The sequence below is a fragment of the Falsiphaeobacter marinintestinus genome (assembly GCF_007923355.1).
GTDB lineage: Bacteria > Pseudomonadota > Alphaproteobacteria > Rhodobacterales > Rhodobacteraceae > Phaeobacter_A > Phaeobacter_A marinintestinus.
Map to the genome: position 1 here is coordinate 1 of NZ_VOGO01000020.1, position 57291 is coordinate 57291.

Sequence of the window (57291 nt, forward strand, 5' to 3'; positions counted from 1 at the left end):
AGAGGCCATCATCCCGATGGATCAACGGCCAATCATGCACTAACTTTTAAAATGGACCACTCAAGTGGGGCTGCTCACTTTGATGAACATGTGGTCGCAGTTCGTCACTTCCCGGAACAGATAGAAGGATCCAGCATGCGGACAATTCACATCAACGAGCCCGAACTTTTTTGCCTTGAGCTATTCCGGGTGGCATTGAGTGAAGCCACTCCAGAGGCAGGGGCTCGGGCGATGGATGTCGCGCGGCATGAAGTTGTGAGTCTCAGCCTCCGTAATTTCTCTTTTGGGAAGGAGAAGTCCGAGGGAAATATTCGATATGCCGAGTTTGTGGAATGGGTCGCAAAAACTTCGGGGGAGCGATACGAAGCGGCTCATGAGTTTTCCGAGATCTACCGGCGGTATGAAGCCAAGAACGAACGCAAACTCAATGTCGCGGAACACATTGGAAAACGGGTTTGGTTATCCATTCAGGATCAAAGGTTCCAAGGGCTTTACGCCAAATGCAACATATTTGAGCAGGTTGGAGTGGATGCGAGAAAACATCGCATTCATGGTGCAAGAGACAAGGACATGCTGCGTAAGATCTGGACCTCCTAGGCCCCGGCGAAACTTATGAGTGGTGGGTGTGTCTGTCCTCCTTGACCTCGACAACGTCTCCGGGCCGTCAACCACCGTCCCACTGGGCAAAACCGGGCTTCACGAATGCAGCATCGGTTTCGCGCAGCAGGCGGGTTCCTATGGTTTGGGCGTGTACCAGATCGGGCTGGTATAGGCCCGGTCCTGGGTCACCATCGGCACGCCCTCCGGCATGTCGAGGTTGAAGTGCTTGACGTCATAAGCCGTCCAGCGTGGCGTTGGGATCTCGATCACGCGGCCATAGTAGAATGCGCGCTGTGCGGGATCGAATTCCGGATCTTCCCAGACTGCGATCAACTCGGTCGCACCGATCGTGTTGGTGTAGGTTGCATTGGCAACATCCACCGTGGAGCCGACCGCAGGAAGCTTGCCGGTGCTGTCGGGCGTGCGCTCACCACTCCAGGCGACGTCATAGACTTTCTCGTGCAGCTCGCCCTGACTGTCGAGCCAGCCTTTGACGATCTGGTAGCGGTCCAGGTTGGCCCCGATGGAATCCTTCAGGGCCGCCACAAGGAATGTTGGCACCTGGCCATCCGGTGCCTTTCCAAGTTCGCCACCCATCGGGATACCGCGCCGATATCCTTCAAGAGCGGGTCGCCGGGTATGGGAATCCTCTTCGGTAAAATCCCACCCGGCAAAAAAGCGCACGGTCATGCGCGGACCGGTTGTGGCATAGGTTTCCCGCCGCCGCATCGCGTCAAAGATGGCCTCGCGCGTGTTTTCATGGGCCCACACCGCAGCATAGCCCGACGCCGCAATTTCGTCGGCAACGATGGCGTGTTCATTGAATTTGACCATGGTCGCGCCAAGCCTGTGGTCCGAGGGTTCAACATGCGGGAGTTTGCCGAAGAAATTGTCCTCGGCAACGGCGGCCAAACCGGTATGCGCATCGGTGGAACCGATCATGCCGAACTGGTACGGATTTACGCCGATATCCTGCTCAAGTTCGAGGCCGAGCTTCAGGGCAGAGCGCCCATATTCGTGTCGCAGCATCCCTTCTTCTTTCAGAACGCTGAGGTTCAGGTTGCCCTTGTCCCAGGTCTCGTAGTCGGCGAATTCGTCGTTGGGCGACAGGAACGGATGGGCCTCGCCATCGCCCTTGATCTGGGTGACCTCGTAGATCGGCTCGAAACTGGCGCGGGTCTGTGCCCAATCGCGGGTGATCGGGGTGCCGTCGAACTGGGTGTCCTGGAACATTTTGCCGTTGCTCAGGTTCCCGTTATGCGGAATGGCGAGCAGCTGGCCGTTTGTCTTGGCTTCATATGTCTTCATCCAGGCCCAGAGATCCTCGGGGTTCTCGCTGATGAAACTGGAGAAGGGGATCATCTGCTCGGCCCGGTCTTCGCCATCACGGTACACGACCACACGGTGCAGGTTGTTGCCCCCGGTATTCGACGACCATTCATACCCGATAAAGGCCGTGAAGCGGCCCGGTTCGTTGAACTTCTCGGCTGCGGCGATCTGTTCTTCCCAGATAGATCGGGTCAGGCGATCATTGGTCAAAACCTCTGGCAGAGGCTCTTTGCCCAGCGAATTGACGATGTCGTAATAGGGCTTCATCGCCTCTTCGCCACCGGCCTAGAGCTGCTCGTGCCACTTTCGGACCTTTGGGTCTGTCATCAGCTCCGGCAGGCCGTCCTTCATTGCGCTCATCGTGCCCATATTCTCGGCATGATCGGCAACCACGAGGAAGTCGAGAGGACGGCTGAGCCTGCCTCTTTCACCGGTCGATGAGGTGATCTCCTCACCGCGGGCAAAACGATAGGCGTCTTCTGCAGTTAGCGCGGTGCCGAACGAGATGGCATCGAAAGACGCAGCTGTGTGCAGGTGGGTATCGCCAAACAGAGGGCGTTGCGGGAAATTCTGATCCACCCAGGGCGAATAGGGGCGTTCGACCGGATGCGCGGCTCGGTCTATATCCGCGTCGCGGTGATATCGGATCTGGTCCTGATCTTCGCCCCAGGCGACATTCGTTGCCGCCAGCAAGAATATCGCTGGCAAGGTTTTTCTGAAATGTTTCATCGAATTCTCCATGATCGTACGGTTGCGACAGACATCACGTGCACAGGGCTTGCGCCCTGCGATTGAAACCTGAGCGATCCCGGCGCATCCGTTTGGTCCGATCACGCCACGCAAAAAAAACGCCGGGAGCGCGGCCCCGGCGTTCTCGATGAGTGGTGGGGGTGTTTGTCTTACTTGACCTCGACAACCTCGCCCGGCCGCCATTCTCCATCGTACCAGGCCTGTTCAGGGCCATAGATGCGCCACAGCATGTTCCAGCCCTTGCCGGGAATGGTCTGGATCCAGTTATCCGCACCTTCGGGGCGTTCCGGGCCGAAAAAGACATCCCACGACCCGTCATCGTTCTGCACGACGGCCTTATCGATGCTAGTGACGGCCGGGTAGGGGTTGTCGACCTGAAGCATGGAGCGGGTCTGGTTGTCGTAAACGGTGATGTCCCAGAACCGGCGCGCCGGAACGTTGGCCGGCACATGCACGCGGTATGTCTTGGCCCCGTTCAGCGCGTTGCCTTCGGAGTCGCGCAGGCCGATCACGTATTGCGATCCGGCGCCGATCGGAGGTTTCACCATCGCCGGCGTAATGCCGGTCGCATAGAAGTGAAAGCGCACGCGCGAATTGATCAGACTGATGTCGTCATTCAGGAACTCGTGGCTGCCCCCGGCAAACCCTTTTTCCCAGCTTTTGCTTTCAGGCCAGATGATGCGGTTTTCGTCGCGGTTTGCCCAGATGATCGAGCGCTGCGCCGCAGTACCCACCGCAGCTGCCTCGTCTAGGATTTTCTGCATCCGGGCATCAGGTGCGAAAGGTTTGCCCTTTTCGATGCCGATGGCACGCAGCAGGCCCAGCATTTCCGCGCTTTGTGCAGTATTGGGTTCTTCCTGCACGATCTCGTTCACTTCTTCGAAAAACGTGATGTCCTGTGCGTGCAGGGTGTTGAGCTCTTTCAGGGCCACATCGACCCAGTTCACCTCTTTGGGTTCTTCACCCATCGGGTACAGGCGGAAATGGGATTTCATGTTGTCGACGACGGGGTCGGCTTCGAAATTCTCCATGAACCCGCGGATCGCCAGCCAGTGGCCGTAGGTCTCGGAATGCCGCACGATATAGCCTTCAGGCAGCTCGCCCTCGAATCCCGGCGGGACCAGCAGATACTTGCCACCCTTGCCCTTGTCGGGGCCTGCGTTGCCGAAGTCGGTCACATAGTGGAACCAGGCATTGTCGATGATGCCCAGAACGTTGGGCGGCGTTTCCATGATCATCGGGCCGTCTTTCAGGTCGATCCACATGAAGCCATAGACAACGGTGGTGTTGCCGGTCAGCAGAAGCCCTTTGGAATCCAGGCGACCATGCCAGTACATCATCGTTTCATTGTCGGGACCCAGTTCACGAATACCCTTGCGGAACCCGGCCAGCGACGCGGCGGGGGTGGCCATGATCATCGCTTCGACCGCGCGGCTGAAATCCAGGTGATCCCACAGCGCCTGCGACGTTTCCGGCGTGGGTACGCCATCGACGAATTCCAGCGTCCCGATCCGTGTTTCCGTACGGTCCGGTGTAACAACATTTGCCGGGATGTCGGTGGTGTTCTTGTAGGTCGGGCTTTCGGCCAGCGCCGGAGCCATCGAGACGGCCAGCGCGCTGGCGCCGACGATCAGGGTCTTGATCTTGAGGGAGTGTCTTTTCATCATGATGTCCTCGGATATGGTCGCCCGGGTTTGCGATTCCCGGGCCGCGTTTGAACTTGTCGTCAGTTTGGGCGTTTCGCGGCGCAGATTTTGGTCTTGTCGCGCCAACACGGGGGCGGGGCTGCGGATCAGAGCGGCAAGCTGAACGTGAACATCACGCCGCCCCCCTCGACCCGGCTCTTGGTGTTGAATTCCTTGTAGCCGCGCAGATTGGCAAAGACCGGGGTGCCGCCCGCTTCGAAGATCCAGCCGATCTGCGGGCCGATCCCGTAGGTCTGGCTTTTGAAATCGCCAAGGATAGCGGGCTGTCCGCTGTCCGCCGTCAGCTGCTGGTAGGCAAACCCGACAAGCCCGACATACATCTGTTCGGTGACAAATTTAGACACGCCCAGATCGAGGTGAAAGTCGATCCCATTCTGATAATTCGTGTCGGAGTTCTTGAAGTTGTAGGTCAGACCGGCGGTGGCCGAGAATTCCCAACCGGTCTCCGGATTCAGGTAGGTATAGGCCCCGCCAATATCGATGGCCGCGTGACCCAGTCCAAGGTTCGCGAGGCGGGTCGGGTCATAGCTACCGATGGGAATGTTGCCGGTGACATAGGCCATCCAGTTGTGCACGCCACGGTTCCAGAATAGCTGGGCGGTGGGATAAAGATCGCTTATCCCTGTGACTTCGTCAGACCCGGCCGTGGTGACGCCACCGACCGAAACATCGGCGGAGACCCTGTTTCGGGCCGGTATCAATGCTATCGAAAAGCTGGGACGCCCGCCTAAGAATGTCGTGTCCGGTGTATAGCCCGGAACGATGAACTGGCCGAAATAGCTGGCATCGACCCCCAGTTTCAGGTCGTTGCCAAAGCCCAGCGGAGTTTGTGCATCCGCGCGCGCGGAATACCAGTATGAAACCATGGCCAAGGAGGCCCCGGGCTCGGGTGCGACGGCGGCAAAACTGCCATATTGCCCCGGCAACCAAAAACTGGTGCCGCCTTCATCCGCTTGTGCGGCGGGCGCGCTGATCGTCGCCATTAGAAGTGCCGTGGTTGCGATCTTTCGCACTGGTCCGGAAACGGTGCCATGACGCACAGAAGACAAGATTCGCAGTATTTTTCGTTTCATGGGGGTGTTCCGTGATCAGGGGGCAGGGCGTGCAGCGTCATGAACAACGCCGGTCCGTTTCATTCGTTGCGTCAACGATGTGACGTATCGGGGACCGGTGCGATGACCGGTCCCCGTGTCAGAGGTCACTCGACCCGTTCGATTTCAACAGGTTTCCAGGTTTGGTTATTGAAAGCCTCAAGCGGACCATAGAAACGGTAGAAGGGAAAAAACCCTTTTCCGGCAACGGTCTGGATCCAGCTTTCTTCCGCAACGCCGTCGGGTTTCTCGGCCGAAAAGTAGATGTCCACCGAACCGTCGGCATTGGCCGGAGGGCTCTGCTGGCTGCTGATACTCGGCAACGGCTGTCCGGTTTGCAGCTGCGAACGCGTCACCGGATCGTAGACCGTGATCGACCAGAACTCGCGCACCGGGACATTGGGCGGCACATGCAGCCTGTAGGTCATGCTGCCGTCGAGAAACGCGCCATTCCCGTCGACGTAGGTCGAGGAGTATTTGGAGCCTTTGCCCGCCGGCATCTCTGCCGCCATGGCCGGAGTAACGACGATGGCGTTGTAGTGATACAGCGTGCGTGCATCGAGATTGCGGTATCCGTCTTTCTCGAATTCCGCGTTGCCACCGATGAAGGGGGTGCCCCAGGACATGCCCTCATACAGTTTCTCTTCCGGATCACGGCTGGCGAAGGTAATCACCCGGGACATCGCGACGCCCTGCTTGGCAGCCTGCTCTAGAATGGCTTGCATACGAGCGTCCGGATTGAACGGCTTGCCCTTTTCGATCCCCAGCGACGCCAGTCGACCAAGTTGTTCCTTGTCGAACAGGTCGGCGGGCTCGTAGCTCACGATCTCGTGCAACCAGCGAAACGCGGACGCGTCCTCAGGCACCAGGCTATTGCCAGGCATGTGGCCGCAGTCGATATGGCGCCCCTCGCGCGGTCCGGTCTCCAGCGGGTAGATCCGGAGGTTGTCGCGGTAGTACTGCATGGCCTTGTCACCGGTTCCGATAACGTCGGTGTTGGCCCGGACCAGACCCCAGTTTCGATACGAATTCGAGCGCGCGACGAAGTAACCCTCGGGCACGTCGCCCTCATAGTCCGGCGGCAGGATCAGGTATTTGCCACCCTTGCCCTTGTCCGGTCCGGTGGCGCCGAAATCGACCACGAACTGAAAATAGGCATTGTCCAGCGGTCCCATGACATTTGGCGGGATCTCCATCACCGTGGGCCCCTCGGCTTTGAGGTCAAGCGTCATCCAGGCATAGATGCTGTCGGTATTCCCGGTCAGGAACAGCGGGTTTGCGTTCATCTTCTGCGGCGTGACGCAGATATCGGACGAATTGCGATGGCCAAAGTCACGCACCTGAGCCTTCAGGATGCCATGAACCGAAAGCGCCGGAAACAGATCCAGGTAAAGCTGCGTCGCGCGTTGCAAGTCGAGTTCGTCAAAGACCTTCTGCGCGGTCTCCGGGGTGGGATAGGCGCCGTTGACGAATTCAAGCGTCCCGAAGTTGGTTGTGATCGTTGCCGGGGCAGGTTTGAAGTCCTCAGAGGACTGTTTCGGTTCGGCAGCTCCCAGTTCGAAGATGCTTTGCTCCTGGGCGTGGACCGGGGATGTCAGGCCAGCGGCCAGCAGCGCGGCCATCGCGATCTGCGGATTGAGTTTACGTTTCATATCAACCTCTCGGTGTTTTTCAGCACAGTGTCCGAACCAGCAGTCGCTGATCGAATGCATTCAGTCTTGAACCTGTTTTTATGTGCGAATCGGGATCGTTTTTGGTCAGGTCGCGCCAAAGGGCTGCCTCAGGCCAATTCACATGAGCCGCGTAAATTCGCACGCCAACCGGCACAGACGTAGCATCCTTTGACGGGGTCGAGAGGGACGATTTTTTCGCGCGTCGCTTGCGCGGTTACCAGAGGAAGCGAACGCCAGCGGCGACGATGCTGGCGTCCTGAATGTCACCGCCGATGGCGTCCAAGTCATAGCGGCGGTACGTGGCATAAAGCTGGGTCTGGCTTGCCCTGATGCCTTGAACGATGGATGCGCCCCAGGATCGTGAACTGTTCGCGCCGGGGCGGGGCGCGTTGCTGTGGTAGAAATCGATCGAAATAGCTGTGTCGCCAAAGTCGAATAATGGCCGAACGAGGCCAAGCTTGCCATAGACATAGCGACCATGGCGCGAATCCGCCCCGCCTGCGATGGCAAAGTTCAGCCCCGTCGTCTCGTCGATCCCGGCAACCGAGCCGGAAAAGAAATCGGGCGATGAATCGTTATGGGCCGCCGCCACGCCGGTCTTGATCCGAAAGCTGCGCCATTCTGTTTCATAGCGCAGAGCAACGTCGGCATAGGTATTGTTGTCCCCTTCGATCAGGATCTCCTGACCGACCGATGTGGACCAGGACAGGCCGCGTTTGGCGACACTGTCATAGCGCACCCGAAACCGGCGTGATGCATCGAAGATGGGGAAAAAACTTTGTAACTGCGAGGCAGACTGCACACCGGTTGCGAAATAGGCGGGGACGCCGGAAATCGTGTCGCCGACGCTGTTTGTTGCGATCACGCCGGTTCTGGAGAAATCAAAGCCGGTGATGCCGTCGCCCGCCATGCTGCCCTGGCCGAACGACAAAAACCCGACCGACGGGATAGACAGGCGCAGTTCGGCTTTGCGCAACAGCGTCTTTCCCCAATCCTCGAAATTGTCTTGAACACCGCCGCCTCTGAAGATCCCGTCATATGTGCTGCGTCGCAAGCCGGTTTCGAGATTCACCAGAAGCCCGGTGCCGTTTTCGAAATTGGTCTCCAGCCTCAGTCCCAGCCGACCGGGCGAGTTCCCGTTGTCTCGAATGGAGGTAAACGGTGCAACGCCGTCATCATAGTCGAGATAGAGAAAATTCAGCTGTCCGTAGAAGCTGAGCAAGGTGGTGTCTGACAGTTCCCAGTTCAAAAACCGGGTGAGCCGGTCCTGTCGTAGCTGCAGGCGTTCCTGCCAAGTCCGGGACCAGTTGTTCGCCCAGTTCTGCGAGGAATCTTGTTCGGCATTCAGGTCGCCTTCCTGTGCCTTACTGCCTTGCACGGTGCACACCCAGAAAGCGCTGGCGAATAGCCAGATCAGAAATGGGGAAGTGCGGCGCATTCAGTGCTCCTCGGACAAAGCCGGGATGACCCTAGCATCTGACCGGGTTTCGTCAAAAACCATTGCCGTGACGCGCCCCCAAGCGGCGTGATCCGGCAAGATCGACGGGCCGGGAAACACCCCGGCCCGCCAACAATCTTACAATTGGAACTCATTACTCAATCAATGCCACATCATTGGGCACCCAAGTTTTGTCGTTGAAGGCCTTGAGCGGCCCGTAGTAGCGGATGTAGGCAAAGAACCCGCGATCTGGCAAGGTTGGGACCCAGTTCTGCTCCGGGATGTCCGCCGGTTTCTCGGCGGCAAAATACAGGTCCACCGACCCGTCCGCGTTGGCCTTGGGGGTAGGTGTCTGTTGGCTGCTGATGCTCGGATAGGGACGGCTCTGCAACTCGGAGCGGGTCCATGGGTCATAGAGAGTGACCGCCCAGAACAGCGCCACCGGCACGTTCGGCGGCATCGTCAACTTGTAGGTTTTGGAGCCGTCCAAATAGTTCCCCGACCCGTCCTTGTAAGTCGTCTGGTAGCGCGAGCCTGTGCCTTCGGGCATCTCCATCGCCATGGCTGGTGTGATCCCGTCGGCGGTAAAGTGGAAGGTCGTGCGCGCTTCGAGGTTGAAATAGCCATTGGGATCGAAGGTCGAGCTGTCGCCGATGAATGGGCTTTCCCATTTCAGGCCGGGATAGACAACGGCGTCCGGCTGACGGCTTTCGAACGAGATCACGCGCGACATGGCCACGCCCTCCTGCGCAGCTTGCTCAAAGATCTTCTGCATGCGTGCATCCGGGGCAAAGGGGGCGTCTTGCGTGATACCAAGCGAAGCAAGCCTGCCCAGCAGTTCCTTGCCAAAGGCTTCGGCGGGTTCATAGCTGATCATCTCGTGCATCCATGCGAAGGCCGATGCATCCTCGGGGACCAGCGAATTCCATGCGACGTTGGTAACGTTCTTTACGACCGGCGGGCGCGGGCCGTCTTTCAACGGATAGATCTTGGCCCCTTCGCGGAAAAACGCGACAGCCTTCTCGCCAAAGCCCACCGTGGCCGCGTTTGCCCGGATGAACGAAAAGTTCATGTAGGTCGGCGAGCGCACGATGAAATAGCCGTCTGGCACCTCCCCCTTATAGCCCGGCGGCAAAAGCAGGTATTTGCCACCCATGCCCTTGTCCATGCCGGTCGGGCCGATGTCGGCCCCAAACAGGAAGTTGTGATCATCCAGCGGTCCCATGACCCCGGCGGGCACTTCGAACACGGTCGGGCCGTCCCGTTTCAGGTCGAACACGGCAAAGGCATACAGGCTTTCCGTGTTGCCGGTCAGAACCAGCGCGCTGGAATCGAGCCGGTCGGCGGTCACCCGGATATGCGAGCTGTCCTCCATCCCGAGGTCGCGCACCCAGCCTTTCATCAGGCCATGCGCGGACAGGGCCGGGTACATGTCGAGATAGAGCTGCGTGGCGCGCTGCAGGTCGAGTTCGTCAAAGACCTTCTGCGCGGTCTCTTCGGTTGGGTAGCCACCGGGGAAATCCAGGACCCCAAAGCGTGTCGTGATCGTTTCGGGCGCGGGCTTGAAGTCACCCGATGAATAGGTCGGTTCCGACGTGGCCATGTCGAAAAAGCCCTGCGATTGCTGAGCCTGCACCGGGATTGCCAGCGCCGTGGCAAGCAATCCTGCGGTCGTTGTGCGAATGAGCGGAAACGTTTTCATGTGGTTCTCTCCTAGCAATTGATCAGGCGCGCGCGGCCCACGTGTGTCTGACATGGAGGTAGCATCGTGCAGGGCGCCAATTTGGTCATTTCGCGCCAAGCAGCGTGGGGCCGAAACATGTGCCGCGGCCCCGGTCTTTATGGTTACTCGACCAGTTCGATTTCGCCCGGGACCCATGTCTTGTTCAGCCATGGTTCCAGCGGGCCATACATCCGCAGGATGATGAACCAGCTCTTGCCGGGAATGGTCTGGATCCAGTTGCCTTCTTTGCCCTCGGGGGCTTCAGGGGCAAAGTAGATGTCCCAGGATCCGTCGGCGTTCTGCTTGACGTTCTCGCCGTAGCTGTCGACGGCCGGATACCTCTGGTCGGTCTGCATCATCGAGCGAGTCTGGGTGTCGTAGACGGTGACGGACCAGAAATCGGCGACCGGCACATTGGGCGGCAGGGTCAGCTTGTAGGTCTTTGCGCCGTTCAGGATCTCAGCCCCCTTGGCGAGGCCGGCAATGCCATAATCCGATCCCTTGCCGGGTACTGTCACCGCCATTGCCGGCGTCACGACCACAGCGTTGTAGTGCATCCACAAACGCGAGTCGAAGCGCCGGGCGCCGTCATCCAGGAAGGTCGTGTCCTTGCCGGCAAAGGCCATGATCCATTCGCTGTCGGGCCCGTAGATGCGGTGATCGGAGTCCTGGGGGAACACCGTGTTGGCACGGGCGAACGCGTTGCCGATAGCCACGGCATCGGTCAGGATCGCCTTCATGCGCGCGTCCGGCTCGAAAGGCTGTCCCTTAACCATCCCAAGCGATCTGAGCAAGCCACGCGTTTCGGGATCCTTTGCCCCGACCGGCTCTTCCTGAACAAGCTGGTTTAGCATCTCCCAATAGCTGTAGTCATTGGGCGGAACCGCGTTATAACCCGCGCGCCCCGACATGCTGAAAAACTCGGGCTCGGGTGGCTTGTCGACCATCGACAGCGGATAGATCCGCAGATTGTCCTTCACGCCTTGCGCGGCTTTCTCGACGCCCTCGCTGATATAGGCGCGCATGAAGATCCAGTTGCCAGATGTCGCGGGCTGAACCACGAAGTAGCCGTCGGGCACCTCGCCTTCGTAGCCCGGTGGCAGGATCAGATACTTGCCGCCTTTGCCTTGATCCGGGCCTGCAATGCCGAGGTCGGTGACATAGCGAAACCACATGTCGTCAACGGCGCCCAGCATGCCGGGCGGTAACTCGATGACGGTCGGCCCGTCCGTGGCAAGGTCGGTATAGGTCCAGGTGTAGATGGTCGAACTGTTGCCGGTCAGAAAAAGCGACTTTGAATCCGCCAGTTCATCCCAGATCAGGATCTGGTTGACCTTGGTTGCGCCGATTTCGCGCTGGCCCTGCCGCATCGCGTATTGCGACACGCCGGGCACGGTCGCAATGTAAGCCTGCACCGCGCGGGCGCGATCGACATAGTCGTAAACCGTCGAAACCGTGGCGTTGTCCGGGACGCCGTCAAAGAAGTTCAGCGTTCCGATCGATGTCTCCACGCTATCCGGCGTGGTGATCTGTGTCGGGATGTCGGTGGTCATGCTGTAGGTCGGCGACTCGGCTGACCCGACCGTGCATGTCAGCGCCAGCATCCCGGCGCCCAATATCGTGTTCCTGACGTCGGTAGGTATCATGAGTGTTCTCCAGGACAATTTGAATGGATGCGATTGGCCATTTGGGCCTTTGCGAGTCGCAGGCTAGCGATCGGAGAGGCGGGTTTTGGTCATTATGCGCCAAAACGGAAACGGGCCGGGGCATGTGCACCGGCCCGAGAATTATGGGTCATGGGATTGGCGGCGATGTCAGCCGTCTAGCTTTTCAAAATCGTTCAGTACCCAGGTTTTCTCGATATAGCCCTCGGTCGGGCCATAGAAGCGGAAGACTACAAAGAACCCTTTGCCGGGGTCCGTGGTGATCAGGTTCCGCTCGAACCCTTCCGGTGCCGATTGGCCAAAATAGAGATCGACGGAACCGTCTGCATTCACAACCGGGTCGGTATCGCTGCCCACCGTGATCTCGCCTTCGGAGCCCAGAAGGCCGCGAGTTGCCGGATCATATGCGGTCACGGCCCAGAACCGTTTGACGGGCGGGGCTGCAGGCACGGTCAGCTTGTAGGGGGAATCGCCCATCAGCACGTTGTTTTCGGCGTCGCGGAACGCGGTCAGATAGGCCGTCCCGACGCCGGGCGTGGTGCTGAGAAGGTTTGGCGACACAACAATGGCCTGGTAGTGCCAGAGCGTGCGGGCATCGATATCCGACGCGCCGTTGGGCCAGACAAACTCGGTATTGCGAACGAACATCTTCTCCCATTTGCGCTCCGGCCAGTAATGGATTTCCGGATCGCGCGAGGCATAGAGGATGGCGCGCGACATCGCCGTGCCCTGCTGCGCGGCCCTGTCCAAGATGTCCTGCATCCGTGCGTCGGGCGCGAACGGTTTGCCTTTTTCGATCCCAAGCGTGGCCAGCCGGCCCAGCTGCTCGGCGCTGAAAAGCGATGTCGGTTCATGCTGGATGATCTGGTCGAGCATCGCGAAGAATGACCCGTCTTCCGGCGGCAGCGGGTTCATTCCAATCGCGCTGGCGTTGATGTACCGGCCGGTCCGGTCGGGGTCGTCAAGCGGATAGACCTTCAGGCGCGGGCTGAACCAGTCGAGCGCCTGATCACCCGTGCCGACATCGACGAAGGCGCGCATCATCGCCCAGATGCGGTAGCCGTCCGAGCGCAGCGCGAAATACCCGTCAGGAACATCGCCGTCATAGCCCGGCGGCAGGAAAAGATATTTGCCGCCGTCGCCATTGTCGGGACCAGTCGTGCCGAAATCCGTCAGATACTTGAAGGCCGCGTCGTTGGCCGTGCCGTACATCCCGGGCGGAATCTCGACCACCGTTGGTCCGTCCTCTTTCAGGTCGATCGAGGCGAAGGCGTATATGGTCGAATTGTTGCCCGTCAGGTATGGCTGGGTGGTGTTCATGAAATCCGCCATCACACCGATATCCGAGGCGGTCTCGAACCCCAGATCGCGCGCCTGCGAGCGGACGATGGCGTAAAGCGACATGTGCGGAAAGAAATCCATGAAGGCCTGCGTCGCCCGCTGCAGGTCCATCTCGTCATAGAGGCGTTGCGCGGTTTCGGGCGTCGGGAACCCGCCGCCATCGAATTGCAGCGCACCAAAGCGCGTTTCCATCGTGGCGGGTGCCGAGATGAAATCGCTTTTGGTCTGCGGACCTGACGGGGTGTCAAAGAGCGAGGTGGAGAGTCCTGCGTCTTGTGCGAAAGCGGGGGCTGCGAAGGCTATGGCAGCGGCAAGAGTAAGAAAGCCAGTGCGTGTCATATCATGTCCATTTCATCAATTCAGGTTGTTTGGTTGGTCGCGCCGGGGGGGGCGACCGGTCGGGTCACTCGACCAATGTGATTTCGCTGGGGCGCCATGTGCGGTCGAACCAGCTTTGTTCCGGACCATATAGCCGGAACAGCATGTGCCACCCCATGTCGGGCACCGTCTGGATCCAGTTTGACTCTTTGCCCTCGGGTGCAGATGGGCCGAAATAGATGTCGAACGATCCATCGGCGTTGGGCTGGACCTTGCCATCCGCGCTTGAGATTTCGGGATAGAGAGTGTCGGTCTGAAGCATGGACCGGGTCTGAACGTTGTAAAGCGTGAACGCCCAGAAATCCTTGGCTGGCACATTCGGCGGCAGCGTCACCTTGTAGGTCTTGCTGCCGTCCAGACTGTTGCCATCCGCATCGCGCATACCGGCAATGTACTGCGACCCCTTGCCAACAACCGGATTGACCATCGCAGGGGTGATGCCGGTTGCGTACATGTGAAAGCGGGTCCGGGCATCCAGCAGGCGAACGCCATCACGTTCAAAGGTCGAACTGTTGCCGACCCAAGGCGCCTCCCAACCGCTGTTTTCATAGATCGGCGCCTCGGGATCCCGGCTGCGATACAGCATCACCCGCGCTGCGGCGCTACCCACGTTGGCGGCTTCGGTCAGAATAGCCGTCATCCGCTCGTCAGGGTTGAAAGGTTTGCCTTTCTCGATCCCGATCGAAGCCAGCAGCCCCAGTATTTCGGGGCTCTGGGCCGCGTTCGGTTCTTCCTGAACGATCTCGTTCAGCTCGTGGAAATACTGGATGTCCGACGGGTGGATGGTGTTGAACACCTTGCCCGAGACGTCCACCATGTTCAGTTGATCGGTATCGTCCGATCCCAGCGGGTAGACACGGAACTGATCCTTGATCCGCTGGACGGCGGGGTCCGGGCTGCCGTTTTCCAGATATCCGCGCATCACAAGCCAATTGCCATAGGTGGTGGACGGTGCAGCGAAATGACCTTCGGGCACCTCCCCCTCGTATCCGGGTGGAAGAAGGACATACTTGCCGCCCTGGCCCTTGTCGGGACCGGCATTGCCGAAATCGGTGACATAGCGGAACCAGTGATCGTCGATGATGCCAAGCACATTGGGCGGCACTTCCATCACCAAGGGGCCATCAGACGTGTCCATCCACATGAAGACGTAAACAACGGTCGTGTTCGGGGTCAGCAACTGAACCTTGCTGTCCATGCGCTGGGTCCAGATGACCGCGGTCTCGTTGTCCGGCCCGAATTCCTGCATCCCTTTGCGGAAGCCCTGCAACGAGGCCCCGGGGGTCGTCATCAGGACACTTTCCACAGCGCGCTGGAAATCGATTTGGTCATAGATTTTCTGTGCCGTTTCTTCGGTGGGAAAACCGCCGTCAAAGGTCAGCGTGCCAAACCGAGTTTCGAGTGTGTCGGGGATCGTGATCTCCGGCGGAATGTCGGTCGTGAACTTCATGGCTGTTCCGTCGGCAAGAACCAAGCTGCCCAGGCAGGTGGACACCAGAAGTGCGGTGGTAAGAGCCTTGTACATTGATTGTTCCTTTTGGTTGCCTCAGGGGTTTGAGGGATCGGCGCGAAACCCGCGCCCATACGCAAAGACAATTCAGTGAATATTCGAGATAGCGCGACCCATTTGGTCATTTCACGCCATTTACAGCGGCAAATTCACGCTCCGGGGAGACTATCCCGACGTATCGGTTGCATGAGCCGCGTTCGTTCCCGGCAAAACGCCATCGCTCGACAACAGAATTGCGACGGATAGCAAAGCCGGGATCTCGGCACAGACGATCATCGTCACCATCGTCAACGGCACTGCCATGAAAGCACCCACGCCGCCCCACATCGCGCCCCAGAACGTCAGGGCAATCATGACCATGATGGTGCTGAGGTTCAGCGATTTGCCCTGCATGGCAGGTTGCACGACATTGCCGATGATCGCGTCCCCGCCGCCATAGACGACGGCCACGATCACGGCGGGCATCAACCCGTCAAACTGAAGAATCGCCACCAGCGTCGGAAGGATGACGCCCAGAACCGATCCGATATTCGGAATGAAGTTCACCAGAAAGACGAACAGGGCCAGAAATGCTGCGAAATCTACGCCTACCAGCTTCAGAACGATATAGGCAAGCAGGCCACTCAAGGCGCTGGTGACTGTGTTGATCCACATGTATTGCTGGACGCTTTCCGAGATCGACCGAAGCGTGGCCGTCAGACGCGCGGCTTCGACCCGAGAGGCACACAATCGCGGCAGTTTTTCAGAAAACGCCCCGCGTTCGGCCAACATGAACCCGAGATAGAGCAGCACCAGCGAGACGACACCGAGCAGCCCGCTCACGGTATCGACCACGGTCGAAACCCAGGCACCCAGATCAATACCCGCGACGGCGCTTCTGAGTGCCGCGACCCGTTGATCGCCGATCACTTCCGTAACATCGGCAAGCAGGCTCTCAAACCGAGCAGTGTAACGCGGTCCAGCGTCGGTCATGGCCGCGATCTGGTCCGAGATCACCGCTGCCAGAAAGATGATGGCCAGAAAGAACATGCCGATCCCGATCAGGGAGCTAACCCATCGCGGTGGTGCCCATCCGAGAATTTCTATCGACTGCAAACGCCGGATGAAGGCGGTAACCAGAATGAAAAGAAGCAGCGCCAAAGCGATCGGTATCAGAAAATCCCGGCAGAAATACAGAAGCCCTAGGAGGATCGGAACTGTTGCAAGTGCAAGAAACCAGGTCGGCATGAACGAAGTGGGCTGAGCGATCCTCGCCTGCGTGTCGCCTTCTGACATAATCAATTTTCCTTCTTGATGAGGTCCCGAACGGATGTCCGCCGCGTTGCCGGACCGGCAACGCGGCGTTGCACGTCATGCCAGGGCTTCACCGGCGAGCTTTGCGGCTTTCGAAAGCTTTTCGCCCCGTTCGGCCAAGTCAGCCTTGATATCCGCGACACGCTTTTCGAACTTGGCCTTGGATTCTGCCGAGGCCTTGGCCATCTGGTCCTCGAGCGCGGCGACCCGGGCGTTGGCCTCTGCCTCCATCGCATTCCATTTGGCCTTGGCGTCGTCGCTCGCGTTCTGCATTGCGTCCTTAAGCGCGTCGAGCTTGGCTTGAACTGCGGCCTTGGTATCGTCGCTTGCCTGCTTTGCTTCCGCTTTGGTCGCGTCCCATTCGGCCTGCAGGGCATCGGCCCGGCGTTCGGCCTGAGCGTCGGCGACATCAATCCTCGAACGGCGCAGAACGATCCCGCCGGCATCAGTCATTTCCTGATCCAGTGGCGCCTGCCAGCCCTCGAAAACATCGGCCAGCACGGCCCACTTTCCAGGCGCAAGGGCGCTTGAAACATCGTCGATGAATGTGTCATCGAAATTGGCGACGGTCAGATCGCGGATCATCCCGCCCGATGCGCCTGCCAGCATGCCTGCGGCCATTCCGGCCGGGCCGGCCAGAAGACCCACCATACCGCCGACAAGCGACCCAAAGGCCGCTCCGATCGGACCTTCGTCATCGGCGTCGATGATCGAGACCTTGCCGTCGGCAGACTTGGATATCACAGCGTGGCCATAAAGCGTGATTTCACCGTTGAAATGGAGGTCTTTTAGCGCTTTAGCGCCATCATAGGCCGCCGGTTCGGTGTCGAAAACGACGACAAGCATTGTATCGGGCATGGGTCTATCTCCTTGCGCCATGTTGATGAAACGCCCTGACCCGAAGCGGGCCTGGGCATGCTACGCGAAGCAGAATGCCTGCACATGCAGGCACGATTTGCTTCGTCGCGTCATCTTTATGGATAGAGCCGGAGAGTCGGTTTGGTCAGATCGCGCCAGTTCAGGCCGCATATTTCTGAGAAAGCAAAGCACGGCGATATTTGCCCGGGCTGATCCCCGCGATACGCCGAAAACTGCGCCCGAAATTAGACTGGTTTTCATAGCCAAGCGTCATCGCAACATCGATTAGCTGAATGTCAGGATTGACCAGCATCTCTGTCGCCAGTTCGAACCGCGTGGTTTCGATCAGCTGCGAATAGCTGACGCCTTCGTGTTTGAGTTTGCGTTGCAGCGTTCGTTGGCTTGTACCAGCGATTTCGGCCAGGACATCGATCTTGGGCGCCGTCTCGCGCAGATAGGGACGCAACAGGCGTTTGAGATTGCCCGCCGTATCGAGCGCGCAGGGCAGGGTAAGCGCGGTCTCGGGCGATGATGACAGGGCAGAGATCGGTTTGCTCATCGCCAGAACCGACGCGGGCACGACGATCGAGGTGTGGTTCGATGTCTTGATGAAGCGCGTTCTGGGGTTGGCCTGTCGCGCGGCATCGCAAACGTCGAAATCCGATTTGAACCGGATTTCGTCGGGGGACCAGTTGCTGCCAGTGATACTGCGCACTGTCTCGATCAGCACCATGACCTGGGTCCATTCCGAGATGGAGACGCCCCCCAATCCTTCGGGCGGGGCGCCGTCGCAGAAAATCTCGGCCGTGCCATTGGATTTGATCACGCCGACCCGTGTGTCGGAATCTTCCAGTCTGATCAGCTTGGCCAGACCATCGAGTCGCGCCTTGACGGTGGGCATGGGGCGCAGTGCTTCGGTCAGTTCGTTACTGAAGGTCGACGCCGAAAAACGTTGCGCCCACAACCAGCCAAGATCGTCGAGTCCTTCGCGACGCTCATTTCGGCCAAGGAACTCCATCGCGAGGATATTGCTGATGAAATCTTGGGGTGTCTCTTCCACCTGCACGGGCAGTTTTGCCGCCTCGAGTTCCCGTTCGACCGGCGTGCCGATGTCGCGCAAAACCTCGATGAACGGGATCAGATAGGCCGCCCTGCATGCCGAAATGTTTTCCATCTTCCCCCCTTTACCCCAAAGCTGATGATATTGCGATTGTGGAATTCGTCCACATTTATCACTTTTTTTGATCGGTTTTGGTCATTTCGCGCCAACCCGGAACAGCACCCCGGATGGCGCAGACGGACCAAAAAACCACGTGCCATCATGCGAGGCTGGCGGCATCAGTGACAGTTTCCTAAAGGCACCACATTGATCCAGCGCATGAACTCTCAACAAAATTTACAGACGATTGAGCACGCCATCCGATGCGCGGCGCTCACCGGCTGTTCCAGTCTGGAGGAGGTCGCGCAAACACTGCGCGTGAGCCCCAGATCGTTGCAGCGAACCCTGATGGAAAACGGCACGACATTTTCGCTGATCGTTGAACGGTATAAGCGACAGACAGCGTTCCAGTTGCTGTTGCGCGAGGAAATGAGCATTTCAGAAATCGCGGTGCGCGTCGGGTATACAGACACCAGCAATTTTGGCCGTGCCTTTCGAAAATGGACCGGGCAGACGCCCCGGAAGTGGCGCGAAAACCTGTCAGGGGACCTGAACTGCGGCGCCGCGAACCGACGAAGCCGCGACTGACAACAGCATAACGGCAATCCCCGTGTTGGCGCCAAATGACCAAAACGGAGGCTCCACATCTTTATTCATGGTGGCGAAGGTCCGGTGCTGCCTGCGGGCATGCGCAAATCAATTTACACCGCGCGCGAATTGGGCTCGACGAATGCGTTTCTGATCCGAAGGAGAAAACATGGCTATCTTCAGGTTCCTGCTCGTGACGTTTGTCGTGGTCTTTGGCGCATCCCAGGGTTTGGCGCAGATGGCGACCCAGGATTTAGTCGCCAGCGCGCCTGGCAGGGCGACAGACGACCCTGTAATCGCGGAAGTCGCCCCAATCCGTACAGAGAGCCCGCGCAGCACTTTGCATTCCATGTACCGCCTGCGCGATGAGTTGGAAGCGTCCCTGAGCGCATATTGGCAACAACAGGACAGGGTGAATGCAGCCCGGGTTACTTTTGTTATCGACGAAATCAGGGCCCTGATCGACCTGTCCCAGGTGCCGCTGGCCGCGCGTCGCGAGGTTGGGACGGAAACGGCCCTGTCCCTTCTGGACATCTTAGGGCGTGTGAAACCCATTAACGTTGCGGTCCTTCCTGGAACTGACACGCTTGATGATCAATCCACCACCGGGTTCCGTTTGCCCGGCACTCCGCTGCGTATCGTTGAAATTGCGCAGGGCGACCGCGCCGGTGAATACCTGTTTTCCGCAGACACTGTTCAAAGCGCGCCGCGGTTCCTTGCGGGACTGAGAAAACTGCCGCTTCGATCCTCTGTTTCCCTCAAATCCTGGGTCAGCACGGGGCGCCAGTTGGCCGGACCATGGATCCCCACCTCGGTGATCGAGCGTATGCCCGATATCCTGACCAGAACGGTTCTGGATACCCCAGCGTGGAAGATACTTCTTGTACTGACCGCGTCGCTGGCCGTGTATTTCGTGGCGCGTGCGTGGCATACGCTTCTGACGCAACGGCTGACCAGCGATGCGGTGCAGCTGGCGCGCCTAAGATTGCTCAGCCCGCTTGGCATCATGGCCATGGTCCTGTGGCTCAGATACCTGTTCTCCCTGCAGATCAATACGTCCGGACGCTTCTTCGAGATTTCCGAGACCTGCCTAGTAGCGGTGTTTTATGCGGCGGCCGCCTGGTCCGTCTGGTTGGCATCAAAGGTGTTCTTCGGAACAATCGTCCATGACACGCGCAACACAAGCGGCCTTGATGACGCCCTGTTCTGGCTGACCGGACGGGTTGTCGGCGCGATCGGTGGCCTGTTCATACTCGGGTATGGTGCAGCCGAACTGGGCGTGCCGGTGCTGAGCGTGATCACCGGGTTCGGCATTGGTGGGATTGCGGTCGCAATGGCAGCTCGCCCTACACTTGAAAATCTGATCGGCGGCTTCATCCTGTTCATAGACAAGCCCGTGCGGGTTGGCGATTTCTGCACGTTTGGCGGCACGTCCGGAACGGTCGAGGAAATCGGCGTGCGGTCCACCCAGATTCGCGCGATTGACCGGACCCGGATTTCCATCCCCAACGCTCAGTTTGTAGACATGCAGCTGGTCAATTGGGCGCAATGCGACACGATGCTGATCCACGAGGCGCTGGGGCTGCGTTTTGAAACCGACATGGAACAACTGCGGCATGTTCTGGCGAAAATCCGCGAAATGCTGCATGCCCATCCGCGGATCGAACCTGAAACGATCCGCGTCCGCTTTGTCGGATATGGCGAGTCATCGCTGAATATTGACCTGCGCATTCATGCCAAGACACGAGAATGGAACGATTTCTATTCCATCAGAGAAGACGTTCTGATGCGGATTGGCGAGATTGTGGATGCGTCCGGATCTGCTTTTGCGTTCCCGTCGCAGACACTCTACTGGAGCCGCGATACCGGCTTGGATGCGGCAAGAACAGAAAAAGCGCATCAGGAAGTCGCACGCTGGCGCCGACAACGGGAGCTACCGTTTCCACGCTTTTCCAGTGCGGCACTTGAAAGGTTTTCCGGCAAGGTAAAGTATCCGCCACCTGGCTCTCCTGACTATTTTGCCACTGATGAGGACTTCGCTGAAGGTGGTGAGATGCTTTCGGCGGATCAGTCGCAAAGTCCGGATCTGGACAAACTTTTGGATCCAAAAACCAACCAATAGAAAATCTGACGTTGTCCCATATTCGCAAACTAGGCTAATGATATGTGCGCCTTGGCTTTCAGTAGTGTCAGGACTCATTGTTTTCCGAGTGGCGACGTGAATCACTATGTGAAAACAGAACGATGTCACGTCTATATTCAGTTGGAACGATGTGCAGATGGCGCGTCTTGGCGCACTCTTCCCGAAGCCCAACGGCAATCCGCAAGTCGATGGCCGACCTATTCCGAGTGTGATTGTCTTCATCAATCGCAATGGGTTGCGCTGGCGGTATGCACCAAAAGAATTCTGCCACACAGGACCCTGAACAATCGCTGCAAACGATGGAATGACAAGGGCATCTTTGCCCAGATGATGGCGGTACTGGTTGCCGAGTAAGGCGAGAAGAAGACCGCAATAATCGACGCCACCTATCTGAAGATCCACCGCACGGCGTGCAGCCTGGGCATCAAAAGGGGGGCGTGGACGCTTGATTAGCCGAACCAAGGGCGTCATGAGCCATTGCCCGACAGCGCATTGCGAATTCAATCTCCCGGGAGAAGTAGAACGTCATCTGCGAAAGCCAAGGGGGCCTCTAAACCTGTTGGTGACCGCCCGCCGGTACCAGAAACCATCGTTCCGATGAACCCAGGCCAATCATGCATTAACATTCAAACTGGACCACTCAGGTGGGGCTGATCACTGCAGGTAAACGTTAATCTTTCGGTGAATGGCGTGGGCGCATTCGTAAATGTCCTGAGCACCTACCGCGTAGTCATCGTTCAGTTCGGGCAGTTCGGTGTCGATGTATCGATTCCGCTTGATGCCGCGATAGATCGTTGAGGCATCACGACCCAGCTGATCCGCCATCTGTGCGACAGGTAGTTTGGCTTTAAGCCGCTCGGCAATCCTTTGATGTTCTTCCTAACTCAGGTGAGAATAGTGGTTTCCCACTTAGCATCCTCCATGCAAGCTTCTGTTTTAATACAGAACTTTCAATTCGTTTTTTGATCTACTGCTGATCGCATCCAACGCGCCGCATAATCAAACCAACCAGATAAACCATATTCTCACTTAGTTTATGCCGCTCTTGGTTCCATAAACTCTTATGACGGACATAGGATCCCGGGCCGCATTCTTGCAGAGTTTTCCAATCAGATTGCGGGGTGCAACAAGAAGTCGTCAATCAGTAGATCCGCCTGATTGATGCCAATCAGTGTCACACTATCGTCAGCATCCAATGCGATGACCATATCAGGCCCAATATCCGTTGAAGCGGTCAGAACGGCAGTCAAATCATCAAAGCCGAACGCGGATATGTTCAGGAAATCGCCGCTTGAGACGTCGAAATCGATAATCACATCATGCCCCGACCCGTCGGCAAGAACGAACTCATCCGCATCGGCACCGCCATTCAAAACGTCATTCCCGGCCAATCCGATCAGGATATCATCCCCAGTCGAACCATTCAGAAAGTCTGCTTCTGCCGTGCCAGTTAGGATATCTTCGCCTGCCAATGCAGCGTCGGTCCCTGCTGGCATCAGGTCACCAAGGTATTCCATCGTGTCGATGTCCGAGTTCCAGCTCAGGTCGCCACGGAAGCCGCCGCCAGAGAGGCCTGAGAAATCGATGATCATCGTTGTGTATAGGTCGCCATCCGCCGGGCTTCCGACCAGGTTCACAATTCCTGAATAGGTTGCGGTGACAGTCCCTGCCAATACGTCGTATTCAGGAGAAACCTCAAACGAAAAACCGAATTTCGAACCCGGCGTCGAGCCCCCGGCATAGTCACCGTCCGTCTCATCGACGACGGTCGAATCGAACACTGAACCAGAGGGCGCAAGGTCAATTTGCAGCGATGTCAGAAGCTTGCTGGTCGTCAACTCATGCGATTGATAGCCGAAGAACATGCTGAAATCCGCGCCCGTAACACCGCCATTGGTATATGGATCCAGGGCCTGCCATGTTAGCGATTCACTGGACCCATCCACATATGTGGCGGTGATCAAAGCACCAGCCAAATCGACCCCACGTGAGGACGTGTCGTCCCGAAGACCGTAGATTGATTCATACGGATCATCGGCCAGCCTTGCGATGTCAATCATCAGTTCAACCACAACAAAGTCGTCCTGCGTCAGGGCAGGGGTGCCGGTCAGGGTTGCAAACTGCACGGCTGCTGCGCCGCCCAGGCCGTCAGTATCGTAGTAGAGGTTGCCGGTGTCCGTCTGATAGATGATCCGCGTGTCCGAGGTTTCAGCTTCACCCGTCAGATTTGCAGTAAAGGCCGAGGCCGCCAGGGCGCCGACTTCCAGTCCGGAAAAGATCGCGTTGTTCAGGTGGATGGTATCTTCGCCCACACTGAAATCTGCGATTGTGTCAATGTTGTCGGCAAGGTCCGTGTTGAACATGAAACCGTCCGCGCCCGCATCACCGCGCAGGTAATCGGTGCCCAGGCCGCCGTTGATCATGTCATCCCCGTCGCCACCGATCAGCACGTTGCCCGTGTCGTTGCCGGTCAGATCATCGCCGTGATCTGAACCGAAGACATGTTCGAACCCGGAAATCACGTCGCCGTCGGCATCGCCGCCAATGGCCGACTGGAACCCGGCAACCTCGGTCAGGTCCACAGTTATACCTGATGCTGATCCGGCATATTGAACCCAATCGTTGCCTGTGCCGCCTTCCATCGTGTCCGCACCCGCGCCACCGCGCAGGATGTCGTCGCCGCCGCCGCCATCCATTGTATCGGCGCCGTCCAGACCCAGCATTACATTGGCCCCGTCGTTTCCGGTCAGAACATCAGCGTGATCCGAACCGGCCACGTTTTCGAAGCCCGATATCACATCGCCATCCGCCGTTCCGCCTGACGCCGACTGGACGCCCGCAACCTCGGTCAGATTAACTGTCACACCGGCTGTCGAGGTGTTGTAAGCGATCAGGTCGGTATCGTCGCCGCCTTCCAGCGTGTCGCCGCCAAGCCCGCCGCGCATGGTGTCATCGCCCGCGCCGCCATCCAGATCATCGTCACCATCCCGGCCCAGCAGGTAATTGTCGTCGGCGTTGCCCGTCAGATCATCCGCATGATCCGACCCCCAGACATGCTCAAAGCCTGAAATCACGTCGCCCTGAGCGTCGCCGCCCGAGGCGGATTGGAAGCCACCAACCTCGGTCAGATCCACCGTCACCCCGGCAGATGAGCCGTAATACAGCACCCAGTCAGAGTCATTGCCACCCTCCAGCACATCGGCTCCGGCATCACCGCGCAGCAGATCATCGCCGTCACCGCCACGCAGCGTGTCGGCCCCGGCACCTCCGATCAGCTGGTTGGCCCCGGTATTGCCGGTGAGATCATCGGCATGGTCCGAACCATACACATTCTCGAACCCCGAGATCACATCGCCATCTGCCGTGCCGCCAGAGGCTGACTGAAAGCCGCCACCATCTTCCGTCAGATCCACCGTCACACCGACACCGGAGTCGTCGTAAAGCACGAAGTCGACGCCAGCGCCGCCGTTCAGGACATCGCCACCAGGACCTCCGCGCAGGCTGTCATTTCCGGCAAGACCCAGCAGCGTGTCTTCACCCTCGTTTCCGTTCAGAAAATTATCGCGGAAATTGCCATAGATCCAGTCGTTGCCCGACCCGGAGGTGCCATTCTCGATGATCACACCGTTGGCGATGGTACGACCGGCATTGACCCCATCCACATAGGACAGGAACCCGCCGCCACCGTTCTCGTATTGCAGCGTTGCGGCGCGCAGGTCGATGGTAGCGTCTTTTGTGCCGGTATAGCGGATCATGTCGGTGCCACCGGTATCCCAGATCGCCATATACCCGGCCCCACTGTCGGTGGCATTGGTGTCATCCAGATCATAGATATCATCACCTGCCGCATGCGTGGTGTTCGCCCCGTAAAGGTTTTGCAAAGCAGCAATGTCCAAGGCGGCGTACCCCAAACTGTGCCCGGTTATCCCAGCCCCAAAGGCCGATGGTGTGTTGTAACTCATGACCGTATATGCGTGGGAATTCAGGCCGAAATCTCCCGTGTCGCTGAATGAGGTAACACCCTGCAAATTGGTCGTTTCACCCGATGAATCATGGGTATGTCCCAACCCAAGTATGTGCCCCAGTTCATGCAACACATTTGCGGTGCCGAACTCTCCCGCTTTAAGGGATCCAATCGCCGGTCCGTTGGGGCCTATGACCGAGGATCCGACGTAATAGTAATCGAGCAGCAGGTATTTCGTGCTTGGCCACGCAGGATCAGGGGGCAACTGGGCCGAGCCGGTCGTATTTCCGTCAAGATCCGTGATGCCAATTTCGATATCCGCTTGGGCCCGGTCAGTTGTGATCTGGAACTCAATGTCGAGAAAGGTCTCGACCCCTTCAATCAGGTCCCAGATTCTGGCTTGTTGGTCTACTGCCGTTTCATACGTCGTAAAGCCGCCGACCAGCAGGTCTTCGGGTAAGAAATAAATAAGCAAGGGATCGTTGGTTCTCCAACGATGTTCACCTTGTATCGCTTCAAGCGGTCCCGGCGGGGGGACAGCAGGGGGTGGAACCAAAAATACTTCCAGTTCGTAATCTCCGGCATAAGGCGTGCCGCCCAGAATGGCGCTGCCAACCTCGATAAAATAGGTGCCACTGGTTGATACGGTTACGGGCAGTCCTGCCTTTAAAGATCCTTCGTCGCCTTGATGGAAAAGGCTGCCATCGATGGGATTCCAAAAAACCGCATATGGGTTCACCAGCGCGTCCAGACCGTTTCCGGCGTCATGATCCACGCCGGTCACTTCAATTCTGATCTGGTCCCCAGCGTTCAGCTCGATCCTGAACCAATCCGTGTCGGTTGTCGTTTCCAGCGTTTCAGAGCGGGTTTCTCCGTCCGCGATGGTTTCAGTGGTCGATGAATCGCCCGGAATACTGAGCGCGAAAACACCTGGGTCTTCGACCGGCTCTGTGACAATTGTGAGATCGTTTGCAGTTTGTTGGTTGGAACCTGAAGAAATATGTATCGGCATTGGGTCGTTCCAATCGCAGCGGATGTGCGAACAATAAACGCACAGTTTGGCGCCAGAGGGCGGTCCCAAACCGTTAACAGAGTTAGAATCCCGAGTCCCGAACTTACTGGGTGAACAATGGCCGCAGGACAGGGTGTTGGCTGAAACACGGACAAGAATGTCTTGTTTTCCGAATGATGTCGCCTCGCACCCATGCCATCCTGACCCCTGCCAAAATCTGAGCACCTCAAAGCATCTGTCAACAGAACCGGCTTTGAGGGTGCATTGTCCACTGACATGGGCTTATCGAAGGATGCCGCATAGACGGTGCGATGTTTTGGAGACCAGACAAGACTTAGAGCAGCGCATCCAATGGGGCTAAGGGCACCTGCGTTGCAATAGTTGATTTCTGTTTGCGAGTCCTGATCCTAGCGGGGTTTGCAGTACTCAAGCGTTGGTGTCACAGATTTGACGGTCACGGCCGCGCCCTTGGGCAGAACATATTCGCTTTCCCCATATTGAATGAACGACGGCTGATCACTGACACCCACGGGTTGATGCGCCCAATCGAAGGTATAACCCAGCGATGTCCACGGAAATTCGGTCGGCAGTGATATCCCGTAAGAATGATAATACTGACCCGTAAAAAAGCTATAGTGCCGGGCGCATTGGGCTTTTTCGTCTAAGGTGGCATCGCGCTCTTCTGCCGTGCCACTGTCGATCTTCAAAGTCGAACAGTTTGGGAATGCGCCGAACTTACAGGTGTTTGTCGACACATCGGGATCAACGCAGGGTCGAAAAATCTGATCATATGAACTGGAGTTTTCCACTTCGAATTCAACGAAATGCGTCTGAGCGCTTTGCGGGGCAAGTCCAAGGCGCTGTTGCAGGCGCAGTGTAAGAGCCGGCCCGTCTACGCCGCGGTCTTTGATATAGGTCTGGCAAAATTCTTGCAGATGCGGGACCAGTGTGACCCAGGTCTGGCCACTGACCTGTATGGTTTGACCAACCTTGCTAGACCAGCCGGTGGGGCCCAGTGCCTGATCCGAGCGCACCCAACTGACGACGGTCGCTGGTTGAGTGGTAACAATTCCATCAAGGTCGGATGAAACCTCGGACGGATAGGGCAAAGCCATGTCGGTAACGGCTTTTTCATAGGTCAGAAAGCGGTTCTTTTCGACCTCTGCCTCGGTGATCTGAGGGATGCACAGTGACTTTCCAATCGGCAAAGTGTTCGGGTCAGAAATAAAATCAAACCCCTGTCCGGAGCGGGCATTGGTGGCCAGAAGAATGGCGTATCGATAGTTGATATCGCCAAAATAGTTGTCTGCCAGCCGACCGAGCGTGGTTCCGGGATAAATTTCGACGATTGCCCGGCAGGCTGACTTGTCCTGCAAATCTGCAAGAGCTGGCAGAGCCAGTATTGTAAGCGGGAGCGCAAAGCGAAGCATCATATCTGAATCCTATCCTGCAAACTACAAACCCGAAAACTGTTTTAAACTGCATATCGAGCGTATTTCTGCCCGCGAGAGGGGGGACTGGTGCCGCCCAACAATTCTTCCAACAAAAGCGTAAAATCAAAACCGCAAAAAGCCAAATGTTTTGACGGGGCACCTTGGGCTCAAAACCAAGAAGGGATTATCGGAATTTAAAAATGGAGGCGTCGCTTTTCCACCGTCTACACCATTATTAAGATTGAAAGGGTCCGCACATGCCGCCGGAGACATCAAGATGGTTTGGGGGCTTACCGAAGGGCGATTTTCATCGGCCCGTCGAACCCTAAAACGACAGATGTACCTTGATGGACCGGTTTCGGTCTGACGCAAGGTCGAACGCCTCAGAGGCATTCTCCATTGGCGCGACATGTGTGACCAGAGGCGACACATCAAGTCGCCTCGTCTGCATCATTTTGACGGCCAGAGGAAACTCGTGATGAAACCGGAACGACCCTTTAATGATCAATTCCTTGGCCGTCATGGTTTGAACAGGCAGCGTCATGTCGCCGCCCAATCCCAACTGGATGATTGTCCCGCCCGGTCGCATCGCTGGAACGGCGGCGGTCAGGGCGACAGCAACGCCGCTACATTCGAAATGCACGTCAAAGTACCCTTTGTCGGTGGTGAATGCCTGCAAACCGTCAGGATCCTCGGCCATATTGACCACGGTATCGGCGCCAATGTTCTGGGCCTTTGCAAGGGTAAACGGCGTGATATCGGTGGCGACGATATCGATCGCGCCAGCTTGCCGCGCAACCAAAACGGCCAGAAGGCCGATTGGGCCGCAGCCCGTCACAAGCACACGTTTTCCCATTAGGTCACCGGCTAGCCGTGCCGCGTGAAGTACAACCGACAGCGGTTCGGCCATTGCGGCTTCGGAACTGGTCAAACCATCTGCGGGCACGCATTGGCTGGCGTCGGCCACCAACAATTCGCGAAACGCGCCCTGAATGTGGGGGAAGGGCATGGCCGACCCGTAAAACCGCATGTCCATACAGTGGTTCTGCGCGCCGTTCTGACAATATGTGCAGGCGCCGCAGGGGCGCGATGGAGAAACGGCAACAAGCTGCCCCTGTGTCAGGCCCTCAACTCCCGGTCCAAGCGACGCGACGGTGCCAGCCACTTCGTGACCCAGGATCATCGGCTCCCGCAGGCGAACCGTTCCGAAGCCGCCATGATTATAATAGTGCAGGTCCGACCCGCAGATCCCACCAGACTGCATCCGGATCAGGACTTCACCCGGACCGGGTTCCGGCGCGGGATGGGTTTCAATCCTGAGATCTTTGGCGTCGTGAACGGTGACTGTTTTCATGGAGACCTCAAGGGGGGCTGGCGCCGTTGCAAGACGGGGTGTTCTGGGGGTGACAGGTGCAGACTCCCCGCTTGACAGGGTGTGTTAACGATAACAAGTTATCCGTCACAATTCAGGCTGGTCAATGGGTGTCACGATGCAAACGGTAAACCTCTTTTCTCTGACCGGGCGTCGCGCTCTGGTGACAGGGTCTTCTCAGGGCATCGGGTTCGCCCTGGCGCGCGGGTTGGCCAATGCGGGGGCCGAGATCGTTCTGAATGGGCGCGACTCCGCGAAACTGGAGGCGGCGGCGAAGATTCTTGCTGACGAAGGTGCAACGGTTCACACCTTGACCTTTGACGCGACCGATCACGAAGCTGTTCGCGCCGCAATCGACGGGTTTGAAGAAAAAACAGGCGCGATAGACATCCTTGTGAACAACGCAGGAATGCAGCACCGGACCGAGCTTGAAAACTTCCCCGCAGATGCGTTCGAACGCCTGCTTCAGACCAATATCGCCAGTGTTTTTCACGTCGGGCAAGCAGTCGGGCGCCATATGATTGCACGCGGTGCGGGCAAAATCATCAATATCGCCTCAGTTCAGACCGCACTCTCCCGGCCCGGGATTGCGCCTTATACGGCGACCAAGGGTGCGGTTGCGAACCTCACCAAAGGGATGGCAACCGATTGGGCCAAATACGGGGTACAGTGCAATGCCATCGCGCCGGGATACTTTGATACGCCACTGAACGCCGCGCTTGTTGCGGATCCTGAGTTCACAACCTGGTTGGAAAAACGGACGCCAGCAGGACGCTGGGGCAACGTCGAGGAACTGGTGGGCGCCTGCGTGTTCCTGTCGTCGCCTGCATCGAGTTTTGTCAACGGCCACACCCTGTTTGTTGATGGCGGTATCACCGCCTCGCTTTAAACCCGTTACGTCCGGTACTCGGGGCTGTCGAAATTTCGTCTCTGGGAGGCACTCACATGAGCGAACGGATCGGTCTGGTCGGAGCGGGGGTTATGGGCGCCGCAATCGGAGAGCGGCTTTTACAGACCGGGAACAGCCTTGCCGTTTTCGATCTGGATGCCGAAAGGGTAGCAGCTTTGGTCGCAAAAGGAGCCAGTTCTGCGAGGTCTGCCGCTGAGGCTGCCCGGAGTGCTGATTTCGTGATCACGAGCCTCAATTCTTCCAGCATTGTCGAATTGGCGGCTTTTGGTACCGATGGTATTGCGGATGGAGCGGCTCCAGGAACGATCATCATCGATATGTCCTCGATCGAACCGGACGCCACCCGCGTGTTAGCCGAAAAGGCGTCAGAGCGCGGGTTGGCTTGGGTCGACAGCCCCTTGTCCGGGGGCGTGACGAAAGCACTGACCGGAGACCTGACGTTGATGGCTGGCGGTAAGGCCGAGGATGTCGAGAAAGCGTATCAGGCTCTGCGTCATGTGGCATCGAATTATACCCATATGGGGCCATCCGGTGCGGGGCAGACCACAAAGCTGATCAATCAGGTTTTGTGTGGTCTTGGGTTTCTGGCGGTTGCCGAGGCCACGCAACTGGCAATGGATGCCGGTGTGGATGTGGCCAAAATCCCGCAGGCCTTGAAGGGGGGACGGGCTGACAGCGCCTTGCTGCAAGAGTACCTGCCGCGCTTTGCCACAAAGGATTATCGGCGCACCGGTCGTATCGACAATATGGTCAAGGATCTGAACACGGTGAACGATCTTGCGCGTCAGACCGGAACTTCGATGCCGATGACGGCATTATGTGCTGAAATTCACCGTATGCTGACCGCCGCGGGGCTTGGTGGCGAAGATCAGGCAGCGGTGATGGAATTCTTCGACGGGGCCAAAACAACATTTCCGGAATGACTGCGAAGGTACAGCGAACCCGGCCAGCGCACAGATCGTGACTTAAGACTCTTTCGCGAAAAATTCCTTCCGGGCGAGTTTGGTCTCGCTGATTGGTTTACAGGCTTTTGATCAGAACAATCGGTGTCACGATGCCGCCGATCAACTCCAGCGTTGGCAGGATCGTATCGATCGCGTCGTTCCAGTTTCCAAGCCCATTTTGCGGCACATAGATAACATCACCGGGTTCCAGCGGGTAATCCAGCGCGCGGCCTTCCAGCATCTTTTCGACGTCTACGATTAGCAGTTCGCCTTCGACAGTCGAATAGCTGCGGATGATGCGCACATCGCCAAGCAGCGCTTTGCTCTTGATCGGTCCTTGCGCCATAGACAGCGCTTCAAGAAGTGTACGCCCTTCGGCACCAAACGGCACGGACTGGGGTTTCTCAACAGCGCCAAGCACATAGACCTGCATGTCTTCCTTGCGCGGGGCGAACAGAACATCGCCGCCATTGACATAGACGTTGTATTCAAACCGGCCTTCTTTCAGAAGACCGTGCAGGTCGACGATACAAACCTGATTGTTGCGCAAAAGTCGTGCTCCGGGCAGGTACGCATCCGGTGTAAGCCCACCGCCCAAAGCCAGCGCTTCGAGCAATGTACGGGGTTGTTCCAGATATTGAACACCTGAAGATTTGAATTCGCCCAGGAAATAGATCGGGTTGCTTTCGGCATTGACCAGTTCAACGGTCACCCATGGTTTGACAAAGTTTTCTTCATAGGCCGTTTTCAGCTCTCGCTGAATTTGGCGGGTCGTCATGCCTCGGACTTGCACCAGTTCGACGATCGGCAACTGTACGTAGCCCGCGCCATCAACGCGGGCGACGATATCGGACATGCCATCTTCGCCAAATATGTTGAACTTCAGATCATCGCCGGGGCCAACACGATAGCTGTGTTGCGGCGCGGTGCCACTGATGTTGCCAGATGATTTGTTCGACGTTCGGCAGCCACTGGCCTTCGATGGTACACCGGGGTTCGCAACAACGCGCTGTCGGTCCACGACGCCGTCGTTGAACATCCCGGTTTTGTCCAGAAGCTCGGACTCACATCCCATTAGAAAAACAGCGCACATAATCGAAAGAAGCGGCCGGCTCCCTAAAAGTATAGGTTTTTTGTCAGAGTGAAAAAACACTGAACTATCCAAAAGGATAGCATACCCTGGTCGCCAGATACTTTTGAGTAGCGCCCCAAACCCCATGGACAATTCCTTAGCCTTCTGTCCGCTATTCATCGCGTCATATGCCCGTATGGTCAATCCAAGCAAACCCGTTACGCCAAAAAACTGTGAGAACCGTATGATTACTTTGCTAGGAGCAGCCCCAAACACCGGAAATCAGGGCGTCAGTGCCTTGTGCTATTCGGCCGTCGCCGGGATCCGCGAGCGTGGCATCAGCGTGATCGACGTTGCCGATCACGGCCGCGGACGTCGCGTTGAAAACTGGGATCTTGGAACCAACGCCGCTGAAATCGGTCTGATCGGGTTGTCGAACACCCGCCGGATTTGGCGTGGAGATTGCCTGCGCACCGTTGGAGCGATGGCTCGCATGGGGGGGGTGGGCAACGTCGCTGCCGAGACCGTTCTGGCGTCTCGCGCGGTTCTGGATGTCAGCGGTGGAGACAGTTTTACAGATCTTTACGGGGAAAAGCGGTTTCAGGCGATGTGCCGGAACAAGCGTCTGGCGCTGGACAATGGCCGCCCGTTGATCCTGTTGCCTCAAACGCTTGGCCCGTTTCGTGATCCGGCGAAAAAGGCCGAGGCAGTCGACATTCTGTCCAAGGCGCATGCCATTTGGGTGCGCGATCAGCGCAGTTACGAGTTTCTGAAGGATGCGCTTGGCGATAACTTTGATCCGATGCGCCATCACCTGGGTGTCGACATGGCCGTATTGCTGCCCAAAGTCGCCCCTTCAAAGGCGCTTCCTGTGCAGATCTCTGATTGGCTGGCCGATCCGAAGACTCCTGTTGCCGGGCTGAACGCCAGTGGCTTGCTGAGCCTTGATCCTGAAACCGCTCAGAAAAGCTTTGGATTGGCCGACCCGCACCCGAAACAACTGCTGGCAACCGCCCGCACCATTCTGGACAGCGATCCGGCTATGAAGTTGGTGTTGGTGCCGCATGTCATCCGCCCCGAAGGCGACCCCGAAAGCGATTGGGAGGCCTGTCGTAATCTGGAAGCCCTACTGGGCCAAGACTATGAGGGGCGTGTTGCAACCCTTCCACAGACCTTCAGCGCGACCGAGCTGAAGTGGGTGATTTCCAAGTTCGACTGGTTCGCCGGTGCCCGAATGCATGCCACGATTGCTGGATTTTCGTCGGGTGTCCCAACGCTGGGGCTGGGCTATAGTGACAAGGCGGAAGGTGTTTTCACCCAATGCGGTCTGGAACAGGACGTGGTTGACTTGCGCTGTTACGATGCACAGGGCATCGCCGCCGCTGTTCGCGAAAGCCTTTCGCGCCGCCTTGCGACCCGCGAGCAACTGGATGAGCAGCTTGCCAGCGTGTTCCGTCGGGCATCTGAGCAGATGGACGGGATCGTTGAAACGATCCGCGCGCTGGAAGATTGATCATGAAGTCCGCCACGATAAAAGGCCGCGCCGCCGCTTGGTCGGTGCCGCTGGCCAATGAATTGGCCGCCTTGGCGCGCTCTGTCATTCTGGCGCGCCTGCTTGGCCCGGAAGAACTGGGCAAGGTCATGCTTTTGGCGCTGGCGTTGCGTTTGGTCGAAATGGCCAGCGACGTTTCGATCGAACGGCTTCTGGCTCAGTCTCATGATGGGGACGACCCCGGTCTGCAGCACAACTTGCAGGGCATCACCGCTCTGCGCGGTTTGGCGCTGGCTATCATTCTGTTGGCCTTGGCGGTGCCGCTGGCGATGGCGTTCAGCGATGGCCCGGCTGTTGCCAGCTATGCGTTGCTTGCGCTCGTACCGCTGATCCGGGGTTTTGTGCATCTCGATTACCGCCGTCGTGAGCGTCACTTTGACTATCGCGGTCTGGCTATAGTCGATGGTGGAGCAGCGATTGTCATGATCTGCGTCACCCCGGTCTTCGCCGCATTGATCGGCGATCACCGCGCTCTTTTGGGGATTATCGTGGTTCAGGTTGCGGCCCAGTTCCTGCTGTCGCATCTTGTTGCCGAGCGCCGGTATCGTTTGCTGCTAGAGCGTGATTGTGCCGTTCGCGTCTGGACCTTCGGGGCGCCTTTGATCCTGAACGCCGGGCTTCTGTTCCTGACCTTTCAGGCCGACCGACTGATCGTCGCCGGGTATTATGGCTGGGCCGAGCTTGGTTTGTACGGAGTTGCGCTGCAATTGGCCTTGCTACCCGCACAGATCGCAGGCCGGGCCGCGGGGTCACTTCTTGCTCCAAAGTTCCGCCGCGCCATTGCGGCAGGCAATCTGGCACAGGCAGCAAGGCCGGCGTTGCAATCATACCTTGCTTTGTCGGCTGTGTTCCTGCTCGGCTTTGGTATTCTGGCCGCACCGGTGATCCGCCTCGTCTATGGCCAGGCATTCGTGATTGACCAAACTCTGATCTGGGCGCTGGGGTTGGCTGCGGCGATCCGCATCGCACGCACGCCGGTGTCACAACTGGCTCTGGCCCTTGGAAAAACGTCGATCCCTTTGCGCGGAAACATTCTACGCGCGTTGGCGATTATTCCGGCCTTGATGGCGGCGATGGCGGGGGCTCCTCTTTACGCTCTGGCATTAGCAGCTGTGGTGGGCGAGGCGATGGCCGGATTGCGTGCCTGGTTCTTGCTCAAAAACTGTCTTTCCGCCCAATGCGGCACATCTACAAAATCGGAGGTCTTCGCATGACCCATTCACCCGATCCCATCACCCAAACCGTTCAATCCAATTTGTGCACCGGTTGCGGTGTGTGTGCTGGCCGCTTCCCGGAACTGATCCGCATGGTAGACGATGTCACGAATGGTCGTCGCCCGATTGTTGCCCAAACCGAAGCGGGTCTCAACGCCGCCAATCAGGCGATCAACCTGTGCGCCGGGGCAGGGGCCGATCATGCGTCTTTACCGGCGAAGGACGAAACAGACCGTGACTGGGGTCCTGTGCTGAAAATCTGGGAAGGGTGGGCCGCTGATGAAGAGATCCGCCATCGTGGGTCCAGCGGCGGCGCGGTGACCGCGCTTGGTCTGGCTCTGATCGAGGCGGGGGAAGCTGACGGTGTCGCCCATGTCGCCCAACGTGACGATGATCCGCGTTTGAACCGGTCAGTGATCAGCAAATCGCGCGAGGATATGCTGCGCGGTGCGGGGTCGCGATATGCTCAGGCGTCGCCCGGTGAACGTTTGGCAGAAATCGCCGCAACCCCGGGGCGGTTTGCGTTTATCGGCAAGCCCTGTGATGTCGCATCGGTTCGCAAGGCGGCCAATCAAGATGAATACCTTGACGACAAGATCGCTGTGACCATCGGAATTTTCTGCGCCGGAGCGCCGACTTTGGCCGCGACCGAAGCCCTGTTGGACCGCTTGTCTGTGCCGAAGGGTGCCGCTCTGACCGATCTGCGGTATCGCGGTAACGGATGGCCCGGCACGATGCAGGCCACATGGCGCGATGCCGACGGCAGCCTGCAAAAGAGCGACGCCATCTCGTATGGCGAAGGCTGGGGCCAGGTTCTGCAAGCCGGTCGCAAATGGCGCTGCAGTATCTGCGCTGACCATACCGGAGAGTTCGCTGACATTTCGGTCGGGGACCCGTGGCACAACCCGCCCAAAGGCAACACCGACCCGGGTCGGTCGCTGATCGTGGCCCGTACCGAACGTGGTGTTCGCATTATCGAAGCGGCGATTGCCAATGGAACTCTGATTGCTGAACCGCGCGACCGTGACCTGATCGCCAAGGCGCAACCCAACCTGCTGGATACACGCGGATCTGTCTTTGGCCGCCGCCTTGCGATGCACCTTACGGGAATGCCGGTTCCGAAGGATACTGGGTTGAACAGCTTTGATTTGTGGAAATCGCACCTTTCCCTGAAACGCAAAGCACAGTCCGTGGCCGGGTCTTTGAAACGCATTGTCCGTCGCCGACTGTGGCGCGCCGTTGATATCACTCCTGTGTAAAGTGTGTCCCATGGTTCCCCGTTTGACCCTTGATGCAGCGCTTTTGCGCGGCAGAAACAACAACCTCGATCTTTTGCGCCTGTTGGCGGCGTCGGCTGTTGTGATCAGCCATGCCTGGCCGTTGGCGCTGGGGCCTGGGGCGGTGGAGCCTTTGGAGCATATGCTTGGCGTGTCACTGGGCGGGGTTGCGGTTCTGATTTTTTTCTTTCTGTCAGGGATGCTGGTCACGGCAAGTGCCGATCGGACGATATCCCACCCGATGATGTTCATTCGGGCTCGCGCCTTGCGGGTGTTCCCCGGCTTGCTGGCAGCTTTGGTCGTAACTGTTTTGATTGCGGTCGCCTGCGGTGCGCAGATCAGTATCGCCGAGGCCGTGATATATGTCCTGCGGGGGCTGTCGTTGGTGTCTTTGCAGCACAATCTGGAGGGCGCCTTTGCGGGTAATCCCTATGCGGGCGCGGTGAATGGACCTTTGTGGACGCTGTTTTATGAAGTTGCCTGTTATGCGCTTTTCGCCGGGGCTGTGTGGCTTGGCTTGCTGCGCCATGCTGCGGGATGGGTCATTGCTGGGTCTTTGATACTGGGGCTTTGGGGGTATTTTGACATTCTGAACGCGGAACCCGGAAACGCGCTGATGTACCGATTGTCGGTGATGTCGCCTCTGCTGTTGTCCTTCTTCTTCGGTGCCTTGTTTTGGCATGTTCGGGTGTGGCTGATCCTGTCATGGAGAATTGGTTTCGCACTGGCCTTAGGTGCATACTTCACCATGACGTCTCACGTGGTGCTTCCGGTTTTCATCATCGCGTTGGGATACTGGATGTGTCTGTTGGCGTACAGGTTGCCACAGCTGCGGCTAAAAGGGGATATCTCTTATGGTATATACGTCTATGGCTGGCCGGTGGCGCAGATGGTCATCTATGTTTTTGGCCCGATGACGCCGTTAATGCTGGCAGGTGCCAGTCTTTTGGTCGTCATCCCCTTTGCCATCGCAAGTTGGGTGCTTGTCGAAAAGCCAGCGCTGTCGCTGACACGTAAACTCTCGCGCCCGTTGCCCGATGGTGTCAGGGTCAACTGAGGATGAGCGATAGCAGGAAAAAGAAGAAAACCTGGTTCGGGGTCTCAATCCCCGTTGCCTTGTTTTTTATCGGGATCCTCCTGCCACCGAACGTGTCGGTGACGGCAGGCGGTCTTCGGTTTTCTGCCTATCGCGCCGTCCTGATCGTTCTTTTCCTACCGATGTTTTTCAAGCTTCTCTCGGGAAAGGCCGGGAAGTTCACGATCTTTGATGGTCTGGTCATTGGCCATTCATTCTGGGCGACGCTTGCTTTGATCAAATGGGGCGGGTTTGCTCAAGGGGTCGAAAGCGGCGGGATCTACGTCATCGAATTCATGGGCGCGTACTTGATGGGGCGTCTGTATATCCGAAACTACGAAGACTTTGCAGCCTTCGCTAATTTCTATGTCGGTGTTGTTGTTGGCATGCTGGTGTTCACAATTCCCGAAGCCCTGACTGAATGGCACATCCTGCGCGATACAGCAGCACAATTGCTGGGTGGACCCAGAGCGCCCTATATCGACAAACGCATGGGGATCGAACGCGCCTTTGGCCCGTTTGACCACCCAATTCTGTACGGTGTGTTCTCCGCGTCGGCGTTTTCGCTCGCCTATTTCATCGTCGCGGAGAGAAGCTTCAAAAACAAAAAGGGCATGGCAAAAACCCTTGGTGTTGTCGTCGCGACGTTCATCTCGGGGTCGGGCGGACCTTACGTTGTTCTGGCGATGCAGATGTTCGTTGCAGGGTGGGAGCGCGTCCTGACAGGTGTGCAGGGGCGCTGGAAAGCGTTGTTCGGTTTTTTCGCGATGGCCTATCTGTGGATTGACCTTATGTCGAACCGAACGCCGTTCCATGTGTTTGTGACCTATTTCACCTTCTCGACACAGTCCGCCTATAACCGCATCAACATCTGGAACTACGGAACGGCCGAGGTTGCGCGGCATCCGATATTCGGGATTGGGTTGGGCGACTGGGTTCGCCCCGTCTGGATGTCCGACAGCATGGATAACTTCTGGCTGCTGATTGCGGTGCGGTACGGGTTGCCGGCATGGTTCATGCTGTTTGGGCTGATGATTGGTATGGTGATTGTGGCCGCGTCCAAGAAAAACATGCCGGAAAAATTCAACAATGCACGCCGGGCGTGGGGCTTTACATTGTTCGGCATCACGGTGGCAGCGGCGACCGTGCATTTGTGGAACTCTTTGTTCGTTCTGTTCATGTTCCTGATCGGCTCCGGGGCATGGATGGCCGAGGCGAAATCGATGCGCCGCGGCGAGGCCAAGCGGCTTGAACAAGGTGGCGGGGACAAGCCGCTGCCCAAGAAAACCCGGCGTCGCCGGCACAGTTTTTTCTGAGTGGGAATGTTACCGATGGATCTGTCGATCATCATTATCAATTGGAACACCAGCGACATGCTGCGCGATTGCCTGACATCTGTGTTTGCAGGACTTGGCGATCTGAGGGCCGAGGTTTTCGTGGTCGACAATGCGTCGGAAGACGGGTCGCAGGATATGGTGCGGGCTGAGTTTCCGCCGGTCAACCTGATCCGCAACTCTGACAATCGCGGTTTTGCGGCTGCCAACAATCAGGCTTTGCGGGTTGCGCAGGGCAAGTACGTTTTGTTGCTGAATTCGGACACTTTGGTTCATGGCGATGTTCTTGAGAAGTCCTGTGCGTTTATGGAAACACGTTCAGACGTTGGCGTCATGGGGTGCAGAGTTTTAAACTCGGACGGAACGTTGCAGATGACCGGCAGTGGGTACCCCAGCTTGCTGAACCTTGCCCTGATGACGACCGGGCTTTGGAAGCTGAACAAAATTGCATTCTTTGATCGATACCAGATGACCCAGTGGGATCGAAAAACAGAACGCGAGATCGACGTGGTGTCGGGTTGTTACATGTTGGTGCGCCGCTCAGCGATGGAAGACGTCGGGCTTTTGGACGAAGGGTTTTTCTTTTATGGCGAAGAGACCGACTGGTGCAGACGGTTTCGGGATGCGGGCTGGAAGCTGGTTTTGGCCCCGGTCGGTGAGATCACACACCTTGGCGGCGGATCGGTCAAAAAGCTGAACCACAAGCGTGACGTGATGCTGACCGAAGGCACCGTGCGGCTGCACCGCAAGCATGGCGGTTTGCTGGCCGGGATGGCCTGCTGGACGATGCTTGCCGGGTTCAACCTGTCTCGATCGGTGGCCTGGTCTTTGGCAAGCCTGTCGGGACGTGACCGGGCCCGTGAACGTGCAAAACACTTCCGCCGCGTGGTTGCGGCGTCCTTCCAAACCTGGCCGGAGATGGCACAATGACAAAGTTGCGTGTTCTGCTGGTTGCGCCCAACGTGGATGGGACCGATGTGGGCGAGGCTTTTGTGGCCTTCAAGTGGGCCGAAGCGCTGGCCGAGATCGTCGATCTGACGGTGTTGTCATTCGAGCGGGCAGGGCGCCGCCCCCTGTCCGAACAATTGCCGAAAGCCCGCGTTGTGACGTGGCCCGAGCCGACATGGGCAACGCGCAACGAACGTCTGAACGCAATGCTAAAGCCCGCCTGGCCGGTGTTCTGCAGACATGTGCGCAAGTGGATAAAAGCGGCCAAGGCAGACGGAACGGTGTTTGATGTCGCGCACCAACTTATGCCTCAGGCAGCCCGCTATGCGTCACCCCTGTATGGTTGCGGTGTACCTTACGTCATTGGGCCACTCGGCGGCGCGCTCGAAACGCCGCAGGGGTTCAAGTCGGAAATGGGGGCGGCCGCATGGTACACGCGCTTGCGGGTGATGGATAAATGGCGATTGTCGAATGATCCCTGGTTGCGCCGTAGTTACAGCGAGGCCGATATTGTTCTGGGTGTGGCACCCTATATGCGTGACGTTTTGGGGGATATTTCGCTGAAACGGTTCGAACCTGTATTGGAACTCGGGATAGATGACGTGGCACCCGTTGTGACAAGGCAGGATGGTACCGAGAAATTGAAGCTTCTGCATGTCGGGCGCGCAGTCCGCACCAAGGGACTGCGCGATGTGGTGCGGGCTTTGGCGTTGCTCAAGGACCGGCCCGGCATCACGCTGACCAGCGCCGGAGCAGGCGAAGAAGTCGACCTTTGCAAACAAGAGGCCGACCGTCTGGGTGTGGCTGACCGCGTCACCTTTCTTGGGCGCATTCCGCGAGAGCAGGTGGAAGACTTGTATCGCGACGCCGACGTTTTCGCCTTTCCCAGCTTCCGCGAACCGGCGGGCGGCGTTTTGTACGAAGCAATGCGGTGGGGCTTGCCGATCATTTCGGCGCGGCGGGGCGGCCCTGACTGGATCGTCGATGACACCTGTGGTGTGAAACTGTCGGTGACGACGCCGTACGCTCTCAGCCAGGATGTCGCCGATGCGGTCCGCCGCTTGGTCGGTGATCCGGAATTGCGGGCGAATCTAGGACGTAACGCCCGGGCAAAAGTGGCCCGCGAAGGACTGTGGCCCGCAAAGGCTAAAGCACTCTTAGCGCTATATAAAACCATCCTTTGACCACAATCAGAACACGTTTCCAACCCATCCGGGCAAGGCGGACTATCCTTTTGGATATCCGGCTCTTCCATTGCGCGTGACATTGCGCTTTTGCGGGTCTGATGTCGTTTTGATACACCCTCTAAAACAGGTCCAGACAACGAATACTTCTGGAGCTGACCATGAAACGCAAGATTAACACAGCAAAGAAACACCGCGTTCTGGCCGTCGCATCGGGCGGCGGGCATTGGGTGCAGTTGCTGCGGTTGCGTCCTGCCTTTGCGAATAGCAATGTTCACTTCGCCACGGTCGATCCGAAAGCCAAGGCACAAGTTGCGCCAGCGCCTTTCTACACCTTCAAGGATGCCAATCGGGACACCAAACTGAAACTGATGCTGTCGGCGCTGCAGATTGCGGTGATCGTTTTGAGAGTCCGCCCGCACGTTGTCATCTCGACCGGCGCGGCTCCGGGATATCTGGCGATCCGGATGGCCAAACTGATCGGCGCACGCACGATGTTCATCGACAGCATAGCGAACGCCAACGAACTGTCGCTGTCGGCGCATCTGGCAAAACGTCATGCTGACAAGCTTGTAACCCAATGGCCGTCGGTGGCCGAAAAGACCGGGGCCAATTTCATTGGGTCCGTCCTGTAATCTGTAAGGAGAGTAGCTATGATTTTCGTGACCGTCGGAACCCAACTTCCCTTTGATCGTCTGCTGGCCGCCATCGATGACTGGGCCTTCGCCAATCCGGGTGAACAGATTATCGCACAAACTGGTGTAACCACTGTCAGCTCACCACGCATTGATGCCCGCCCATTCGTAGATGGTTCGACGTTCCGCGAACTGGTCCAGCAGGCGGACGTTCTGGTCGCCCATGCGGGCATGGGATCGATCCTGACGGCGGTCGAATTTGCCAAGCCGGTCATCGTTATGCCGCGCCGTGCCGATCTGGGCGAGCATCGCAACGACCATCAGCTGGCCACCGTCCAGAATCTCGCGCATCTGAGCAATCTTGAAATTGTGCAGGACGCACAGACCCTGTCCTCAGTTCTGGACAAACAATTGGGCGCAGGCCCGCTGGAAAAGCTTCGCGAAGGCATTTCCGACGGTCACCGTCGTCTTGTCGGCGAAATCAGTAATTTCATTGCTGGTGGGTCGCTGGGCGGAACACTGACGTTCGGAGAAGCGTGATGACGCCGCGTGCCGCCATACTGGTTCCTGCCTATAACGAGGCTACCGTAATCGGCGAGACCCTGAGCCGTCTGACTTGCGACATGCGGTCGGGCGAATTTCAGATCATCGTGATCGCGAACGCTTGCCACGATGACACGGCAGAAATTGCCCGTAAGGTCGCCCCAGACGCGGTGGTTCTTGAAACCAAAACCCCAGGCAAAACCAATGCGTTGCGCATGGGGCTGGATCACGTGGCGGCACCGGTTGTTGTGTTTCTGGATGCTGACCTTGGTGTTGATGCGGACGCGATCCGCCAGCTTATTGCTCCGCTTCAGGCGGGTGGTGCTTTGGCGAGCTATGGCCGCATGTCCATTGATCTGGACGGATGCAGTCGCAGTGTTCGCTCGTTTTACGAGATTTGGACCCGCAGGCCGTACCTGAAAGATGGTAAGTTCGGTGGGCTGTTCGCTGTGGCTCGTGGGGCGCTTAACCGGGCTCTGCCATTGCCGGATCTGATCGCAGATGACGAATACTTCAGCCGCTGTTTTCAGCCGTCTGAAAAGGCCTTTGTGTCGAACGTCGAATTTGTGGCGCGCGCGCCCCGGCAGCTTGGTGATTTGTTCAAAGTCCGCAAACGGTCGACCCGCGGAACACGCGAACTGGCTGCGATGGGTTTGTCGCGACCGAAGACATCCGGGGCTGGCGGTCGCGCGGCCTTTGTGTCGGAAGTGATCGCAAACCCCAAACTGTGGGCAGATTTTTTGATTTATTCGGGACTAAAAGTCGCCGTTCGCCTTTCGCTGGTTTTGGAAGGTCGCGCCTCGGGTGCAGGCAAGTGGGAACGCGACGACAGCAGCCGAATTGTGGTATCTGGTTAAGGAGTGAGTGCGGTGGACGGTGTAGGTTTCGATCACAAGGACATGATGAACGGCGCGCCCAGCGATCCCGGCGTTGAAGTGGCAGATTTTCTTCAGGAAGAAGAGCCTACCGAGTTCAGCCCGTTCGCAGCCCTTGGACGTCTCATGCGCGGTCGCTGGCTTATCCTGCTCGTCCTGATGGCTGTTCTCGGGGGTGGTCTGGGGTATCTGGGGTTCACATCGGGCAAGGCGATCTATGAAAGCCAGGCGATTTTGCGGATCTCTGCCCGCGAACCGGGAATCTTGTTTGCCAGCGGTGATGATTCAAAGCTGAAACTGTTTCAGTCGTTCGTCAAAGCCGAAACCACTTATGTCGCCAGCCATCCGGTCATGGAGCGGGCAGTTGAGTTGATTACCGCGGTTCCGTCGCCCTACAACGATGACCTTACCGCCAAGACTCTGGCCGAGTCGATTTCGATCAAACGCAAAGAGGCGCTGATTATCCTGACCTCGCCGTCCAAGGATGCTGAATTTGCCGCCCGCAAGATCAATGCTGTGATCGACGCCTATTTGGCGCTGCATGACGAGACCCGGGTCAACCTGTCGAACTTCCGGGAAAGTGAACTTGCCGCTCGCGAAACCGATCTGCTTGGTCGACTGGATGCGATCATGGACAAGATGCTGGATGTCGGTGGCGAATTCGGGATGGCGTCTTTGGTCAAGACGCATATCGAGAAGGTCGCCCAGATTGAAACGCTGGTATCGCGTCGGGCCGAAGTGGAGGCCACGCTTGTAGCTTTGCAGTCCCAAGACGGCTCTGGCGGCAGCGCTGATATGGCCGATCAGGAAATCATGCGGGCGACCCTGCTGGATCGCGCATTGGCAGACCTTAACTTTGACAAAGCCAAACGCGAAGCCGAATTGACCACGTTGCTGGGGCGCTATCACGAAAACGCAACACAGGTCATCGAGAAGCGCGAGCAGATCGAAATCGTTAGTCAGGCCATGGCCGATCGGCGTAACCAGATCCAGGTTCTGGGTCAAACCGGTGCGCTGACGGATGGTGGACAATCCAGCCGAGAGGATTCGCTGAATGAGATCCGGGCCGTGCTGGACAAAGTGACGAAGCAACTGGAAACCGCCCGCAACGATGCACGTGACCTGAACCGCAAGCGGATCGAACTGGCGTTTCTTGAGGAAGAGCGTGATGAAGCACGCCGTATGCTGGACGAAACACGCCGCGCACTGGATGTCATCCGGGTCGAAAGTCGCAATTCCATGCCAGGTCTGGTCGAGGTCATGTCGCGGGCAATCGTGGCGGATAAGCCCGCCGAGGACAGCAGCAAGATGATGGCAGCCGGCGGGTTCAGCGGTGGAGCGTTCCTCGCGATCCTGCTGGTCGTCGGTTTTGCCGTGTCGCGCAAAAGCCTGCGGTTCAGCGATGATCTGTGGCGTCACCTGTGGCGGATGCCTCTGCTACTGACCACACGTGCGAAACCCGGATCAGACGCGTTCGGTCAGGCCATGGTGCGGCTGCGTAACAATGTCTCGCTGTTTCCCGGCCGTCAGATCGCACGTCCTGGTAAAGCACGGATTATCGCCGTCAATCACTTTGGTAAGGCTGATGCACAAGCCGTCGCCAAGACGCTGGCCGACAGCTTTGCTGCAGCACGGTTGCCCACATTGTACATCGATGCCGACCTTCAGCCTGGCGATTTGTCGGCAAACGCAGGATGGCGCGACCTTGTTGCAGGTGAATTCGTGACGCCGATGACCACCGGTGCGCGGACAGCGGACATCGTGGAAAGCGGTGCCATGGCGGACGTCACTGATGCATCGGTTTCGGTTCACGCGGTCCGCGCGGCCTTTGACCAGTATGCTGACGACTATGCGGTGATTGTGATCAATGCAGGCAGCCTGGACACGGGCCTGTCGACCGAACTTATCATGTCTGCTTCGGATCTGGTACTGTCGGCTGTGGCCCCGGGGGATAACCTGCCCAAGGTCAATGCGTCTGTCGGCAAATGTGATTCACTGTCGCGCCATGGGGCAGGGTTCGTGATGACGGGTGCCACCCGCAAGGATCCTGCGTTGGCCGCAGCATAATGCCGGGACTCAGAAAAGCCCCGCATCCTTCGCGATCACTGCGGCCTGGGTGCGGTTCTTCGCGTCCAGCTTGTTGCAAAGCGTTTTGACGTGCAGTTTGATGGTGACTTCCTGCAGGTTGGTGTCGCGTGCAATTTCCTTGTTTGACTGCCCCTGGCATAGACCTTCAAGCACCTGCATCTCACGTTTGGTCAGTTTCTTGGCAAGCGCGTGCTCTTCTTCTTCGACAACTTCGGTCATGAACTTGACAGGAGCGAACACCTCGCCGGCTGCCATGAACCGAACGGCATTGACCAGAGATTTTGCGCCCATTGTCTTGGGCAGGAATCCGGCGGCGCCAGTATCCAGCGCCTCTTGCGCGATAGTACGTGGTGCGGTGCCCGAAATAATGGCCACCGGGTTTCCGCCATTCGCTTCTTTCGCTTTTTCCAGACCCGAAAGCCCGTCCATCCCCGGCATCGAATAATCCAGCAGGACAAGATCAAATGGACCGTCTGTGCCGATCAGGTCGAGTGCAGTTTTCAGGTTTTCGCAAGCAGAGAGTTCAAAGTCCGCTTCACGGTCCAGAAACGCCATAAGCGTGTCACGCACCAGTTCATGGTCATCGGCAATCAGTATTTTCATGCGGCTTATTCTTCCGGCTGTTTGTGTCTGCGGTCAATGGCTGTACGGATGGCACTTAGCAACTTTGAGGGTTCGACAGGTTTAGCAAGCAATGCATCGACAGTATTGCTGTTGATACGCGGATCCTGCAAGCGCCGTGCCAACGCGGTGACAACGATCTTGGGCAGATCCGGGGATATCTTACCAACTTTTTCGACCAGTTCTCCACCGTTCATGCCGGGCATGTCGTAATCGGTTATAAGGCAGCCCCAACTGTCGGGGTCGTCAGAAATGACCTCCAACACAAAATCGGGGTCGTCCAGAACAGCAACTTCGGCACCAGAAAGCTCCAGTCGTCTTGCTATGACTTGCGCCACACTCGGGTCGTCATCGACCACGATGATTGGAATGCCGGTCAAGTCTATGGTTTCTTCGTCTACCTTCGGAACCTCTGCCAGAGGTTTGGAATTCGACGCAAGCGGCCAATAGATCTCGAACGTGGTCCCGGTGCCTTCTTGTGACAGAATTCGAAGCCCGCCGTCATTTGCCTTGATGACGCTTGAAACGACGGCCAGTCCTAACCCGGTACCTTGCGCGCCTTTTGTTGTGAAATAGGCGGTAAAGATATCACCGATCTTGTCGGCGGGTATGCCGGACCCAGTGTCTTTGACGTCAATTCTGACGTAGTCGTATTCAGGGTCGATCCATCCCAATTGCAGCGTGTCCACAGCAGGAAGTTCGGGGTTGAGATCCAGATTCAATGAAATCTCTCCACCATGGGCGGGCAGGGCGTCCAGAGCATTCATGATCAGGTTCAGGGTCATTTGCAGCAAATCTGTGCGGCTTGAATACGAAAAGACCGGCGTGCTGCCCAGATCTGCGCTCAGTGTTGCGCCGGGGCGCATAGAAGGGCGCGCGAATTCCAGCGCTTCTTCCATCAAGGCGCGAAGATCAATTTCTTCCTTCGCCTTTTCACTGGCACCCAGGTCGAGCAATTTGTTCACCAGTTCGGCGGCGCGATATCCCGCCGTCGTGATCCGTGTGGCGGCCACTTTGTTGGCGTCAGATGCGTCGTCGTCTTCTGTGATCAGATTGGCCGAGCCGGTAATAGCAGAGAGCAGATTATTGAAATCATGGGCAAGACCGGCGGCCATCTGCCCCAGCGCCTCTTGCCGCTGTGCAGCTTGCAGCCGGTCACGCAGAACCGCCCGACTGCGTTCAGCCTTAAGACGGCGCGTGATATCATGCACGGTAACGACATGACCCAGATCGGCCACTTGCGTCAGCGAGACCAGATGAACCTGACCCTCTTCGCCGCGTCGGCGCATTTCGCTCTGGGCCGCGCCCTCCGATTTGTTTGATGGCAAATGCTGCAACAAAGTCCGGATGTCCGCAGGTTCGTAAAACTCGGTCCATCTGCGGCCAAAAAGATCCTCGGCGACCTCAATATCCCACAACGGAAGCAGACTTGGGTTTGAATACGTCAAACGGCCTGACTGGTCGGTGATCGCAATGCCGTCCTGAACTTTTTCAATAGCAGTAACGCGTTGCAGCAAAGTCTTTTCCGTTGCCTTCAACTGAGTCACATCAGACGCCACAATCACAGCACCGCCGCCCGTGATCGGGTGTTCGTTCACAAGAACCGTTCGGCGATCGGGCAGGCGCACTTCAAGACTGCGGGCTTTGGTCAACAAGCGTTCAAGATACTCACCGGCCTTTTCTAGCGCGATATCCTTGGGAACCCCTGATTTCATCAGGTAGCGCGACCAGATATCGGTGAATTGCCAGCCGACACCCCAGTTGATTTCGTACATATTCACGAATTCTTCGAACCGAGCGTTCGCGAACAGAATGGTGCCGTCGCTATCCAACGCAAGAAACCCTTCTCGGGTCGAAGACAAAGCCGCTTCCAACCGGTTGCGGGCCTCGTCTCGGTCCAATTCTGCCTTAACCTGCCGGGTTACGTCGGTTTGGGTTAAGACGACTTGCGTGATCGGACCTTCGTTGGGAAGGATCGGGCTGACCGAAACTTCGTTCCAGAAAGGTGTCTTGTCTTTGCGCCGGTTGGCCAGCCGAAATGATCCGGTCCCAAAGGTGGCGATACAATCTTGGAATTGGTCAAGACGCGCCGAATCTCCATGCCAGAAAAGGCTGTCATCCCGGCCTATCGCTTCGTTCGTGGTAAACCCGTTCAAGGCTTCCAGAGCTTTGTTTACATAGGTCAGTGACAATTTTTGATCGATGACTTCCCCAATCGCAACGGCTGAAGAAGACCCATCGATAACCGCCGCCAGAAACGCATTGTGTTCTTCCAGTTCCAGGCCGGCCAAGGCTTCAGATGCGATGTTGCAGAACCGTTTTAAAAGCGCCGCGTCGCGTTTCGTAAACAGGCCTGTCTTGGTGGACAAACAAGCCAGTACGTCACGTTCGCCATCGAGAATTCGAATGGGCTCGGCCAGAAGACTGTGGAAACGCCTTAGCGGTACCGGAACGTCACGATCTTCTGAAATCATGGTTCGAACATCAACAATGCGACGGCCGCGATCAATCGGGACTCCGACGGTTTCCCAAGCGAGGCCTTCAAACTCTGGTGAATCGGCAAGGGTGACCTGAGTGCCCGCATCGGTGTTGTGAAACACCATGACGTGATCGCAGTTCAGCGCCTGTGTAATGACCTTCAAAAGCGCGCGAATAGAGTCAGCCCGGGTTCGGTCAGAGTGAATGCATTCCAGACCCGAAAGCAGCGCCCGCGTTTCGCGGTGGCTTTGGGCTTCACGTTCCCGAAGCTGCTCAATTTCGACCAGTGCTTCGCGCAAGCGCTCATCGTCTGCCATGTGGGTCTTTCTTGCCGAGATCCTTATGAGAATACTATACTGGAGATCATCAGATTGCCATGATGGTTTTGCCCGTCAAATGCCATTCCTTGTTCGCCAAATGAAAAAATGCCCATAAACGGTTTGCCGGACAAGACATTGTTTATGCCGCCGACAACGTCATCCATTCGGTCCTGGACAGCCATCATGCAGCCGCCGCAATAGACCACCAAGGCACCCTTGACGTCGTCTTGAGACATGCCGCCGACCCGCCCAGCCAGACATGTGACTTTTCCAGCGCGTTCCGTCAGGCTGCTGACCGACCCTTGCATCAAGGTCAGGACGTCGCCTTCGCTTACATCTGCAAACAAGTCCAACGACCCGTCCGGGTGCAAGGTCGACGGATGCGCAAGTCTGAAATAGGGCACGGTTCCGACGTTTCTTAAATGGCGACCCAACGGCGAAAGCGTGCTGTCCGCAAGGATTGACGCTGATTCTGACGTAGGTGTTTTCGGCTGCACTGCGCCACCGGTCCACCCGCAATACACGTCGGCAGCGGGACGGTTGTCGATCTCGATCAATCGTCGTCCGTTGGCCTTTGTCACTTGTCCGGAATGCAACGTCGGAGCATAGCCGTTGTGATACGCGAATGACACATCCCCTGACGGGAACAGGACCGACACGGCCACACCATTTTCCGCGCAGCTGTCACGGTCGAAAACGCTCCAGTTGCCGGATACGTCATTGTCGGCAGCGCTGCCGCCAAGGATCGGAACGTTGCGCCCCAACACGCTCTGGACGCCTTCAAGAACGGCTTCCTCGGTGCCGGGAACCGTCGACAACCATACCATGTCGGGTGCTTCGCCATATCGCCCCGCCGCCCTGAGCGCGGCCTCTGTTGCGTCTCGGGCCGAGGCCCGGGCATTATCGCCTATGGGGCGCATCGCGGTTCCATAAGCACCTTCGGGATCCCAGATGCAGAACGCTCCGGCGCCCAGTCCGTTGATGCTTTGCATGCCGGTGTCAGACATCACACCCTGGCAGGACGTCGCGCCGTGGAACGACCCCTTTGCGAGGTTGCGCAGGCCATTCTGTATGACGGCCTGATCGTAGACTGCCGAGAAGTGAACCGCGATGAAATCCGGATCGGATTTGGCAGTCGGCATTTGGCCAATGATGTCCGCTACGGCCTGCTCAGCTGACGGCGCGGTTGATGTCGCTACGATGATTTTCATGGTTTTTGCACCTCTGACACGCAGCTATCAGAAATTGAATCATTTTGCAGGACAGGCGTCAGCACATACGCGCTATGCGAAAGTATAGCCCGAAGCCTCAAAGGGCTATTTTTCAACTCATTCAACTGCCTGGCACTGGCCGTATTCGTTGCTGTTCTGGCCTACCGATACGTAGAGCCCGTGGTTGGTGCAGGGCATAGTCCCGGCAAGTGACCAGCCTGGAGGATGTTACTGTGACGATGACGAGTGATGTGAATTTTGTAAGCCAAAAGGGCCATAATCGCCCAACCCGATCTAAAGGGCGCCCGGTAGCTGCCGCCACCAAGCGCCTTCTGGATATTTCTCTGACACTGACGCTTTTGATGATCGCGGCTCCGCTGCTGATCGGGACAGCGGTGGCGATCAAAACCACAAGCCGCGGTCCGGTGTTCTTCCGTCAGAAACGTGTGGGACGATACGGTAAGACGTTTCGCATGATGAAATTTCGCTCAATGCACATTGATGCGGAAGAACGTCGCGCGGCGCTTTTGGCAACCAGTGACCGCGATGGTGTCTGTTTCAAGCAAAAGGATGATCCCAGGATCACGCGGGTCGGGCGGTTCATCCGCCGGTTTTCGATTGACGAGTTACCTCAGTTGTTCAACGTCCTGACCGGGGAGATGTCATTGGTCGGCCCGCGCCCGGCACTGCCCGAAGAGGTTGCCGCCTATTCGCCTCGTGCCTTGAAACGCCTTGAGGCTTTGCCGGGTCTTACCGGCTTGTGGCAGGTGTCAGGTCGCGCCGATATCGATTTTGACCGCATGGTTGAAATGGACATCGCCTATGCCCGGTCGAAAAGCCTGCCGCTTGATCTGATGTTGCTGGCCCTGACGTTCCGGGCCGTCGTGTCCGGTCGCGGAGCCTATTGAAGTACACGTAAGAAGGACCTGACTGATGAGCCACATCAAGACCGCTGTTTTTCCCGTCGCCGGAATGGGCACCCGGTTTTTGCCGATCACGAAATCCGTGCCAAAGGAAATGCTTCCGCTGATTGACAAACCATTGATCCAATATGCGGTGGAAGAGGCGCGCGCGGCGGGTATCGAGAACTTCGTCTTTGTGTCATCGCCAGAAAAACCGGCGCTGGACGACTATTTTCGCACCAATTACCGGTTGGAAAACTATCTTGCATCGCGCGGCTCAACCGATGCCTTGCGTCAGGTGCAGGACGTCACGCTAAAGCCCGACACATACTGGATCACGCACCAGATCGAAGCGCGGGGTTTGGGGCATGCTGTCTGGACAGGCCGGGCTTTCCTTAGGAACGAACCCTTTGCCGTTCTTCTGCCCGATGACTTCATCCATTCTGATCGCCCGGCGATCGGCCAGATGATCGACATGCATGCCCGGATTGGTGGCAACATGGTGGCGTCCATGGATGTCGGACGTGACCGGATTTCGTCCTATGGCTGCCTTGATGTCGAAGCGAGGGCGGGCCGCTGTCTGAGTGCGGGTCTGATCGTGGAAAAACCCAGCGCAGCGCAAGCGCCTTCGACCCATGCCGTGATTGGCCGCTATATTTTGCAGCCAAGTGTTCTGGAACATTTGGAAAATGCCGCGCCTGGGGTCAAAGGCGAAATCCAGTTGACCGACGCCATCGCCGCAGACTCGGCAAAGAACGAGCTGTGGGGGTACGAATTCGAAGGCAAACGGTACGATTGCGGAAGCAAGGTCGGCTTTGTCGAGGCAACAATTGCTTTGGCGATGCAACGCGAGGATCTGTCATCAGAGCTGTCTCTGAACACCAGCCGCACCGCAGGTTTTTCTATGGTTGCGTAGCCGCGTCAGGGTAGGCGGCATCGATCATCGCGCCGCTCAGAGTACCATACGCGACCGCCCAAGCCTGACCATCGGCTTCGGTAAACTTGTCACCCAGCACCTGACTCATTGTCCAGATCAATGCTTCGCCAACTGCGGGGTACTGATCGGCGGTCACGCCATAGGCCACATGCCGGATGGCCAGATCACGGGCGTCCGGCATCAGCGTGTCCAGTTGATCCAGATGATCCACAATGAAATCCAGCGTTGTCACCAGCTTCATGGCCTGGCTTTCCATATCGCCCTGGAACAAAGATCGCGTATTCGGAGCAATCTCGAACAAGCGGCGATAGAACATCTGACCTGTCATTTCCTGAAGTGTCGATGTGACGGCCCAGGTCCGGCGCACCGATCTTATATCTTCTTTTTTCATGACACTCAGTCCTGTTCGCACGGATTCTCAGGGGACTGACAATATTTATCCCGGGTCACATGTAAAGCGAAGAGGACACGACCTATGCGAACGTATAGGTGCTCCTCGACTTTTGGCGCATTGCTTAGGCGTTTGCCCCGGTGAACTGGGTCCGGTTTCAGTGTATTACTATCATATGAATGGTTGTCTGGCCTCAATGGCTGGCTGCGGGTTTGTAAATGTAACGAGTTGTCCGGTCACCGCAGCCGGTCACGAGAATGGTGTTGTCTATGGAACCTGTTGTCTGCCATCTTGTCGAAGCCCGCTCGGACCGGGCCGCAGAGGCCGCCGAATACCTTGGCCGTCGAGCCGGAATTGGTCCTGCAGATCATCGCGTAATTCCGGTCACCACGGGGACGCTTCGGGCTGCCCCGATCGAGGCAGATGTCATCGTTTCTCATCTGCCGATTGAATGGCGGCGCTTTCCTTTCCTGGTCGCGCTCAGAGCTGTTAATCCCAACCGCGAGATCGTGCACATGGCGTCAAAGGATTATTCTGAATCGATGTGGAACACGGGCGGCTTCCTTCCGAATGCTGCCTCGTTGCGCAATTGCGCTTATGCCTTGTTCGACCGGATTCAGCCCGACAGGATTTGATCGGATCATTCAGGTCACTTTGGATGGGCTTCGGGTCCTAAAGGTCCAATCTGCATCCCTAATTCAGGTTTGAAGCTTTATGGCAGGCGACGTTTTTTCGTCGTTCACTTCATACAGTTGCCACACGGTGGTGGTGGTTTGGTTTCAACAAAGAACCGTTTTACAACGCCGTCCTTCGCCTGTTTTGTCGCGCGTTGATACGGTCAACCCTGCAAAGAACGCCCGCACGACATCCGACAGATGGTTTTTGGGTGCAATGGTATGGGCGGCGAAACTTCGCAGTTTTTGAACAAGACCTTGACGATAGGCTCGTTGTCACGGAATTGACGGTCATAGTGTTTGAAGCCGGACGTGCATGCACCAGTCCGGAAGGAGAAGTTTGATATGGATATTTTGACCGTTCCCACGACACCCATTGAGGGGCAGAAACCCGGAACATCGGGGCTTCGCAAGAAAACCCGGGTGTTTATGGAACCGAATTATCTGGAAAATTTCGTTCAGGCAGTATTCGACGCAATCGGGGGCGCAGAGGGCAAAACCTTTGTCGTCGGGGGCGACGGACGGTATTTCAACGCAGAAGCGATCCAGACAATTTTGCGGATGGCCGCAGCCAATGGTGCCAATGCTGCGATCGTCGGGCGGGCAGGGCTGCTTTCGACACCGGCGGCGTCGAACCTGATCCGCAAAAACGCCACGGATGGAGGGTTGATCCTGTCAGCCAGCCACAATCCGGGCGGCATCGACGAGGATTTCGGCCTTAAGTTCAACATTCCGAATGGAGGCCCGGCGCCTGAGAGCATCACGGATGCAATTTATACGGGAACACTGAGCATTGCCCGGTATCTGACAGTTGAGAGCGCAGACCTCGACCTTGACCGCCTTGGGGATACACAGCTTGGCGATATGCAAGTGACCATTGTCGACCCTGTCGCAGATTATCAGGCCTTGATGGAAGACTTGTTTGATTTCGACGCCATTCGCGATCTTTTTGCGTCCGGTTTCCAGGTTCGGTTTGACGCCATGCACGCGATTACCGGCCCCTATGCCGCGGCCATCCTGCAAGATGCGCTTGGTGCGCCGGATGGCAGCGTCATGAATGCCATTCCATCTGTCGACTTCGGCGGTGGCCATCCTGACCCGAACCCGACATGGGCCAAGGGTCTGATGGTTGAGCTGATGTCCGATACGGGACCTGACTTTGGCGCGGCGTCGGATGGAGATGGAGACCGGAACATGATTCTGGGGCGTAACACCTATGTCTCTCCCTCGGACAGCCTGGCTGTGTTGACCGCCAATGCTCATCTTGCTCCGGGGTATGCCACAGGGCTTGCCGGCGTGGCCCGATCGATGCCAACCAGTTGTGCCGTCGACCGCGTCGCCAAGGATCTGCAGTTCGAATGTTTCGAAACACCAACGGGGTGGAAATTCTTCGGCAATCTTCTGGACGCGGGTAGAGCGACGCTGTGCGGCGAAGAAAGCTTTGGCACCGGGTCGGACCACGTGCGTGAAAAGGACGGGCTTTGGGCTGTTCTGTTGTGGCTGAACATCCTGGCCGTAAAACGGTGTGGTGTGTCGGATCTTCTGCAGGATCACTGGCAGAAATATGGCCGCAACTATTACTCGCGCCACGATTTCGAAGCTCTGAACAAGTCTGACGCCGAGGCGTTAATGGGCCGCGTTGAGGCGGCGCTGGGAACTCTTCCGGGGCAGACAATCGCCGGGCTGGTTGTCGAAAAGGCCGACAGCTTCAGGTACGAGGATCCGATTGACGGCTCGGTCAGCCGCAATCAAGGGCTTCGCATCCAGTTTGCGAACGGGGCCCGCGCGATCTTTCGCCTGTCAGGCACCGGAACGGATGGTGCCACGCTGCGTCTGTATCTTGAAACGTTGGAAACCGACCCGGGCAAGCTTGATCAGGAAGTCCAGATCGCGCTTGGCCCCATCATCAAGGCCGCGCACGAACTGTCGGGACTTCACAGTCTGGGTCGCTCGGCACCGGATGTGATCACCTGAGGGCTCAGCCAGCCTTGGTCCATGATTAGCCGCCTCGGACCCTGTGGGCAAGGCCCCTGTGAACAGGGTGGTACCAGCTAGCAAGCTGGCCAAAGTGTTTCTAACAATTACGTTTTTCATGGGTTCAGTTATATTCTGGGTTGAAGTGAGCCGCCGCCGGACGGCTGAGGACAGGCGGCTCAGCGAGAACGCGCCTGATTTTCATTGAGCTGTTTGCGCAGCTGCTGGTTCTCTGCACGCAGCAGGGCCATCTCGCCGCCGAACTCCTCTTCGGTCAGGCGACGCGGTATGTGCTGGGGACAATTCCAGTCGAAAGCTTCGACCGTAACGTGGATGCGCCTTTCGGCACCAACGGGCCAGTCTGTGACAGGAACGGAGGGCTTTTCTTCCACCGCCACACGGCCCCAGATTTTTAACCGCTCTGCACGGGGATAGTTCACGATGATAAGAGCAATGCGGTTGTCTGCTGTCAGATTGCCAAGGCTGATGTATTGGCGGTTTCCGCGCAGATCGGCATAGATGATCGCGTTTTTGCCATCTGCCCGCAAAAACCCGGGTGCCCCACCACGAAACTGGACATAGGGCCAACCGGTTTCTGAGACGGTGGCCTGATAAAAGCCGTCGCATTCTTGAATGAACGCGCGCTCGCGGTCTGACAGGATGTCACCGCCGGACCGGTCAGCTGTCAGGAGCTTAGCGTAGCCGCCTGACCCGTTTTTGTCTTGTTGATTTCGGACAGAAGGTGTGAACGCGATGTTGGCGAAGGCATAGGCCATGTCGTGTCTCCAAGTCTCAAATTGACTGTGTTGTTCTTAGCTTCGCAGGCGTGGCGGGATGATGCTCTCGCTGCAGATGCCCAGAGGTGAACAGATCGGTAAATGTTGAGATGAGGGTGAACTGACCGGTCAACTCAATCAAGTAAATCTTTGTGATGGATGTCATCAAAAATTCTGTCTACACCGAAATGACGGAGATTAAGACTCTAAAATATAGTCATATTCTTGACTGTTGAGGCATCAAAATATATTTACAGATCAGTCAATGTGGAGGGCGTTGTGAGCCAAAACAAACGCGCAGAGCTGATTCGAAAAGCGCTCCTTCTGTTTTATCGGAATGGGTTTCATGCCACGGGCATGGACCTTGTGGCCAAGGAAACAGGCGTGTCAAAAACGTCGATCTACAAGCATTTTCGGACCAAGGACGAGTTGATCCTCGCGGTCCTTCGCCTGCGGGACGAGAGTTTTCGGAACTGGTTGTTCCGGCGGATGGAGGAACTGGCTGACACTCCTCAAGGGCAGCTACTGGCAATGTTCGACGCGCTAGAAGAATGGTTTCTCGAAGACGGCTTCCAAGGCTGCATGTTCATCAAGGCGAGCGCTGAATTTCAGGATCCGAATGATGCAATCAACGCGCAGGCCTATGCTCATAAACGCATGTTGGTGGACCACTTTGAAGCGTTGGCGACGCAGGCCAAAGCGGATGATCCTCATGCGCTGGCAAGGCAGCTCCTTTTGCTAAAAGAAGGAGCCATTGTCATTGCAGCGATGTCACATACGAAAGACGCTGCACGCGAAGCCAAATCTGTTGCAAACCATTTGTTAGCCAACTGACCGGCCTGCGCTCAAAAGACCACGATGTCCCATTGAGCGTTGTGAGGCCGGTACGGAAAGTTTGGGACCAGATCACAGCCTTATCGCAGAAGAAGATCAGTCAGAACCTTCTCCACCGATGCAGAAATCCATATGAATGGCGGCAATTCAAAACGTTGCCGCCATGCGCCCTTGGACAGAACACTCAGAATAATTGTTTTTCTCAGGCAGATCATGCCAATATTGCAGCATGAAACCTGATTTTCGCACCCCCGCCGGCAACCCGATATCGAATTTCTGCTTTGGCACAATGCAGTGGGGCGGTAAGGCTGATGCCTTTGACAGCCGCGCCATGTTTGATGCGTCACGAGAGGCGGGCATCAATTTCTTCGATACAGCTCATGGGTATACTGACGGCAAGTCCGAAACCTTGCTTGGTGAATTTGCGGCTACAGATCGAGACAACCTGTTCATCGCCACGAAATGTGCGTCGACCGGCGACTGCAGTCCCGAAGCGATCACGAAGGATGTCGACGAAAGCCTAACCCGTCTGAATATGGATCGCGTTGACATGCTGTACATGCATCGCTGGTCAGATGACGTTCCGCTTGAGGCGACATATGAGGCGCTGGCTAAGATGGTGGATGCAGGGCGCGTTGGTCACATCGGTGTTTCCAATTACGCGGCTTGGCAGGTGATGAAAGCGGCTCGGGTCGCGGCATCATTGGATCTTGAGGTCGAGATGCTGCAACCCATGTACAGCTTGGTCAAACGTCAGGCCGAAGTTGAGATCTTGCCTATGTGCGCTTCAGAAAACATCGCCGTTGTGCCATATTCTCCGCTTGGTGGCGGCCTTCTAACAGGCAAATACAATACCGGCGCAGAGGGGCGACTTACGCATGACCAAATGTACAAGGCGCGCTATGGCCAAAGCTGGATGCATGCCTCAGCAAACGCTCTTTCTGACGTTGCCAATGAAGTGGGCATCTCCGCCATTACTCTCGCTGTTGCCTGGGTCGCCCACAACCCCGATATCACGGCTCCAATTCTCAGCGCCAGCAAATCCAGCCAACTAAAACCTTCCCTCGATGCAATTGACTATCAGATGGATGATGCAACTTACGCCCGCCTTACCGCACTTGCCCCAACACCACCCCCAGCAACAGATCGGTCCGAGGAGATTTGACCTGACGACGGTCACTAGGGTCAGGATTCATAACCAGTAGATGACGACGGCTGCGAGCGCGATGGCCGAGAGGAAGACCTTGGGACATCTGTCGTAGCGGGTTGCGACGCGCCGCCAATCCTTGAGCCTGCCGAACATGATCTCAATCACTGCCCGGCAGTGCATTGCGCAGCAATGGCACGAGAGGGACGGTTGCGACGTTTATAGCGGCGCTTGTCGTATTTCACGGTCTTCTTGCGCTGTTTTCGCCCAATGTGAGCAGCCCCACTTGAGTGGTCCATTTTAAAAGTTAGTGCATGATTGGCCGTTGATCCATCGGGATGATGGCCTCT

At 57.3% G+C, this 57291-nt stretch carries 42 protein-coding genes and 4 pseudogenes; 23 read left to right on the forward strand and 23 right to left on the reverse strand.

From position 1 onward, the window contains the following. On the forward strand, window positions 1-597 hold a 597-nt coding region (locus FOY56_RS23710), incomplete at its 5' end, for a hypothetical protein (RefSeq protein ID WP_186766441.1). A 138-nt stretch (window positions 598-735) separates the two neighbouring features. On the opposite strand, the pseudogene FOY56_RS22425 reads toward FOY56_RS23710, so the two are convergent. The 12 genes and pseudogenes from FOY56_RS22425 to FOY56_RS22480 all read right to left on the reverse strand — a co-directional run bounded on the left by FOY56_RS22425 (window position 736) and on the right by FOY56_RS22480 (window position 18528). After that, window positions 736-2862 (reverse strand): annotated as a pseudogene (locus FOY56_RS22425) (DUF3604 domain-containing protein). Further along, a complete protein-coding gene (locus FOY56_RS22430; protein WP_222435024.1) occupies window positions 2829-4343 on the reverse strand; it encodes a DUF1254 domain-containing protein in 1515 nt (504 codons plus the stop codon). Before FOY56_RS22430 ends, FOY56_RS22425 begins: the two are co-directional and overlap by 34 nt. Window positions 4344-4471: 128 nt before the next feature. After that, window positions 4472-5458, reverse strand: a complete 987-nt coding sequence (locus tag FOY56_RS22435; RefSeq protein WP_146348392.1) for a SphA family protein — start codon at window positions 5456-5458, stop codon at window positions 4472-4474. A gap of 125 nt (window positions 5459-5583) precedes the next feature. Beyond that, entirely contained in the window at window positions 5584-7098 is a 1515-nt protein-coding gene (locus tag FOY56_RS22440) for a DUF1254 domain-containing protein (RefSeq protein ID WP_222435025.1), read from the reverse strand. A gap of 265 nt (window positions 7099-7363) precedes the next feature. Further along, on the reverse strand, window positions 7364-8587 hold the full coding sequence (locus FOY56_RS22445; RefSeq protein ID WP_146348394.1) for a porin family protein: 1224 nt from the start codon (window positions 8585-8587) through the stop codon (window positions 7364-7366). A 154-nt stretch (window positions 8588-8741) separates the two neighbouring features. Then, entirely contained in the window at window positions 8742-10289 is a 1548-nt protein-coding gene (locus tag FOY56_RS22450) for a DUF1254 domain-containing protein (protein ID WP_186766442.1), read from the reverse strand. Between the two features lie 143 nt (window positions 10290-10432). Then, the gene (locus FOY56_RS22455; RefSeq protein WP_186766443.1) at window positions 10433-11956 is read right to left on the reverse strand and encodes a DUF1254 domain-containing protein; all 1524 of its coding nucleotides are present in this window, start codon (window positions 11954-11956) and stop codon (window positions 10433-10435) included. Window positions 11957-12124: 168 nt separating this feature from the next. After that, window positions 12125-13654 carry a DUF1254 domain-containing protein gene (locus tag FOY56_RS22460; protein ID WP_146348395.1) on the reverse strand — a complete coding sequence of 510 codons (1530 nt, stop codon included), beginning with the start codon at window positions 13652-13654 and terminating at the stop codon, window positions 12125-12127. 64 nt (window positions 13655-13718) lie between these two features. After that, window positions 13719-15218: a DUF1254 domain-containing protein gene (locus FOY56_RS22465; protein WP_222435026.1), complete on the reverse strand. Its 1500-nt coding sequence runs from the start codon at window positions 15216-15218 to the stop codon at window positions 13719-13721. Between the two features lie 150 nt (window positions 15219-15368). Then, complete coding sequence (locus FOY56_RS22470) at window positions 15369-16478, reverse strand: AI-2E family transporter (protein ID WP_146348396.1); 1110 nt, start codon at window positions 16476-16478, stop codon at window positions 15369-15371. 75 nt (window positions 16479-16553) lie between these two features. Continuing rightward, window positions 16554-17354 carry a DUF1269 domain-containing protein gene (locus FOY56_RS22475; protein WP_186766444.1) on the reverse strand — a complete coding sequence of 267 codons (801 nt, stop codon included), beginning with the start codon at window positions 17352-17354 and terminating at the stop codon, window positions 16554-16556. Between the two features lie 160 nt (window positions 17355-17514). Beyond that, on the reverse strand, window positions 17515-18528 hold the full coding sequence (locus FOY56_RS22480; RefSeq protein ID WP_146348398.1) for a helix-turn-helix domain-containing protein: 1014 nt from the start codon (window positions 18526-18528) through the stop codon (window positions 17515-17517). 192 nt (window positions 18529-18720) lie between these two features. Here FOY56_RS22480 and FOY56_RS22485 point away from each other — a divergent pair, with 192 nt between their 5' ends. The 3 genes and pseudogenes from FOY56_RS22485 to FOY56_RS24010 all read left to right on the forward strand — a co-directional run. Beyond that, the gene (locus FOY56_RS22485) at window positions 18721-19101 is read left to right on the forward strand and encodes a helix-turn-helix domain-containing protein (RefSeq protein ID WP_146348399.1); all 381 of its coding nucleotides are present in this window, start codon (window positions 18721-18723) and stop codon (window positions 19099-19101) included. A 169-nt stretch (window positions 19102-19270) separates the two neighbouring features. Then, on the forward strand, window positions 19271-21223 hold the full coding sequence (locus tag FOY56_RS22490) for a mechanosensitive ion channel family protein (RefSeq protein ID WP_146348400.1): 1953 nt from the start codon (window positions 19271-19273) through the stop codon (window positions 21221-21223). 157 nt (window positions 21224-21380) lie between these two features. Next, window positions 21381-21743 (forward strand): annotated as a pseudogene (locus FOY56_RS24010) (transposase); the annotation flags it as partial. Between the two features lie 155 nt (window positions 21744-21898). On the opposite strand, the pseudogene FOY56_RS22500 reads toward FOY56_RS24010, so the two are convergent. The 4 genes and pseudogenes from FOY56_RS22500 to FOY56_RS22515 form a co-directional block, all read right to left on the reverse strand. Beyond that, window positions 21899-22111, reverse strand: a pseudogene (locus FOY56_RS22500) (helix-turn-helix domain-containing protein); the annotation flags it as partial. 242 nt (window positions 22112-22353) lie between these two features. Continuing rightward, entirely contained in the window at window positions 22354-26220 is a 3867-nt protein-coding gene (locus FOY56_RS22505; protein WP_146348403.1) for a M10 family metallopeptidase C-terminal domain-containing protein, read from the reverse strand. A gap of 407 nt (window positions 26221-26627) precedes the next feature. Beyond that, window positions 26628-27653, reverse strand: a complete 1026-nt coding sequence (locus FOY56_RS22510) for a hypothetical protein (RefSeq protein ID WP_146348404.1) — start codon at window positions 27651-27653, stop codon at window positions 26628-26630. A gap of 325 nt (window positions 27654-27978) precedes the next feature. Further along, window positions 27979-29007, reverse strand: coding sequence for an L-idonate 5-dehydrogenase (locus FOY56_RS22515; protein ID WP_146348405.1), 1029 nt, complete (start codon window positions 29005-29007; stop codon window positions 27979-27981). A gap of 136 nt (window positions 29008-29143) precedes the next feature. On the opposite strand from FOY56_RS22515, the gene FOY56_RS22520 reads away from it, so the two are divergent. After that, entirely contained in the window at window positions 29144-29914 is a 771-nt protein-coding gene (locus FOY56_RS22520; RefSeq protein WP_146348406.1) for an SDR family oxidoreductase, read from the forward strand. 56 nt (window positions 29915-29970) lie between these two features. Beyond that, window positions 29971-30858, forward strand: coding sequence for an NAD(P)-dependent oxidoreductase (locus FOY56_RS22525; RefSeq protein ID WP_146348407.1), 888 nt, complete (start codon window positions 29971-29973; stop codon window positions 30856-30858). Between the two features lie 97 nt (window positions 30859-30955). On the opposite strand, the gene FOY56_RS22530 is transcribed toward FOY56_RS22525, so the two are convergent. Continuing rightward, the gene (locus tag FOY56_RS22530) at window positions 30956-31918 is read right to left on the reverse strand and encodes a polysaccharide biosynthesis/export family protein (protein ID WP_186766445.1); all 963 of its coding nucleotides are present in this window, start codon (window positions 31916-31918) and stop codon (window positions 30956-30958) included. A 277-nt stretch (window positions 31919-32195) separates the two neighbouring features. On the opposite strand from FOY56_RS22530, the gene FOY56_RS22535 reads away from it, so the two are divergent. The 11 genes from FOY56_RS22535 to FOY56_RS22585 all read left to right on the forward strand — a co-directional run bounded on the left by FOY56_RS22535 (window position 32196) and on the right by FOY56_RS22585 (window position 44655). Continuing rightward, window positions 32196-33464 (forward strand): polysaccharide pyruvyl transferase family protein, encoded by a 1269-nt coding sequence (locus tag FOY56_RS22535; protein ID WP_186766446.1) that lies wholly within the window; start codon window positions 32196-32198, stop codon window positions 33462-33464. Between the two features lie 2 nt (window positions 33465-33466). Further along, entirely contained in the window at window positions 33467-34717 is a 1251-nt protein-coding gene (locus FOY56_RS22540) for an oligosaccharide flippase family protein (RefSeq protein ID WP_146348410.1), read from the forward strand. Next, entirely contained in the window at window positions 34714-35976 is a 1263-nt protein-coding gene (locus FOY56_RS22545; protein WP_186766447.1) for a Coenzyme F420 hydrogenase/dehydrogenase, beta subunit C-terminal domain, read from the forward strand. The genes FOY56_RS22540 and FOY56_RS22545 overlap by 4 nt, the downstream gene beginning before the upstream one ends. Before the next feature lie 10 nt (window positions 35977-35986). Beyond that, window positions 35987-37051: an acyltransferase family protein gene (locus FOY56_RS22550; protein WP_146348412.1), complete on the forward strand. Its 1065-nt coding sequence runs from the start codon at window positions 35987-35989 to the stop codon at window positions 37049-37051. 2 nt (window positions 37052-37053) lie between these two features. Further along, window positions 37054-38385, forward strand: a complete 1332-nt coding sequence (locus FOY56_RS22555) for an O-antigen ligase family protein (RefSeq protein WP_146348413.1) — start codon at window positions 37054-37056, stop codon at window positions 38383-38385. A gap of 15 nt (window positions 38386-38400) precedes the next feature. Continuing rightward, complete coding sequence (locus tag FOY56_RS22560; protein WP_246139569.1) at window positions 38401-39333, forward strand: glycosyltransferase family 2 protein; 933 nt, start codon at window positions 38401-38403, stop codon at window positions 39331-39333. Beyond that, window positions 39330-40535, forward strand: a complete 1206-nt coding sequence (locus FOY56_RS22565; protein WP_146348415.1) for a glycosyltransferase family 4 protein — start codon at window positions 39330-39332, stop codon at window positions 40533-40535. Before FOY56_RS22560 ends, FOY56_RS22565 begins: the two co-directional genes overlap by 4 nt. Window positions 40536-40696: 161 nt before the next feature. After that, the gene (locus FOY56_RS22570; protein WP_146348416.1) at window positions 40697-41170 is read left to right on the forward strand and encodes a glycosyltransferase family protein; all 474 of its coding nucleotides are present in this window, start codon (window positions 40697-40699) and stop codon (window positions 41168-41170) included. Between the two features lie 18 nt (window positions 41171-41188). Continuing rightward, complete coding sequence (locus tag FOY56_RS22575) at window positions 41189-41710, forward strand: glycosyltransferase (protein ID WP_146348417.1); 522 nt, start codon at window positions 41189-41191, stop codon at window positions 41708-41710. Further along, on the forward strand, window positions 41710-42570 hold the full coding sequence (locus FOY56_RS22580; RefSeq protein ID WP_146348418.1) for a glycosyltransferase: 861 nt from the start codon (window positions 41710-41712) through the stop codon (window positions 42568-42570). The genes FOY56_RS22575 and FOY56_RS22580 overlap by 1 nt, the downstream gene beginning before the upstream one ends. 12 nt (window positions 42571-42582) lie before the next feature. Next, window positions 42583-44655: a GumC family protein gene (locus FOY56_RS22585; RefSeq protein WP_146348419.1), complete on the forward strand. Its 2073-nt coding sequence runs from the start codon at window positions 42583-42585 to the stop codon at window positions 44653-44655. A gap of 9 nt (window positions 44656-44664) precedes the next feature. On the opposite strand, the gene FOY56_RS22590 is transcribed toward FOY56_RS22585, so the two are convergent. From FOY56_RS22590 to FOY56_RS22600, 3 genes are read right to left on the reverse strand one after another with little or no spacing between them, the layout of a single operon-like run. Continuing rightward, window positions 44665-45279 carry a response regulator transcription factor gene (locus FOY56_RS22590; protein WP_146348420.1) on the reverse strand — a complete coding sequence of 205 codons (615 nt, stop codon included), beginning with the start codon at window positions 45277-45279 and terminating at the stop codon, window positions 44665-44667. A 5-nt stretch (window positions 45280-45284) separates the two neighbouring features. Next, entirely contained in the window at window positions 45285-48092 is a 2808-nt protein-coding gene (locus FOY56_RS22595) for a PAS domain-containing protein (RefSeq protein ID WP_146348421.1), read from the reverse strand. Window positions 48093-48115: 23 nt separating this feature from the next. Next, complete coding sequence (locus FOY56_RS22600) at window positions 48116-49306, reverse strand: FIST signal transduction protein (protein ID WP_146348422.1); 1191 nt, start codon at window positions 49304-49306, stop codon at window positions 48116-48118. A gap of 239 nt (window positions 49307-49545) precedes the next feature. Here FOY56_RS22600 and FOY56_RS22605 point away from each other — a divergent pair, with 239 nt between their 5' ends. Further along, a complete protein-coding gene (locus FOY56_RS22605) occupies window positions 49546-50214 on the forward strand; it encodes a sugar transferase (protein ID WP_146348434.1) in 669 nt (222 codons plus the stop codon). Window positions 50215-50239: 25 nt separating this feature from the next. After that, complete coding sequence (locus FOY56_RS22610; RefSeq protein WP_146348423.1) at window positions 50240-51124, forward strand: UTP--glucose-1-phosphate uridylyltransferase; 885 nt, start codon at window positions 50240-50242, stop codon at window positions 51122-51124. Here FOY56_RS22610 and FOY56_RS22615 read toward each other — a convergent pair. Continuing rightward, window positions 51111-51536, reverse strand: coding sequence for a globin domain-containing protein (locus FOY56_RS22615; protein WP_146348424.1), 426 nt, complete (start codon window positions 51534-51536; stop codon window positions 51111-51113). The two genes, FOY56_RS22610 and FOY56_RS22615, sit on opposite strands and share 14 nt — an antisense overlap. Before the next feature lie 269 nt (window positions 51537-51805). Here FOY56_RS22615 and FOY56_RS22620 point away from each other — a divergent pair, with 269 nt between their 5' ends. Both FOY56_RS22620 and FOY56_RS22625 read left to right on the forward strand, forming a co-directional pair. Next, window positions 51806-52171, forward strand: coding sequence for a hypothetical protein (locus tag FOY56_RS22620; RefSeq protein WP_146348425.1), 366 nt, complete (start codon window positions 51806-51808; stop codon window positions 52169-52171). 384 nt (window positions 52172-52555) lie between these two features. Further along, window positions 52556-54184, forward strand: a complete 1629-nt coding sequence (locus FOY56_RS22625) for an alpha-D-glucose phosphate-specific phosphoglucomutase (RefSeq protein WP_146348426.1) — start codon at window positions 52556-52558, stop codon at window positions 54182-54184. 179 nt (window positions 54185-54363) lie between these two features. On the opposite strand, the gene FOY56_RS22630 is transcribed toward FOY56_RS22625, so the two are convergent. Next, complete coding sequence (locus FOY56_RS22630) at window positions 54364-54960, reverse strand: pyridoxamine 5'-phosphate oxidase family protein (protein ID WP_146348427.1); 597 nt, start codon at window positions 54958-54960, stop codon at window positions 54364-54366. 279 nt (window positions 54961-55239) lie between these two features. Here FOY56_RS22630 and FOY56_RS22635 point away from each other — a divergent pair, with 279 nt between their 5' ends. Continuing rightward, a complete protein-coding gene (locus FOY56_RS22635) occupies window positions 55240-55794 on the forward strand; it encodes a TetR/AcrR family transcriptional regulator (protein WP_146348428.1) in 555 nt (184 codons plus the stop codon). A 229-nt stretch (window positions 55795-56023) separates the two neighbouring features. Then, window positions 56024-56959 carry an aldo/keto reductase gene (locus tag FOY56_RS22640; RefSeq protein WP_146348429.1) on the forward strand — a complete coding sequence of 312 codons (936 nt, stop codon included), beginning with the start codon at window positions 56024-56026 and terminating at the stop codon, window positions 56957-56959. Between the two features lie 27 nt (window positions 56960-56986). Here FOY56_RS22640 and FOY56_RS22645 read toward each other — a convergent pair. Continuing rightward, window positions 56987-57291 (reverse strand): annotated as a pseudogene (locus FOY56_RS22645) (transposase); the annotation flags it as partial.

Coding starts and splice junctions, on each gene's coding strand:
- FOY56_RS22430 (WP_222435024.1), bottom strand. CDS start 4,343: ATGAAAAGACACTCCCTCAAGATCAAGACCCTGATCGTCGGCGCCAGC.
- FOY56_RS22435 (WP_146348392.1), bottom strand. CDS start 5,458: ATGAAACGAAAAATACTGCGAATCTTGTCTTCTGTGCGTCATGGCACC.
- FOY56_RS22440 (WP_222435025.1), bottom strand. CDS start 7,098: ATGGCCGCGCTGCTGGCCGCTGGCCTGACATCCCCGGTCCACGCCCAG.
- FOY56_RS22445 (WP_146348394.1), bottom strand. CDS start 8,587: ATGCGCCGCACTTCCCCATTTCTGATCTGGCTATTCGCCAGCGCTTTC.
- FOY56_RS22450 (WP_186766442.1), bottom strand. CDS start 10,289: ATGAAAACGTTTCCGCTCATTCGCACAACGACCGCAGGATTGCTTGCC.
- FOY56_RS22455 (WP_186766443.1), bottom strand. CDS start 11,956: ATGATACCTACCGACGTCAGGAACACGATATTGGGCGCCGGGATGCTG.
- FOY56_RS22460 (WP_146348395.1), bottom strand. CDS start 13,654: ATGACACGCACTGGCTTTCTTACTCTTGCCGCTGCCATAGCCTTCGCA.
- FOY56_RS22465 (WP_222435026.1), bottom strand. CDS start 15,218: ATGTACAAGGCTCTTACCACCGCACTTCTGGTGTCCACCTGCCTGGGC.
- FOY56_RS22470 (WP_146348396.1), bottom strand. CDS start 16,478: ATGTCAGAAGGCGACACGCAGGCGAGGATCGCTCAGCCCACTTCGTTC.
- FOY56_RS22475 (WP_186766444.1), bottom strand. CDS start 17,354: ATGCCCGATACAATGCTTGTCGTCGTTTTCGACACCGAACCGGCGGCC.
- FOY56_RS22480 (WP_146348398.1), bottom strand. CDS start 18,528: ATGGAAAACATTTCGGCATGCAGGGCGGCCTATCTGATCCCGTTCATC.
- FOY56_RS22490 (WP_146348400.1), top strand. CDS start 19,271: ATGGCTATCTTCAGGTTCCTGCTCGTGACGTTTGTCGTGGTCTTTGGC.
- FOY56_RS22505 (WP_146348403.1), bottom strand. CDS start 26,220: ATGCCGATACATATTTCTTCAGGTTCCAACCAACAAACTGCAAACGAT.
- FOY56_RS22510 (WP_146348404.1), bottom strand. CDS start 27,653: ATGATGCTTCGCTTTGCGCTCCCGCTTACAATACTGGCTCTGCCAGCT.
- FOY56_RS22515 (WP_146348405.1), bottom strand. CDS start 29,007: ATGAAAACAGTCACCGTTCACGACGCCAAAGATCTCAGGATTGAAACC.
- FOY56_RS22520 (WP_146348406.1), top strand. CDS start 29,144: ATGCAAACGGTAAACCTCTTTTCTCTGACCGGGCGTCGCGCTCTGGTG.
- FOY56_RS22525 (WP_146348407.1), top strand. CDS start 29,971: ATGAGCGAACGGATCGGTCTGGTCGGAGCGGGGGTTATGGGCGCCGCA.
- FOY56_RS22530 (WP_186766445.1), bottom strand. CDS start 31,918: ATGTTCAACGACGGCGTCGTGGACCGACAGCGCGTTGTTGCGAACCCC.
- FOY56_RS22535 (WP_186766446.1), top strand. CDS start 32,196: ATGATTACTTTGCTAGGAGCAGCCCCAAACACCGGAAATCAGGGCGTC.
- FOY56_RS22540 (WP_146348410.1), top strand. CDS start 33,467: ATGAAGTCCGCCACGATAAAAGGCCGCGCCGCCGCTTGGTCGGTGCCG.
- FOY56_RS22545 (WP_186766447.1), top strand. CDS start 34,714: ATGACCCATTCACCCGATCCCATCACCCAAACCGTTCAATCCAATTTG.
- FOY56_RS22550 (WP_146348412.1), top strand. CDS start 35,987: ATGGTTCCCCGTTTGACCCTTGATGCAGCGCTTTTGCGCGGCAGAAAC.
- FOY56_RS22555 (WP_146348413.1), top strand. CDS start 37,054: ATGAGCGATAGCAGGAAAAAGAAGAAAACCTGGTTCGGGGTCTCAATC.
- FOY56_RS22560 (WP_246139569.1), top strand. CDS start 38,401: ATGGATCTGTCGATCATCATTATCAATTGGAACACCAGCGACATGCTG.
- FOY56_RS22565 (WP_146348415.1), top strand. CDS start 39,330: ATGACAAAGTTGCGTGTTCTGCTGGTTGCGCCCAACGTGGATGGGACC.
- FOY56_RS22570 (WP_146348416.1), top strand. CDS start 40,697: ATGAAACGCAAGATTAACACAGCAAAGAAACACCGCGTTCTGGCCGTC.
- FOY56_RS22575 (WP_146348417.1), top strand. CDS start 41,189: ATGATTTTCGTGACCGTCGGAACCCAACTTCCCTTTGATCGTCTGCTG.
- FOY56_RS22580 (WP_146348418.1), top strand. CDS start 41,710: ATGACGCCGCGTGCCGCCATACTGGTTCCTGCCTATAACGAGGCTACC.
- FOY56_RS22590 (WP_146348420.1), bottom strand. CDS start 45,279: ATGAAAATACTGATTGCCGATGACCATGAACTGGTGCGTGACACGCTT.
- FOY56_RS22595 (WP_146348421.1), bottom strand. CDS start 48,092: ATGGCAGACGATGAGCGCTTGCGCGAAGCACTGGTCGAAATTGAGCAG.
- FOY56_RS22600 (WP_146348422.1), bottom strand. CDS start 49,306: ATGAAAATCATCGTAGCGACATCAACCGCGCCGTCAGCTGAGCAGGCC.
- FOY56_RS22605 (WP_146348434.1), top strand. CDS start 49,546: ATGACGAGTGATGTGAATTTTGTAAGCCAAAAGGGCCATAATCGCCCA.
- FOY56_RS22610 (WP_146348423.1), top strand. CDS start 50,240: ATGAGCCACATCAAGACCGCTGTTTTTCCCGTCGCCGGAATGGGCACC.
- FOY56_RS22615 (WP_146348424.1), bottom strand. CDS start 51,536: ATGAAAAAAGAAGATATAAGATCGGTGCGCCGGACCTGGGCCGTCACA.
- FOY56_RS22620 (WP_146348425.1), top strand. CDS start 51,806: ATGGAACCTGTTGTCTGCCATCTTGTCGAAGCCCGCTCGGACCGGGCC.
- FOY56_RS22625 (WP_146348426.1), top strand. CDS start 52,556: ATGGATATTTTGACCGTTCCCACGACACCCATTGAGGGGCAGAAACCC.
- FOY56_RS22630 (WP_146348427.1), bottom strand. CDS start 54,960: ATGGCCTATGCCTTCGCCAACATCGCGTTCACACCTTCTGTCCGAAAT.
- FOY56_RS22640 (WP_146348429.1), top strand. CDS start 56,024: ATGAAACCTGATTTTCGCACCCCCGCCGGCAACCCGATATCGAATTTC.